Source organism: Enterococcus sp. RIT-PI-f (assembly GCF_001297065.1).
Lineage (GTDB): Bacteria > Bacillota > Bacilli > Lactobacillales > Enterococcaceae > Enterococcus_D.
Window position 1 is genome coordinate 115344 of sequence record NZ_LHOX01000022.1, and the last position, 57170, is coordinate 172513.

A 57170-nucleotide genomic window follows, 5' to 3' on the forward strand; every position below is an offset into this window, starting at 1 on the left:
GGCAAAGTCAAATGACATGGTGTCTGTACCATTCGCGTAACTTAACGCAGACAAGGTATCTTCATTCGTCAGATAAATGACTGCTGATTCTTCCGCTGCTGTTTCGGCAGCGGTGGTTTTGTCATTATACACCTTTAAGCCCCAATAAGCCGCAATCAGGAGAAGGAATAGACTTGCTAGAAATACATAGGTTTTTTTCATTTCATGGCCTCCTTACGCTCTTCGCCGGCGGAACCAAATCACAAATCCTACGACTAATACCGCCAACGGAATGATCAGGATGAACAACAGACTGTAGCCGCCAGGATTGGTGACTGTATTCATATTGGAGGACAGCGTTTTGGCTTCGATCGATATATTTTCAACATCATCAAAGTTGGCCGTGACCATATTCATAAAGACCGTATTGTTTTCCAGGGTCGTAAACGCACTCGTGACATCTTCCGCTACCAAATTCGTCGAGCTGAGGATCGTTAGTTTCCCTTCACTAGCCGCTGTTTCTTCCTCGCTGGAATCGGTCGTACCACTGTCACTTGTCTCAGTGTCACTTGTCGCTGCTTCTTCTGCTGTCGTTTGCGTAACGACTGCACCTAAAGTATATGTCCCCTGCATTTGATCATCATCCGTCACATTATAGCCATTTTCACTGGTTTGCAAAAGTGGTGTGACCGTCGCGTTGTCTATGGTTGGATCCACTTGGGTAAAGCCTTTGGTATTGATCAATAAGACGGTTTGACTCGATAGATTATCCAAGTACACATCGGTACCAGTGATATTCGGAATCAAATAGTAGCTTTGTCCTTGATATGAGCGTTCTGCATCGGCAATATACCCCGACGTTTCTGCTAAGCCATAAGCTTTCATAAATGCAGTAACATTTGGTGTATCCGCATCTTCAGCACTTAACACGACCATGACTTTTCCGCCATCCGCAATATAGCTTTCAAGATTGGTGATTTCATCTTCTGTAAAATCAGTCGTTGGTCCATAGATCAACAAGAGATCCATATCTTCAGGCATCTCTGCAGTGGTGACCGTATTTAATTCTGCTGTTGTATAGTTTGCTTTATCAAATAAAGTGGTGATACTGCTGACCAAGGTTTCTTCACCGTGACCTGTTGACAGATATACTGTGTGTTCGTCTTGATTGGTCAAACGGTTGACAGCACTCGTCAATTGGCCATCGCCATCAAACGTCGTGACTGTATTGTAGGAACTATCATACCCTGTTGACACGATACTGCTGAAGGAAACCACTTCAAAGTCTTCAGTGGTTTCATTTTCGATCACCACACTATTTTCCTCTGCACTATACGTCGTCAATGCAGAAGGATGCAAGACAGGATCGATCCATTCAATAGACACATTCTTGCTTGAGGCGGCATATTTTTCTAAAAATGATTTGATCGCTGTATCTGTGGTTGTTTGATCAGCCAACACTTTTAAAACGATCGTATCATCTAAGTCTTGCAGCAAGTCCTTTGAAGTCTGGGAAACTTCTGTGACTTGTTCTTCACTTAAATCAATCGTGTTCAACGTTTCAGGCAATTGACCCACGATCAAATTGACAACGACCACGATGGCCAACACCAACACTGTGACACCGCTGCGGGATGCACCTTGTTTGGCATTGGTCGTTTGCAGCGATTGCCGCAGGTTAGACCAAGAAAAAGTCTGACGCAGGTTGAATTTATGCTTGTATGCTTTTAATTTATCTTTCATTTATCGGTCCTCCTAGCTCCAGCGTCGTTTTTGCATCACTTGCAAAGTCAAAAAATTGAATATGACAATCAATGAGATCAGCAGAACTAAGCTAGAGAGTGTCAGGACATAACTATCAGAAATATTGCTTAAGATTGAAGGAATATCAAAATTTGCGAGTTTGGTTGACAATAGACTTTCAAACGAGGCTGATTTCGCGAAATAAGCAATCACTAGCGCCACAGTTCCTACTCCACCGATTGTCAAGGTGACTGCCCAAGTCTGCATGTAGGCCTGGATGATCAAGCAAACGAGCACCAGCAAAACCAGCAGCATCAAGACATTTGCCCCAGCGCCTGAAGGCAGCAAGGAAACCAAGTGACTCCAAAAATAGATCAATAATAATGCCGCCATCGTACCGATTGCTGCAATGATTTGACTTTCTGTCAGTGCAGAAATAAACATGCCCACGGCGATATACACACACCCAATCAAAAAGAAGACCAAAATAGCCGTATAATCGATTTTCAGATGGGCATCTCCCTGCAGTTTGATGATCAAAGGACACAAACAAAAGACCAAGCAAGCCATCGCCAAGATACTGATCATTGCCAAATATTTCCCCACGACCACCGCATGCAATTTCAAAGGCGAAGTCAGCAATAGTTGGTCCGTTTTACTTTTTCTTTCTTCAGAAAAGGACCGCATCGTTAAGATCGGCACGGCTAAGATCATCATCAATAAACCTGAACTCAAGGCATAGGCAAAAAAGTTATAACCATAATTTAAATTGTATGTGACAAAATACACGCCAACAAAGCCAATCAGAAAGGCTAGAAAAAAACTACCAACCATATTTTGAAAATAGGCCCGGTATTCTCGTTTATAGATTGCGATCATTGCACATCCTCCTTCACTTGTGCCGTTTCGACTGCATCTTGCGGCTGATTCATCAATTCTAAAAAGACATCTTCCAGGCTATTGCTGACAGCATTCATCTGCAAAATAGCTAAGTCTGCTTGGGCAAATGCTTTGAACAAAGCCCGGCGGAAGTCGGCAGTATAGTCGCTTTCAATCGTTACGCGGCAAAAACCATCTTCTTCAAGCGCCAATTGATACCCGTCGATTGCAGGCATTGTTGCTAAGACAGCCGCGGTTTCTGCTTCAGTCCCTTCAATGATCAACTCTACTGTTTGGGCAGACGCCACCCGTGCCATCATTTGTGTCGTTGATTCACTAGCAATCAATTTGCCTTTCTGGATGATCAAAATATGATCACACACTTCCTGGACTTCTGCTAAAATATGTGAGCTCAATATCACGGTATGCTCTTGCGCCAACGCACGAATCAATTGACGGATCTCAATGATTTGCTGCGGATCTAGACCAACAGTTGGTTCGTCCAAAATAACGATTGCTGGCCACCCGACCAATGCTTGCGCCAAACCGACCCGTTGCCGATAGCCTTTTGACAGATTTCGAATCAAACGGTGACGCACCTCTTGCAGCTTGACGCGATCCAATAGTTCCTCTATATGTTTCTTCTGGATTTCTTTGGCGATCCGTTTGATTTCCATCACAAAAGAAAGGTATTCTTCCACAGTCATTTCTGTGTATAGCGGTGGGATCTCTGGTAAATAGCCAATCCGTTTCTTTGTTTCTTCTGGTTCGAGCAGTACATCTTTTCCTTCCACTAAAACAGTGCCTGACGTAGCGCCGATATATCCTGTAATGATATTCATCGTCGTACTTTTCCCAGCACCATTCGCCCCTAATAACCCATAGACTTTCCCTTTTTCAATGGTAAAGTTCAGGTGATCTAAGGCGACATGGTTGCCGTATCTCTTGACCAGATCTTTGACTTCGATCAATTTGCTCACTCCGTTTCTATCAAAAAATACTCAGTTTATCGATACAAGAATAATGGCAGGTATGGAGATAAACGTTGTGATCTACAGTAACAAGCGAAGCTTAAATGAAGGTTAAAGCGCACTGGTCAGATGCATGCAGACACAAACAAAAAACACCGTTAGATTGGTTATCTCTAACGGTGTTTTCTATCAATGCGTGGTGCTTAGTATAATTCTAGGTATTGCTCTCTTTCCCATTCTGAGACAGTTTGTCTGAATGAAGCCCACTCTAAACGTTTTGCTTCAACAAAGTTGGCATAGATGTGTTTGCCTAAGGCATCGATCATCACTGGATCTTTGCGCAATTCTTTGATGGCGTTATGAATAGTAGATGGCAGATCATCGATTTGTGCTTCTGCACGTTCTTCTTCGTTCATGATGTAGATATTGCGGTCAACAGCTGGTGGTGGTGTCAATTCGCGTTTGATCCCATCAAGACCAGCTTGCAGCAAGACAGCCATCGCTAGGTATGGATTTGCCGATGGATCAACTGACCGTAATTCCAGACGTGTGGACAATCCCCGTGACTCAGGAACCCGAATCAATGGTGAACGATTACGTCCTGACCATGCAACGTATACCGGTGCTTCATATCCTGGAACCAAACGTTTGTATGAATTGACCGTTGGGTTGCAGACAGCTGTATATGCCCGGGCATGTTCGATCAATCCTGCCAAGAAATGGTAGGCTGTTTCACTTAATTGCATTGGCCCTTCTTCATCAAAGAAGACATTTTCACTGTCTTTAAATAATGACATGTTGCAGTGCATCCCTGAACCGTTGATCCCAAACAATGGTTTTGGCATAAACGTCGCGTGTAGGCCGTGTTTGCGGGCAATGGTTTTGACAACCAATTTAAATGTTTGGATGTTGTCGCAAGCTTCTACAGCATCAGCATATTTAAAGTCGATCTCATGTTGTCCTGGCGCTACTTCATGGTGAGAAGCTTCCACTTCAAAGCCCAAACTTTCTAATTCCAAGACGATATCGCGACGGCAGTTTTCACCTAAGTCCGTTGGGGCAAAATCGAAATAACCACCTTTATCATTTAGCTCAGTGGTGATTTCACCGTTGTCATCTAATTTGAATAAGAAAAACTCAGGTTCTGGTCCAAGGTTGAAAGAAGTGAATCCTAAAGATTGCATATCTGATAAAGCACGTTTCAAATTACCACGAGGATCTCCTGCGAATGGTGTACCGTCTGGATTATAAATATCACAAATCAAACGGGCTACTTTTCCGTGTTCGCTTTCCCAAGGGAAAACCATCCAGGTAGACAAATCAGGATATAAGTACATATCACTTTCTTCGATCCGTACAAAGCCTTCAATGGAAGAGCCGTCAAACATCATTTTGTTTTCTAGCACTTTATCCAATTGGCTGACTGGTACTTCTACGTTCTTGTTGCTTCCTAAAATATCCGTGAACATCAAACGTAAGAAACGCACGTTTTCGTCTTTCACGATTTGTTTGATATCTTCAGCAGTTCTTTCAATTTTTGGCATAGTATCCCTTCCTTTTTCCCATTCTTGAATTTAATTTTATCAACATTGATCTACATACGTGGACCTTTTTGTTGGTAGGGCTGTTGCTGATGCAAACCACCTTGTGCCAGCAATTCATCATAGAAAATACGACGAACATCTTCATCCGTTAGTGGCGGCTTGTTTTTTGCTTCTTTTTCTTTGGCAACCTTCATTTCATACACACGCTTGATCCCAGCCATGTTCAATCCATCGGAAAGATAGTCTTTGATTTCCAATAAGGTATCAATGTCATTCAATGAATACATGCGGCGATTACCATCGCTGCGTTCTGGATGAATCAATTCTTGTTCTTCATAATAGCGAATCTGACGTGCGGTTAAATCAGTCAACTTCATGACCGTTCCGATTGGAAAGACAGACATCGACCGCCGCAATTCTTTTTCCCGCATAGCTTGGCTCCTCTCAGGTACAAATGGTGTTGCTTTACTTCATGGAAACTATACCAATTCTAAAAACGTCTGTCAACCCCTCATGTTAGAAAAAGTGACATATAAATAAATGTTTTTTTCTGAATATTCAATTAAAGCCTTTTCATCGACGATTTATCCGTATGAACCTGCTATTTTCCCCACCCTATCATGATACCTTCCCCCCCTAAACGGATAAAGCTGAGGTCGATTGGCATCCTCTCGAGGGAAATTTGTTGAAGAACAGCAAAAAGCTGTGCATGCCATGCACAGCTTCGTCTCATTTGCTATCATTCGTCTTCTTCTTCCATTCGACGGATCGGTGAAGAATCCGCCAACGCAAAACCTTTGATATGGTAGGTTTGTGTTTCTTCGTCAAAGGTATTTGTCAATACCAGCGATTCTCTTTTGAGCCGATTCAATTCTTTGCCTTCATCTGCCGCCAAGATCAAATGATAGGGTTGCAATAGTTGCATCAATTCCCGTTTGATTGCCTGACTCAAGCGTTCCTTGCCTTTGGTGCTTTTGGCAGAAATCAAGACATGGGGAAATAGGGTTGGCACAAATTGATCTTCATCGATTTGATCCGCTTTGTTGTAAACAGTCAAAATCGGCATACTGGTAAGATCCAGCTCCTCCATCAGACGCAGCACAGTTTGTTCTTGCTGGATCCGTTCTGGCGAACTGGCATCAACGACGTGCAGCAACATGTCCATATTGCGGCTTTCTTCTAGCGTCGAATGGAACGCATCGATCAATTGTGTCGGCAAGTCTTGGATAAACCCAACGGTATCCGTCATGGTCACTTCCAAGCCCTCTGGCAGCCGCCAGCGCTTGGTCAATGGATCTAACGTGGCGAATAGCTGGTCTTGCTCATAGGTAGCCGCACTGGTCAGCATATTTAAGATCGTTGATTTGCCCGCATTGGTGTAGCCAATCAAACCGATTTGAAAAATCTGGCTGTCTTTCCGCTTTTGTCTCGTACGATCACGATGTGCCGCCACTTCTTTCAAATCTCGTTTGATATTGGTGATTCGATTACGGATGTGCCGTCGATCTGTTTCCAACTTGGTTTCACCAGGTCCACGGGTCCCGATCCCTCCGCCTAAACGTGACATATTCTTCCCTTGACCGATCAATCGAGGCAAAAGATAATTCAATTGCGCCAACTCGACCTGCATTTTCCCTTCACTGGAACGCGCCCGCATCGCAAAAATATCTAAAATCAACTGGACACGATCAATGACCGGGATCTCTAGCACTTCACCTAAAATTTGGCTTTGACGAGGGGTCAGCTCATGGTTAAAAATGACCAGGTCTGCTTCGTGGGCTTCTGCCAATTGTTGTAATTCAGTCACTTTGCCTTTACCGATAACCGTTTGACGATCCGGTTGCGGCCGCTTTTGGACCATTGAAAAGACGACTTCCCCATTAGCCGTTTTGGTCAGATTCTTCAATTCTTTCATTGAGGACTCAAATTGTTGATAGTTTTTTTCGGTTTCTACACCGACTAAAATCACGCGTTCACTCATTTCTTCTCCTCCAACCATTGATCGATTTCTAACATGATTTGTTTTTGCCTATCGGGCGCTTGAACGAGATCGACCCACCGCGGTGTCATCCGATTCGAAAACCAAGTCAGCTGGCGTTTGGCATAGCGTCGAGAGTTTTGTTTGATTTGTTCAACGGCATCAGTTAACGACTGATAGCCTTCGATATAAGGCAAAAATTCTTTATAGCCGATCCCTCTGGCAGCTTGTGCCTCTGGGTAGCGCAGCACCTGTTGTGCTTCCTTGAGCAGTCCTAATGCCATCATTTGATCCACTCGTTGATTGATCCGTTGGTATAACAAGTCGCGATCAGTGGTCAGACCCAGCATAAAATAGTCGTACAGTGCTTTAGGTGTCTCTTGCGGTGCAGTGATACTTCTGCCGGTTGTTTCAAAAACTTCTAACGCCCGAATGACCTTACGTACATTGTTATAGTGGATTTTTTCAGCGGCGGCCGGATCGATCTTTTGCAATTTCTGCCACATCGCTTCCTTGCCTAGCTGCTCTGCTAACGCTTGGTAATGCAGACGAACTTGACTGTCGCCTTCTTCGGCAGCACCCAGCTGATAATCATACAGCAACGCCTGAATATACAAACCAGTCCCACCTACCACGATTGGCAGGTGGCCTCGGTCGCTGATCTCAGCAATTTTCTTGCGGGCCATTTCTTGAAACATCGCCACAGAATAATTTTCGGTCATGTCACGGATATCGATCAAATGATGCGGGGCTTGTGCCAATTCTTCTGTGGTGGCTTTGGCGGTCCCTATATCCAAATGGCGATAGATCTGCATGGAATCACCACTGATGATTTCTCCTTGATATTGCTTGGCTAACGCAAGACTGAGGGCTGTTTTGCCAACTGCAGTAGGACCAACGATCACTAGCACTTTGTTCATTTGCTTTGTTCCTCGCGAAATGCTTGCACGACACTTCGGGCTCTTTCTGGAAAGTCAGTAATGATCCCCGTCACGCCTAAGCGCAAACACATGCGCATCAACGGCTCTTCATTGATTGTCCATGGACGCAGGGAGATGGGAAATGCTGCAGCTGTTTCAGGATTGGCTTCGATCCAACCATACGCAGGATGCAGCCCTTCGATATACGGTCTGCGCAACGCGAGTGCGGGTTTATCAGCAGCTTTGCCCATAATAAAATTCAGTTTCGCTTCTGGATCGATGGCATGGATGCGATCCAAAGAATCTATGTTGAATGAACAGTACCAATGCGTAAATGGCCACGACTGACTGTTCAATAATGCCGCCGTTTTTTCTTCGATGCCTGGATACGTGTAATGATCCGTTTTCAACTCAACGGTCAGGATCCCTCGATAGTTTTTTGCTGCCAAAAGATCTAGGACCTCTTTAAGGGTGGGGATCTTGGCTGCTTTGAATTCATCAGAAAACCAGCTGCCAGCATTCAATTCCTTCAGTTGCGCCACCGTCAAATCACAGATGCGGCCTTTGCCATTCGTTGTGCGATCCACGGTTTCATCATGCATGACGATCAGTTGTTCATCTTTTGACAGATGGACATCTAATTCAATGATATCCGCTTTGACACGGACAGCTTCGGCGAAAGCTGGCAAGGTGTTTTCCGGACGATTGCCGCTGCTTCCTCGATGCGCCACGATTTGTACCATAAACGTTTCACTCCATTCTTTGTTTCTATTCTAACACGTCACACGCCAGAACCAAATATCCGCTTGTTCTATCTCGTACCCAATCAAAGACCCTAATGCCATTTTTACCGACATTAGGGTCTTCCAGCGTTTTTTTTGAAAGAAAACTGACGCGCTTCATGAAGCGTTGATCAAAGACTTTTTGAAAAATAAGTCAACGGTTCATTGGTAAGATTCTTGATTTGACTTTTGCGTTCATTGACCATTTCCACTAATGTGTCTAAGAAATTCTCCATGATCACTCGTCCACCCTTATAGGTATACCCGCCAATTTTCACCGTTTCATCTGGCGACAAGATCACACGACGGGTGCCAATTTTTTTGAAAAATTCTTCCAAAAAATAATTGGGCAGATAAAAACTATTTTGTGCAGCAAATGATTGCAGATACGCAAAATCATCAATCGTGATATAGCAATCGTCGAATGCATCGAAACTCACATACGCATCCATCAAAATCACCCGCTTTTGTAAAATTTCGCTGATTTTTTGATTGAGCAAAACCAATGTTTCGATTTCTTTGACTTTATGTTCCAGCAAACGCCGTTTTTTTTCTTTGCGTTCCTCATAACGTATTCTCAAATTAAAAATGATGGTGACTAAAATAGCACCTACGATGACACCAATAAATCCTGATATTGCTACTGCCATTCTATTCGACCCTTCCTTTACCGCTTTCGTTTATTGTATCATAATTAAAAGAACCACAAAAAAGATAACGAACTTTTTATTTGACCTTTATTGACCTAATGGGTATACTATCTCTTAGATATTGCGAAAACTTTATGCTAAACTATATCTATATCGATTTTTAGGAGGACGACGAACATGAATTTAATTCCTACAGTCATTGAACAATCATCTCGTGGTGAAAGAGCGTACGACATCTACTCTCGTCTATTGAAAGACCGCATCATTATGCTGAGCGGCCAAGTCACAGACGATTTAGCAAACTCGATCATTGCCCAATTACTTTTCTTAGATGCACAAGACTCTGAGAAAGATATCTACTTGTATATCAACTCTCCTGGCGGCAGCGTAACTGCTGGCTTGGCGATCTTTGATACCATGAACTTCATCAAAGCGGATGTGCAAACGATCGTCATGGGGATGGCTGCGTCAATGGGTTCATTCTTATTGACAGCCGGTGAAAAAGGCAAACGGTTTGCCTTGCCAAATGCAGAAATCATGATTCACCAACCATTAGGTGGCGCGCAAGGTCAAGCAACTGAAATTGAGATTGCAGCGAAACACATCTTATTGACCCGTGAACGCTTGAATAAAATCTTGTCTGAACGTACAGGTCAACCAATTGAAGTCATCGAAAAAGATACCGACCGCGATAACTTCATGACTGCACAAGAAGCCAAAGATTACGGTTTGATCGACGAGATCATGGAATCAAATAAATTAAAATAAGCTGAAACGGTCTGCTGTTTTGACCCTATCTTATTGGCTGTTGCCCTCTATAAGGTGCAACAGCTTTTTTTATGCAACCATGACTTTCTCATTGACAGATGAGTGAATCAGGTATATATTAACCATCGAACAGTTAGATATCTAACAGAAAACAGTTGGAGGGATTTGGATGGTCAAACTTGAAGTGTCACATTTGATGCGTTCCATTATGATCAAGTCACAATGGGCGATGGAAGCAAAGTTCAAAGAATTAGATATCACGCAGCAACAAGCGCGGGCTATTTCTTATATTATCGATCATGAGTCCCATGGGTTGATCCAAAAAGAGATGGCCGATGCTTTCCAAAGAAGAAGTGCGAGTATCACGAGTCTATTACAGGGGTTGGAAAGCCGAGGCTATATCGAACGGCGAATCCCTAAGGAAAATGAACGCCAAAAAATGATCTATTCATTGCCTAAAGGACGTGCGATCGTTGCAGAAATCAATCAAGCCTTTATCGATAGTGAAAAAGATTTGCTTGCCGCGCTAACAGCGGATGAACAAGCACAATTGATCCGTTTACTAACCAAGATCGATCATGCCATTTAAAGGGAGTTTCTTCCCTTATCGCTCATAGTTAGATATCTAACTATACACAATCTAACAAAAAAAGGATGCGTTATTATGCAAAGTGAAACATCAGTCTATTATTTAAAAGAAGCACCCATTCGCAAAGCCATTGCTCACCTTTCTATCCCGATGATGATCGGGATCTCAGCAACGACTGTCTACAACTTGATCAATGCTTATTTTATAGGGTTGGTCCATGATACAAACATGCTGACAGCAGTGACCTTGGGGTTGCCTATCACGATTGTCTTTATGGCTGTTGGGGATGTCTTTGGCGTAGGGGCTGGCACATATATTACCCGATTATTGGCAGCTGGCGACCAAACAACTGGTAAGAAAGCTGCAGGATACTCTTTTTACATGTCGATCATTCTCGGTCTCGTTTTTGCATTAGCTGCTTGGTTCTTCATTGATCCCATTGTCCATCTGTTAGGGGCAGATGCTGCTGCTTTCACTTATACGAAACAATATGTTCTCTTGTTGTTTTTCGGCGGCTTCGCATTGATCCTTAATTTTGCCCTAGAACAATTTGTGCGGGCAGAGGGTGCTTCAAAAGAGTCTATGTATGGGATGTTCATCAGTGTCGCCGTCAATATTATCTTGGATGCCATGTTGATTTTGGGCTGTCATCTCCATGTGGTTGGCGCTGGCTTATCCGTCATTATCGCCAATTTAGCTGCCACGGCTTATTATATTTGGTTTTTAGAAACCAAAAGTCAAACCGTTCGCGGCTTTCTAAAAGAATGGCGCCTATCATTCAAAGGCCAACTAGAAATCTATAAAATTGGGGTTTCAGAAATCTTCAAATCCGCCTTTATGATCGTGACTAGTTTATTGTTGAATAACTTTGCTGTCCAATACGGCAACGATGTTGTGGCCAGTTTTGGCATCGCCGTTCGCGTGACACAAGTGCCCGAGTTTTTAACCATGGGTCTATTCCTTGGGGCGATTCCTTTGTTTGCCTATAGCTTCTCAGCCAAAAACACCCAACGACTTAAAGAAGCTCTGAAAGAACTTACGCTATGGATTGGGTTGATTTCAATTGGTTTTTCCGTTGTTGTCTATCTGTTTCGGCTGCCGGTTTTACAGCTCTTTACAAAAGATGCTGCCGTACTTTCCGCGGGATTGATGGTATTAAGTGCGCAATTGCTTTCCTCTGTATTCAATGGGTTTTCCGGCTTATTCACTGGTATCTTCCAAGCCTCTGGTCTTGGGAAGGAAACCGGTACGATGGCTATGATCCAAGGCACATTCTTTATTCCTGTCGTCTTGCTTCTCCACCACTTTTACGGATTGAATGGATTGATTTGGTCTATGACTGTGACAGAAGGGATTACCTTTCTCGTTGGTTCTTTACTTATGATCCCTTATTTGAAAAAGCTCCAAACAGGGGCATTGGTTGCACATACGCCAGCAACAGACCAATAAATGGCTGTCAGCAACACAAAAAGACGATCTTGCCATCATCTTTTTGTGCATCACAGCAGTCAACCAGCCTTTTGATCCCCGAAGCAGACGCTTCATATAATGGGTTCGTATTTTCCCGCTTTGTATTGCGCCCCTAGGTCCACATAGTGGGCAATATTGGCTTTATTTTTGGCGATTTCTTCTTCAGTCAGTGGTCTGATCACTTTGGCTGGGCGGCCAAAGGCCAAGACGTTTGGTGGAATGATCGTGCCTTGTGTCACCAAAGATCCCGCACCAATCAGGCTGTTTTCACCGATCACTGCATGATTCAAGATGATCGAACTCATACCGATCAAAGCCCCTTGCTTGATGGTACAGCCATGCAGCATACACTGATGACCAACTGTCACATCATCCCCGATGATCGTTGGGGCATCATGGTCAACATGAATGATCGTACCATCTTGGATGTTGGTTCGGTCACCGATCTTGATCCAATTGGCATCACCGCGGATCACCGCTTGAAACCACACGGTACTTTCTGCACCCAATGACACGTCACCAACCACTGTCGCATTTCTTGCGACAAAATTGGGTATCGCTTCTGTTTCTCGTTCTTGTCGTTTGTTTCCGTCCTCATTTGTCTGTTTGTCTTTCATCATTACACACGTCTATCCTTTCTGTACAATATCCTCTATCTATACTATACCATTACGGATGGCGAAGCCATGTACGGTTGCTCGACCTATTCTGGTATCCACGATCAACTAAAAAAAAGAGCGCCCTCAGGCACTCTTTTATTCGGCTTCTTCTGAAAATTGGCTTTGATACAGTTGACTGTAGAAACCGCCAGCTGCCAATAATGTCTCATGATTGCCTTTTTCAATGATCGATCCTTGATCCATCACCAAAATCAAATCGGCCTCTCGAATCGTAGACAGTCGATGAGCAATGACGAAACTCGTTCGCCCTTCCATGACTTTATCCATTGCTTTTTGGATCAGGGCTTCTAGCCGAGTATCCACAGAACTGGTTGCTTCGTCTAGGATCAAGATCTTCGGATCTGAGATCACTGCACGCGCAATCGTCAACAACTGTTTCTGTCCTAAGGAAACATTGTCCCCTTCAGAATTGATGAACATCTCATAGCCATCTGGCATCGTGCGGATAAAGTGGTCAACGTTCGCCGTTTTGGCTGCATCTACTACCTCGTAATCTGTGGCATCAAGCTTTCCAAAACGAATATTGTCGCCAATCGTACCTTCGTATAACCAAGCATCTTGCAAAACCATCCCAAAAAGCGAACGGACATCGTGCCGCGCCATTTTCTTGGTATCAATACCGTCGATTTTGATTGCTCCTTCATTGACATCATAAAATCGCATCAACAAATTGATCAAGGTCGTTTTGCCTGCCCCGGTTGGGCCAACGATGGCTACCATTTGACCTGCTTTGACTTCAAAATTCAGATCTTTGATCAAAGGTTTCTTCGGATCATACGCAAAGCCAACGTGTTCGAAAGTCACATCACCATTGATCGTTTCTGGTAAAGCAATGTCCGTTTGATTGACTGGTTCTTCCGCTTCGTCCAAAATCTCAAACACCCGGGTTGCCGCAGCTGATGCACTTTGTAAAACCGACGACAATTGCGTGATATTCCCCATAGGTTGACTGACTTGCCAAATATACTGAATGAAGGCTTGCAGTTGCCCAACCACGATCACACCGCCGATCACATAAAAACTTCCCATGACGGCCATCGCTATATAGGTAAAGTACGCTGTCATTTGCACAAGCGGCATCATCAAGCCAGAAACAAAGGCCGAACGAAAACCATAATACCGCAGCTGATGATTGACATTCTTGAATCCTTCCAAGGTTTGCTTTTCTCGGCCATAGACTTTCAAGACACTAAACCCAGTCATATTCTCCTGTACGTAGCCATTCATATCGCCTAGGGCATTTTGCATGCCTTGGAAATCTTTTTGCGATTTTTTGACGATCGTCCGTGAAATGATCAATGCCAACGGAATCATGATCAGTGAGATCAATGCCATCAATGAATTGATATAGAACATCATCGATACGGCCATAATAATACTCAAGAAGGCATTCACGATACCGATCATCGCTTGTTGCATCGCGCCGCTGACGGCGTCGACATCATTGGTGACGCGGGACAAGATATTCCCTTGCTGATTTTTGTCAAAATAAGACACAGGCAAGCGGTTGATTTTTTCATCAATATCTTGGCGCAAATCCTTCATAGCAGATTGGACGACATTCGTGATCAATAATCCTGACATCAATTGCGAGACACAATAGCCAAGTCCCACCACGCCGACCCATATCAAACAGACAATGATATAATCGAAATTGACCCCTTCACCAGCTGCTATATTGCGGCTGATCTCAGTCGTAGGCAAACCAGATACATACGGCATGGCCGCATTGAATCCTACGGTTGCTACTGTGAAGATCAGGACCAATGTAAACGTTGCTTTATACGGTCTCAAGTACTGCCATAACCGTTTTAATGAAGAGAATGCTTTCATATCGCCAACTCCTCCTCTGATAACTGAGATGCTGCAATATCATAATAGACAGAGCAAGTCTGCAGTAATTCTTTATGCGTGCCCATACCGACAACATCCCCTTCATTCAAGACGATGATTTTATCCGCATGCATAATCGTGCCAACACGTTGGGCAACGATCAACACTGTTGATTCCGTTGTTTCTTTCTTGAGACGCGCCCGCAATTTGGCATCTGTTTGATAATCCAATGCCGAAAAACTATCATCAAAAATATAAATATCAGGACGACGTATCACTGCTCTGGCAATTGCGAGCCGTTGTTTCTGTCCGCCAGAGAAATTTGACCCGCCTTCGGCTAATTCAGCGTTGAACCCATCTGGTGTTCTCGCAATGAAATCAGCTGCTTGGGCAATTTCTGCCGCTCGATCTAGATCTTCTTGGGTCGCATCTTCTTTGCCATACCGCAAGTTATCCGCGATCGTCCCTGTAAAGAGCAAGGCTTTTTGTGGAATATAACCGATTTTGTTTCTCAAAGCTGACAAAGAATAGTCCCGAACATCCACGCCGTCAACGAGCACTTCTCCTTGACTAACATCATAAAAACGGGGAATCAATTGAATCAATGTTGACTTCCCAGATCCGGTACTGCCTATAAAGGCGACCGTTTCCCCTGGCGATGCTGTAAAACTTACATCGCGGATCACTGGGCTTTGCGCATGACCAGGATAGGCAAAAGTCACCTGTTTGAATTCAAGATAGCCTTTCGTCTTGGTTTCTGTCACAGGTTGTGCAGGTTCTTTGATTTCAGAAGTCGCATCTAACGCTTCTTGAATCCGCCGCGCAGAAACCGCTGCTCTAGGATACATGGTAAAGACCGTCGCAAACAACATAAATGAGAACAAGGCGTGGAAAATATATTCGATAAAGGCAATCAAATCACCAACTTGCAATTGACCTTGATCGATTTGAATACTTCCCGTCCAAATGATCAAAATCATCACGATATTGAACAAAAAGAAAAAGCCTGGCTGTGCACTTGCCATCAAACGAAACAAGCTGCGAGAACTTGATGCATAGGCTTGGTTGACTTTACTGAAACGAGATTCTTCAAATTTTTCATTGACGAATGCCCGAATCACTCTCAGCCCAGAAAGGTTCTCACGTAAGATACCATTGATTTTATCTAAGTTGGCTTGCTGCTTGGTAGATAACGGTTCTGACAGTTTGGCAATCGCCACGACTGCAATCAGCAAGATCGGCAAGGCCCCCAAAACATAAAGACCCAATCTTGTGCTCGTCCGCATGACCATATACAAACTGACGATAAACATCATCGGTGTCATCAATCCGGTCCGCAAAATACTTTGCATAAACAACATGATTTGATAGGCATCGTTGGTCACCCGCGTGATCAACGATGAGACCCCGATTTTTTCATACTCCGTGTGGGAATACCCTTGCACTTTCTCAAAAAGATCATCTCGAATATCCGCTACAATGTTCGTTGTGATCCGTGAGGTGAAATAGCCCAGCATGATATTCATCACGATCCCAATCAGTGTGATCGCCACCATTGCCGCGCCCATCTTCCAAATATAGTCGCGATCCCCATTTGCCATACCAACATCGATCATGCGCGCCAATAGCGTAGGCAGCCCTAGTTCGATCAAAATAAACCCAAAGACACAGATGAAATTCAACATAAGGAGTTTCTTATTTCTCATCGTGTAATGCCACATTAATTTCAAAAAATTCCCTCCTTTTTTAATCCATTGATTTTACTATAGCATAGGAATATTTCGAATGTAACGTGAATCCTTGCAAAAAAGAGCAACTTCTCATTTTAAGTCTTTCATTTTGTTTCAGTAAGCCTTTTCACGCTAACGTGATTCTATACTTATTCCTTTTTCTGTGCTACACTAGGGATACTTGTAGTGGAACGATTACAAACCCGGTGAATTTATGCGACAACATTCGGAAAGCAAAGACGAGGCTTTCTCTTTTTTCTCACAATCACTGTCTGAAAAAAGCATGCAGCAGCTCTATGAGCTTTCATTAGGTCACTTTCTTTGGACCTCGATTTTGTGATGCCGCGAATACATCAAGCTAATAAACTACTGCCTAGACGCAGATAAAGGAGAAAATATATGATTTACAAAATTTATTACCAAGAAACAAAAGACCGCAACCCAAAAAGAGAACAAACCCAATCTTTATACATTGAAGCAGACGATGCAGTGATTGCACGTCGCCAAGTAGAACAAAACACCCCATACAACATCGAATTCGTTCAAGAATTAGATGAAAAACATTTAGCTTACGAAAAAGAAAACGCTGATTTCAAATTAGCGGAGTTTTAAGATGAAAGTTTCTCTTAAAAACAATGAAACCGGCGTTTTTGGTGTCGGTGGACTTGGCGAAATCGGAAAAAACTGTTATGGGGTTCAATTTCAAGATGAAATCATTTTAATTGATGCGGGAATCAAGTTCCCCGAAGATGAATTACTTGGAATCGACTATGTGATTTCTGATTACAGCTATATCGTCCAAAACTTACCAAAAGTCAAAGGCTTGATCGTCACCCATGGTCACGAAGACCATATTGGCGGCATCCCTTATTTACTTCGAGAAGCCAATATTCCAATCTATGCTGGACCTTTGGCGTTAGCCTTGATCACCAACAAATTGGATGAACATGGTTTGTTGCGAGATGCAGAATTACACGAAATCAATGAAGATACCGTGATTCGTTTCCGCAAAACATCGATCAGCTTTTTCCGTACGACCCACAGTATCCCTGATGCGCTAGGTGTCGTTGTGAAAACACCTTCTGGAAATATCGTCGCAACTGGTGACTTCAAGTTTGATTTCACACCAGTGGGCGAACCAGCAAATCTGCACAAAATGGCACGCATCGGCGAAGAAGGCGTCCTTTGTCTGCTGTCAGATAGTACCAATGCGGAAATCCCGACATTTACCAAGTCGGAGAAAACGATTGGCAGCTCGATTTTGAAAATTTTCGAAAAAATCGATGGCCGTATTATTTTCGCCAGCTTTGCTTCAAACATATTCCGTCTGCAACAAGCTGCTGATGCTGCTGTTGCCACTGGCCGCAAAATCGCTGTTTTCGGGCGCAGTATGGAAAATGCGATTGTCAATGGTCAGCGTTTAGGCTACATCAAAGTACCTGACGGGACATTTGTTGAATCACACGAGATCAATCGCTTACCAGCAAATGAAACCATGATTCTTTGTACCGGTTCTCAAGGGGAACCTATGGCGGCCTTAAGCCGGATCGCCAATGGAACCCATCGTCAGATCCAGGTGCATCCTGATGATACAGTGATCTTCTCAAGTTCACCAATTCCAGGGAATACAACAAGCGTCAATCAATTGATCAATTTGCTATTAGAAGCAGGCGCCAATGTGATCCATGGCAAACTAAACAATATCCATACTTCTGGTCACGGTGGCCAAGAAGAACAAAAATTGATGTTGCGTTTAATGAAACCGAAATACTTTATGCCTGTCCATGGCGAGTTTCGGATGTTGAATATCCATACCCAACTGGCGCAAGATACAGGGGTACCAAAAGAAAACTGCTTTATTATGGAAAATGGCGACATGCTGGCTTTAACTGCAGATAGCGCCAGACCTGCTGGTCACTTCAATGCGAGTGACGTCTATGTAGACGGCAGTGGTATTGGTGACATCGGCAATGTGGTCTTAAGAGACCGCCGCATCCTGTCTGAAGAAGGCCTAGTCTTGGCGGTTGCCACAGTCGATATTGCCAAAAAAGAAGTGTCGGCTGGTCCAGACATTTTATCCCGCGGGTTCGTTTACATGCGTGAATCTGGTGAAATGATCAACGAGGCGCAGCAAATCCTCTTCCGCGCTTTACGAGAAGTGTTGAACCAAGCAGATCCAACAGAGCACAAACTTCGAGAAGCGATGTCAGCTGCCCTGCAACCATTCCTTTTTGAAAAAACCGAGCGTCACCCAATGATTCTATCTATGATCATGACGCCAGACGAATAATCAAACATACAAAAGCACTTGCCTGTTGAAGAAGGCAAGTGCTTTTTTGGGACTTATGCGTCGTTAGTGCGCGTGGTCAACAACTTTGATTTTGATTGTCTTTACTTCGTAAGGGGTCAAATGAAGGACAAGCGAACCGCTTTGCAGTGCTTCGAGTGGTCTCTCCATCATATCTGTCTCTTGCCAAAGGATTTGTCCTTCTCCCGTGTACGTCAATTCAAATTGCCGATCTGCGCCGATATGGTCATAACAGCGTAAAATCCACCCATCTTTGTCTTCTGCTTGTTTGAAAGCATCCACTACGACCGCATCCTCAGCTGTCAACGTGAAGGGGAATCTGTCATCACTCACTTGCACTGGGGATAAAGGCGCATTGATTTCCCATGCTTCTTCCACCACTTTTCCCGTTACAAAATCTCCATTGTGCGGGAACAAACTATACGTAAATTGATGCAACCCGAGATCTGCTCCAGGATCTGGATAGATTGCACCTTTCAGTAAAGAAAGACGCATCTGATTGCCTTTGATATCATACCCGTATTTGCAGTTGTTCAACAATGCCACACCGTAATTGGTTTGCGAGAGATCCGCCCACTGATGACCTACCGTTTCAAATTTCGCCATATCCCAACTCGTGTTCCAATGCGTTGGGCGTTTGACATTCCCATGCTGCACATCAAAAACTGCTTCTGTTGCACGGATATTGACATCAAATTTGACTTTCAACAATTGTTGCCTTTCCTGCCAGTCGACTTCAGTCACATAATCGGTACGTTTGGTATGTGCATATAAAAAGATGTCTTGCGATATCTTTGATTGACCAAAAGATGCTGTAAAAGTTAGGACAGCAAATAACGGGTTATTCTCTTTGAGCTGTAAGGATCCTCCGCTGATTTCTGTCATTTTTTCTTGATAAAACAAATCAATATCCCATGCGTCAAAATTGATCGGTTTGTCTTCAAACAATTGGAAGACATTTCCTTTCCCTTTGAATACCTCTTTTTGACTTTCTTTATCAAATAGACGAATCAATTGTCCTTGATCGTTCCATTCCAACACGTAAAACGTCGTTTCAGCTGTATTGCCTTTGATACTGGCTGTCATTTCTTTTGGCAATATGCAGATGCTGTCAGTGTAAGCAGCCCTTTCCAACGGAGCCAATTGATGCAAACTATAGCACGCATCCCCCATACACAAATGATTCTGCGGACGAGAATTGGCGCTATTGGTTTTGACTAGACTCTTTCTCGGCCACCCAGCGGTATTAACCAGGCTGAGTGGTGCGTCTGAGCTGTCTAAGTGTTCTTGCAAGCGCGTGATTTCTGCTAAGCATGTCGCTGCATCCTCTCGATAATCCTCATACACTTCTGCAATCGAAGAACCAGGAATGATATCATGAAATTGATTCTTCAAGACATTCTTCCATAAATCCTCAAGTCTATCGTGGGGATAGTCAGTTCCCTGATTGATCGATTGAAAACTATACAAAACTTCAAGCTCCCGCAATTGGATCTCAAAGAAACGATTCATTCGTTTGATGTAAGCTTGAGAGGTATACGTACCGCGATGGTACTCTAAATACAATTCGCCATCCCAAATAGGTAAATGGCTTGGCTTTTGTTTGACCGTCTGATGCAAATCCGCAAAAAAATCACCCGCTCTTCCCGTAGTGAGCTGCGGCAATCCAGGAATCTCTGCCATATGGCGTCGGTTATCTAGCATTTCTCTTGTCACGCCCCCGCCGCCATCACCATGTCCATAAGAGACCAGCAACCGCTGATTCAGCGCTTTGTTTTGATAGGCGCGATATACCCCCATTACTGTTTCCGGCGTTAACGTACCATTATAGGTATAGAACCAATTTGACTTCTCAGTCCAACTTCTTCCGCCTGGGACAGGCGTTGTAATGAAATGTGTCAATATTTCTGATCCATCCATCCCTTTCCACATAAACGTATCATTGGGCATGCGATTGTATTGATTCCAACTGATCTTTGTTGTCATAAAGGTTTTGATCCCACTCTTTTTGAGGATTTGCGGTAAGGCCCAGGAATAACCAAAAACATCTGGCAACCACAAATAGGTACTTTCATGCCCAAATTCCTCACGAATAAATTTTTTCCCATACAATATTTGTCTGATCAATGATTCGCCATTTGGAATATTACAATCTGCTTCCACCCACATAGCACCTTCTACTTCCCATCGACCTTCCTTTGCCCTTGATTGTATCTGACGATAGAGTGCTGGCGCTTCTTCTTTGATCCATTGATATAATTGGGGCTGTGATTGTAAAAAGACATATTCTGGATATTCTTCCATCAATTTTAAGACCGTCGAAAAGCTTCGGATAGCTTTCTCTTGCGTATGTTTGATTCTCCATAACCAAGCCAGATCAATATGGGTATGGCCAATCGCAGTCACATGGATCACATCATTTTTTGGCAATATGTGCAGCTGCTCTGTCACATATTGATGCGCCAGCGTAATGCTTTCATAGAAAGCATCACTTCCTTTCATTCGCCAATCCACCAATCTCCATGCGTCAGTCAGCACACCTAATAGTTGGTATTTCACCTCATGATCTTCTGCAAGTTGCTGATAGGCTTCAAGCAGCATTTTAGACACCGTATAAAATGCATTGGTGTCATGATCCAGCTCGCCAAAGAAGGCTTGATTTAAGGTATGGGTCAACACCCGTGGTTCGCCGCCCCCTTCTAAACCAGACCATAGCTTCAAAGAAAGGGTTACTTTTCTGCCAACTTCTGATGGTCGTAAGATATATTCTTTGTGGTTTGAATCTATACCTTGTACTGGCAGGCCGTCAATATAGAGGAGTGCTTCAAACCCAGAGTTCCCACCCCCACCAGTTTTCCCAAAGTCAAAGAAACAAACATTACATTCTTTAGGCAACATCACTTCTGCTTGCAACCACAAGTAGTGGTCGCGTCCTTGCCAAATATCACCTATGTGCATGTCTGTTTTGTCCGAACAATGTTGTGGCGGTATCTTTTCGGTTTTTGACACATCTTCTTGAACCTGCCACGTTGAAATATTGCGTTTATTTTTATAGCGTAAATAGGCTAATTCAGCGATCCGCCTCTGCAGTTTTTCTTCTTGCAAGAACATCTTCATAGATTTTTCTCCTTATGTGGGTTTCTTCCGAATCCTTCATCCTAATGCTTCACACACACCAGGCCTGTGGTCACTCTGCCATGAAGCGGTCGAATTGTTGGCGTCTGATTTCTAATAAACGTTGTGCACCTACACGATCAAGTTGTGCGACGTAATTGTCCCAATCTTGCGCCAAATCCCACTCTCCCGTCACAAACTTCACCCGTGATTGTTCCACAAAAGTTGAAATATCCGTGGAGATCGTTGACATTTCTGCCGCTTCCTCTTCTGTTGCCATAAAATGTGGCAGCATATACTTAGGCATATATTCCTCTTTGACATCATCATAGATGACTGGTTCTTTTCCAAAAGCAACATCCCGGATCTCTTGATCCAATTCAGCATAAGGGAAATAGCCGCCGTAGACATTGTCGACCCATTGAAAGGCGCCTAATTGCGGCCCATTTTGATAGTTAAGAATCTCTTCAACATAGACCATTCGTCCTTCTTCGTCCAATTCATATGTCACGCCTTCTTCACCAAGATAAGCAAAAATCTGCCCTTCTGGACTATAGAAAAAGTCAGCCCATTCTAGTAGCAATGCAGGATCGGGTGCATCTTTTGTGATGATAAAAGAGGCCCCTCCAGCCACAGCCGGCTCTGTAAATAACGTTTTGTCTCCATATGGACCTTCAAGCACATTGATTGGGGTGTAGGTTTCAGGACCAAAAGGACCAATGAAATCAGGATCTACCCATTGAAATAAGCCAACCTTGTCTTGCGCAGCATCTGCACGCCACTTGTCGTCATCGACCCCGGCAAAAGATTGTTGTGATACTAAACCTTCCGCATACAATTCTCGCATATACTGCCAAACTTCTTTCATCCGCTCATGATTGATCGTTAATTGCAGCGCATCATTGTCATCCACAAAAATCATATTCCCCATTGCTTGACGGCCACCGGTTCCCAAACCATATGCGGCCATAATCATCCGTTCTAAACCACTAGCGATTTGTCCACTCGGCATATAATAGCCTTCCCGACTCTCATCACTCGCCACAAAGGCAGCCAAAACGGTTTTCAATTCTTCTGTAGTCCTTGGTACATCTAACGACAACTCGTCTAGCCAAGGCTGATTGATATATAGGCGCACTGTCCGCCCACCACTCATTGGGTCTAATGCCATATAGGGCAGGGAATATATATGACCATCTGGCGCAGTTAATGTCTTTTTGACATCAGGGTGTTCCTCAAAAATCTTCTGCAGGTTCGGTGCATGTTCCGCAATCAAATCTTCCAATGGAATAAAGAGTCCCTGCTTTCCATACTTCACGATTTCATCATTGCTCCATCCAGTTTGATAAAATGCATCAGGTAAATCCCCTGACAAGATCAAGTTTTTCTTTTCACCAAATTCCTTGACTTCCTCCCATTCCACTTTGATGCCAGACATCTTCTCATATTCTTGCCACATCCATAAATCTTCACTTTTGGGGCGAACATCGGTAAAGTCGCTTCTCATTAAACGAATCGTCTTTGTTTCCTCACCCGTCACATCTGCAGTTTCTTCCCCTGATTGACAAGCTGCAAGGACGAATAAGATTGGCAATACAAAAAGTAAACATTTTTTCATTATTTCATCTCCTTTATGTGGTATAAATTCTGAACAATCGATTAAAAAAATCTTTCTTGCATGTCGATGAACTTTTTAAAAAACAGGCGACTAATCCCATAAGCCGGCAGCGCGATCCCCAGACAAATACCAATTAACGGAAACAACTGATAGACCGTCAACGTTCCCCCGATGATCAGCACACTGCCTAGCGTTTGGATGGGACAAATAAAGATAAACGCTAAAGGTTGTAAAACCATTTTTGCAGCCGACAATCTGAAATAGGCATGAACAGGAAAGAAAACGATCGACAGCAACAGCCATAGAAATAAATGACTCCTTAGAGTAAATTCAAATAAGAAAGGCGGCGATGGATACGTGCCCAAAAATTTAAACATAAATAGTATGACCACGATCATGAGAAAAACGTATATGCTCGTCTGCTTATATCTAGGTCTGTTGCATCGATAATAGGTTCGATACATGATGGATACTTGAGAAGCGTTTTGTTCAATCATTAACTTGCGCAGACAATCATAGACGGTGACGGTTGCTGGTATCAAGCTGAAAAACACACCGCCGAATAGACTATACCGCAGCCACAAAATATTTAATCGCATCAAATAAAAGAGCCAGTCACACCCCTCTGCAAATTTATTCACTACCATAGCGTCACCTCCTTAAGCAGTACTCATCCTTTGATTGAACCAACTAGGATTCCTTTTTCAAAATATTTCGCTACGACTGGATAAAATAAGAGCACTGGTAAACTGGATACGATGACCACACTATACTTAAGTGTCATCTTTAACATCAGCAGTTCAGATTCTGCACTCCCCGCAATCACTTGATTCATATCTTGTCCAAACTGACCTTGAACCAAAATTTCCCGCAAAATGATTTGCAATGGGTATTTTGCTCGATCTTGTAAATAAATCAGGGCATCAAAATAAGCGTTCCAACGCCCTACCCCATAAAACATCGCCATGACTGCAATGATCGGGGTAGCTAACGGCAACACTACTTTCCAAAGCAGCCATAAATCATTGGCACCATCTATATAAGCGCTTTCAATTAAATCGTTGGGAATGTTTTGACTAAAGAAGGTACGCATCAGAATCATGTTGTAGACACCTAACGCCCCTGGTAAAATCATCACCCATATCGTATTCACGAGTCCTAGCTGCTGATTGGCGAGATAGGTTGGGATCAGTCCGCCACTAAAGAACATCGTCACCGTAAAGAACAGTGTGATATACTTCTTCCCCCTCAAGCCTGGACGAGACAATGGATACGCCGCAATCGTCGTAACCACGAGGTTAATAACCGTTCCCAACACGGTGTAGATGACGGCATTCTTAAAACCGGTCCATATATCAGAACTTTTGAGTACCTCTTTGTATCCTTCGATATTGAATCCTCTGGGATAAAGCAGTAGGGGCACTTCATAAATACGTGTCGGATCGCTAAAGGAGGCATTGACCACAAAGATAAGCGGATATAAGATAATCAGTGAGATTATCACCACTAACGTAATGTTCAATACATCAAATATTTTATCCCCTTTTGATGTCGCATACTTCATTGAATCTCCTCCTACCACAAACTAGATTCACTGGTTTTTTGTGCAATTTTATTGACGGTAAATAAAACAATGAAGTTGATCACATTGTTAAATAAACCCACAGCTGCAGAAAAACTATATTCTCCATTAATAATACCCATTTTGTAGGTATAGGTAGAAAGAACCTCGGAAGTCGCGAGATTGGCAGCATTCTGCAATAAAAAAGTTTTTTCAAATCCAACAGACAAGATACTCCCTGTGGCCAGAATCGTTGAAATCACAATGGTTGGCATAATCGAAGGAATCGTGATGTGCCGGATACAGTGAAAACGAGAAGCGCCATCTAAGTAAGCGGCTTCATATTGATCGGGTGATATACCAGACATGGCAGCTGTATAAATGAGCGTTCCCCAGCCGACACCTTGCCACACACCGGACCAAACATATATGTGCGGAAACCAGCTCGGACTTCCCAGGAAATCAATCGCGTCAAATCCCATTATCTGCAATAGCATATTGATCATCCCATCTTGCGTAGAGAAAAAGAATTGAACCATCCCTATCACGACTACAACTGAAATAAAGTTAGGAATATAAGAGATCGTTTGGACACTGCTCTTGAACCATTTGCGGTTCAACTCATGAAACAAAAGAGCGAGGATAATCGGTAAAGGAACACCTACCAATAAACTATATAAGCTTAACCTTAAGGTATTCACGATGATATCAACAAAAAAATAGGAAGCAAAGAAACGCTCGAAATGTTTCAAGCCAACCCATGGACTACCTAAAATCCCAAATGCCGGCGAATAATCTTTAAAAGCAATGACCACACCGTACATCGGCCAATAATTCCAAATCAATACAAATACAATGGGAATGAGCAACATGACATATAGCCATTTGTGTTTTTTTACATCCTTCCAGAGCAAAGATATATTGTTCTGGATGTTTTGCTTATGGGGTGGTATGTGTTCGTTCTTTCTCCCTGCAGCAGGTAGTGCCATCTAATTCTCCTCTCTTCCATTCGATTTATAGGTTACGTGAACGTGTCTTTCCGTTACATCATCTTCAAAAAAATAAGTCCAATCAAAGTGCAATGCCAAACCGATTTTTTGCGCAACTTCTACACTAGGTCTTCGTTTTCCCCGTTCGATCATATTGTAGTATGATCGTTCGATATCAGATTTATTGGCCGCCTCTTCTTGCGTAAGTCCCCTTTCCTCTCTTATTTCAACCAACCATTTTCTCATTCTATAACTCCTCTCTAGATTTGTAACGATATGACACACTTCACATTATATGTAACCAATCGTTACTTGTCAACATCATCAATGTAACAGAAAGCAACTAGCAATAATCTTTTTTTAATCGTAACATTATGTTACTATCACTGTGAAAGAAGGTGTCGTTATGTTTCGATATATCATTAAAGAATTACGCCTTAAAAATAATTTTACACAGCAAGAAGTAGCAGAACGAATCGGCATTACTCGCCCTGCCTATACAGCCTACGAGCTAGGCAAAAGAGAACCTGACTTTAATACCTTACGTATCTTAGCCGATTTATTCGGGGTTTCCACCGATTTTCTTTTAGGCAGAAGTCCCCAGAAATCCTATTCGAAAAATGGGACACTGGTCGCTGAAATCATTGATGATACATTTGCTGATGAGGATGTCAAAGAGATTTTATCTTTTATTGATTATCTAAAAAATAAATCCGACAAAAAAAAGACCATCGACTAGATGGTCTTTTGGGCTTTTGATATCGATCGTACACAAAAGCAATGATAAACAAGTCTTATGCTTTGTTTACGTTCACTGCTTGTGGTCCGCGATCTGAATCTTCAACGTCGAAAGTCACTGCTTGACCTTCTTCTAAAGTTTTGAATCCTTCACCTTGGATAGCTGAGAAATGTACAAATACATCTGTACCGTCTTCGCGAGAGATAAAACCAAACCCTTTTTCAGCATTGAACCATTTAACTGTACCTTGTTCCATTAAAAAAAACCTCCTCGTGCATCAGCACTTAATTGTGTGTAACGTTGCTTTTGTGCGATAGAGGTGTCCCTTACGTTTCAACATCTATACTGCAAACAAAATTACAATAATATTTTACACTTGAAGATATTTTTTTGCAAGACAGAAGATTAATTCTTTCTCGCTGATTTTTAATCTTTTTTCTTTTTTGACCTATCTAAACAGTATTGCAAGAAGAAATCGTTGTTTTTATAGGGTTAGCCAAAGATATCCCCCATTGTAAAGAACCGTTGTCCGATCATCAACAATAATCGGTACTTGCCCAGCTTGTCCTTCTGTTCCTTGCTGCGGACAGTCAGTTGATCTAGTTCTACCACTTTCTCAAAATCCACATAAACCCTTATTCCTCCCACAGCCCTTCTTCCCGCAAGCTTACATAAGCATTGTCACCAATGATCAGATGATCAAGCAAATCGATCCCCATGATCTCACCGCATTTCATCAAACGCCGGGTAAAAGCCAAATCAGCCTCACTCGGTTGTGGACTGCCGCTTGGATGATTGTGGACCGCGATAACTCGAGCAGCACTGCAGCGGACCGCGCCATGAAAGATCTCTCTGGGATGCGCAATCGATTGATTCAGCGAACCGATGAACAAGGTCTTTTTTTGAATGATCTCGTTTTTGGTATTCAGATACAGACAAAGCAAATGTTCTTGGCGAAAATCTTTCAGCTCTTGCATCATGTGTTTCGCGATATCCATACTAGAGTTGACTTTGCCATACTTCGGCTGTCCTGCCCGCTGGATGCGGCCGCCCAATTCGATCATCGCCTTGATCTCGATGGCTTTGATCTGTCCAACACCCCGAATTTCTTGTAATTCATCCAGGGTCACCTGCTTGAGCTCATAGATATCCTCAAAGCGGTTCAAAATCGTACCGGCTAGTTCAAGTACATTCAGCGGATGGGCACCTGTGCGCAGCAAGATAGCCAATAGTTCTTGATTGGAAAGGGCATCCACCCCATATTGCAACATCCGCTCACGGGGATAAGAACTTTGCGGAATAATGGTTTTATTCATAAAAAAACTCCTTTGCGGTTTTCTAAAATAGAAATACGCAAAGGAGGAGAGAATAGTCGTTGCTGTCAGGTTTATACTGTGTAAGCTTTTGTCAGAAACTCAGGAACTTCCGTCAAAGAAGGCAAAATCGTCAATACTTTTTCTTCAATGATCGTTGTTGGCGCGATCAAATCAGGAATCATGATGACCGAGATCCCCGCACGATGCGCGGCATGGATCCCATTGGCTGAATCTTCTAAGATAACCAAGGACTCTTTCGGCACATCAAGGATCTGTTGGGCTTTTTCAAAAATTTCAGGATCTGGTTTGGCTTTCGTCACATCATCAAAACAGACGATTGTTGGAAATTCAGCTGTTAAATCAGCAGCCTCTAGTAAGGTATCGATGACTGCCCGCTGATTGCTGGACGCCAAAACCCTGGGAATCTGCTGCTCATCTAAGAAACGCAATATCTCATGCACCCCTGGTTTCAATTCTGCTGTCCCTTGTCTGAACATAGTCACCGTTCGATCAAATGCCGATTGAATGAAACGATCCACCGTATCCTGCCCAAATTCCGAGTCAAAACGTGTGTGATAGGCCGCCCAAACTTCTTCATCAGATACACCGACGTAGGCCAGATAAAGATCTTTGCTATATGGGATCCCCATTTCATCCGCCACCACTTGCGTTGCCTGATAATAAAGCCATTCTGTATCAAATAACAAGCCATCCATATCGAAAATCATACCTTGCAGTTTAGTCATTGCTTCCTCCTATTGATCGTAATAATTCTCTTACCTCTGAAACAAAATATAACGAACCTGTGACTAACAATAAGTCTTCATTGGTCATTTTTTCTAATAACTCAGCTAATCCAAATTGCCATAATGACACCGTTGAGATTCTTTTTGAATCGATTTCTTGATACCCAGCAGCTAAGTTCACTGCTTTGGGAAAATCAAAGGTGGTCATATAAATATCTGCCTGGGGGATTTGCAATAGTTGTTCTAGCATTTCCGAGATATTCTTGGTTTCTAAAGCAGAAAAAAGGATATGGATCCGATAGTCACCGAACTCTTCCTTCATCGTATCCACCAATCGTGTCATTGCATGGGTGTTATGGGCCCCATCCAAAATCACCAATGGTTCCTGACTTAGTTTCTCCATCCGTGCAGGCCAGTGGGCTTTTTTTAAGCCATTGCGGACATTTTTGGCTGTAAATGGCACCTGTTGCTGCGCACAATATAATGCATACAATTGAATCGCCACACCCGCATTTTCTGGTTGATGGCGGCCCAACATCGGCGTGATCAAGTGTTTGATCTTGCCTTGCTCATTTTCAAAATCAAATACTTCCCCCCATGATGGATCAGGGTGACGGTACTTGACTTGATAGCCTTCTCCCATATGATAGGTCGCGGCATTGTTTTCTTTGGCTTTGGCATCGATCACGGATAATGCCGGCTCTGAGATGTTCCCTGTCACCAACGGGACGCCTGGTTTGACGATCCCCGCTTTATGGGCAGCAATTGCTTCAACGGTATCCCCTAGAACATCCATATGATCCATCCCAATCGTCGTAATCGCCGTCAGAATCGGTGTGATCACATTGGTACTATCCAACAGGCCTCCAAGACCGACTTCGATCAAAGCAACATCGACTTTCTGTTCAGCAAAGTACCCCAACGCGATCGCCGTAATGATTTCAAATTGCGTGATACCAGTCACATCTTCTTCTGCATCCATTTGCACGACGATGGGTTGTACCCGTTCCACCCAGCCAACCAAATCTTCATCTGAAATAAAGGTGCCATTGATTTCGATCCGTTCATTGAAAGACTCGATATGCGGAGACGTAAATGTCCCAACATGCAGACCGTTTTCTTCTAATAAACTACGCAAATAACTAACGGTTGATCCTTTCCCATTGGTTCCAGCGATATGGATCATGGCTACTTCTTTCTCAGGATTGCCTAGTCGCTTCAATAACGCCTCAACACGGCGTAATCCTGGCCTGATACCAAATGTTAAACGTCCATGGATCCATGCAATTGCTTCTTCGCTTGTCATCTCATTCACCTCATGTTTATTTTAACAAAAAATGAAGGGCATGCCTAATCTCTCTCCTCATCTTTGTTATTTAGCTTAAAAAAAAGAACAGCTCAAATTTCTAGCTGTTCTCTTCTTTACATCATGATCATCCATGCTGCCAATACTTGGTCTTGCTTATTGAATCGTCCGTAATTGTTCGATTCGTTCTTGCACTTGTTGTTTCTTCTCAAGGTAATCCGCTTCTTTACTGCGTTCTTGCGCAACCACGTCTTCAGGGGCATTGGCCACAAAGCGCTCATTCGATAATTTGCCTTGAACGCGTTTGACTTCTTGGTTATATTTATCCAATTCTTTTGCCAATCGGCTGATTTCTTCTTCGATATTGATCAAGCCTGCCAGCGGCAAGTAAATCGTCGCCCCGGTCAAAATCGCGGACATTGCAAGCTCTGGCGCATCCAGTTCATTGGAAATCACCAATTCTTCCGGATTACAGAAGCGCTCGATATAATTTTTGTTGTTGATCAAAAACTCTTCTACGGTTTGATCGTTCGTTTGGATCAATAGCGTGATTGGTTTGGACAATGGCGTGTTGACTTCCGCACGAATGTTGCGGACTGAACGAATCAACTCTTTCAAGACTTCCATCCCGTGGGCCGCTTTGTCATCGGACCATTCTGGTGCCACTACTGGATAATCCGCTACGACGAGGGATTCACCGGTATGCGGTAATTTGCTCCAAATTTCTTCCGTCACAAATGGCATGATTGGATGCAGCAAGCGAAGAATTTGGTCAAGAACATGAACCAAAATGCTCTTGTTGACCTGTTTGGCCACTTCGTTATCGCCATACAACGTTTCTTTGGACATTTCGATATACCAATCACAGAAATCATCCCAGATAAAGTTATATAATTGACGACCAGCTTCACCAAACTCGAACCGTTCAAATAATTCAGTGACTTTTTCGATGGTTTCATTTAGACGGGTCAAGATCCAACGATCAGCGACAGATTTTTCACCAGAAAAATCGATATCTGTTACTGTCATCCCTTCCACATTCATCAAGACAAACCGAGAAGCATTCCAGATTTTGTTGATGAAGTTCCAAGCAGCATCCATTTTTTCATAACTGAAACGGACATCTTGCCCAGGGGCAGACCCATTCGATAAGAACCAACGTAAGGCATCGGCACCATATTTTTCAATGACTTCCATCGGATCGATCCCGTTGCCCAATGATTTGCTCATTTTGCGGCCTTGTTCATCACGAATCAACCCATGGATCAAGACATTCTCAAAAGGGCGTTTGCCTGTGAATTCCAAACTTTGGAATATCATCCGGCTAACCCAGAAAGCAATAATATCATAGCCTGTAACCAACGTATTGGTTGGGAAGTAGCGTTGATAATCTGCGCTTTGCTCATCTGGCCAACCCATGGTTGAAAATGGCCACAATGCTGAACTGAACCAAGTATCTAAGACGTCAGGATCTTGTTGCCAATTCTCTGCATCTTCTGGTGCTTCTAAGCCAACATACATCTCGCCTGTTTCTTTATGATACCATGCTGGAATTTGGTGGCCCCACCATAGTTGACGAGAAATGACCCAATCGTGGACATTATCCATCCAACGTAAAAACGTTTGATTGAAACGTGGCGGATAGAATTCCACTGCGTCTTCCGTTCCTTGATTGTCGATTGCTTGTTTGGCAAGAGGCGCCATTTTCACAAACCATTGCGTGGATAGTCTAGGTTCTACGACAACCCCAGTACGCTCTGAGTGACCCACACTGTGGACCATTTTTTCGATTTTGATCAAACGGCCTAGTGCATCTAAGTCTTTGACGATTTGTTTTCTAGCGGCAAAACGATCCATGCCCGCATAAGCTCCCGCTAAATCGTTCATTGAGCCGTCTTCATTCATCACATTGACTCTTGGCAAGTCATGGCGGTTACCTACCTCAAAGTCATTTGGATCATGTGCTGGGGTGATTTTCACCACACCTGTTCCAAATTCTTGATCCACATACGTATCGGCTATGATTGGAATTTCTTTATTGACCAATGGCAAAATCACCATCTTACCGATCAAATCTTGGTAACGCACATCATCTGGATGTACAGCAATGGCTGTATCTCCTAACATTGTTTCTGGTCGAGTCGTAGCGATCTCAACAACACCACTACCGTCTGCCAATTCATAAGACATATGATAAAAGGCGCCTTCGATGTCTTTATGGATCACTTCAATATCAGATAAAGCTGTCCGTGCTTGGGGATCCCAGTTGATGATATACTCCCCACGATAGATCAATTCTTTCTCATATAAAGTCACAAAGACTTTGCGGACTGCTTCTGACAAACCGTCATCCAGCGTGAAGCGTTCACGACTGTAATCCAAAGACAAGCCCATTTTGGCCCATTGCTCGCGAATATGGCCTGCATATTCTTCTTTCCAGTCCCAGACTTGCTCAATAAATTTTTCCCGACCTAGATCATAGCGAGAAATGCCTTGTTCTCTCAATTTTTCTTCAACTTTGGCTTGGGTTGCGATCCCCGCATGATCCATTCCTGGCAGCCATAAGGTGTCAAAGCCTTGCATCCGTTTTTGGCGAATGATGATATCTTGCAATGTTGTATCCCAAGCATGGCCTAAATGTAATTTTCCTGTTACGTTTGGTGGCGGGATCACGATCGAATAGGGTTTGGCTTCTGGATTGCCGCTTGGTTTAAAGCGGTCATGATCAAGCCAGTTTTGATAGCGTCCGGCTTCAACTTCTTGGGGATTGTATTTGGTTGATAATTCCTCTGTCATTGAGATTCCTCCTGTTTGGCTTACTTGATGCTGCAAGTTGTGCTGTTGTTCAAAGGCTGTTGCTTTCAGAGGCATTCCTCTTGCCACTAAAGATCATCACCATACCGTATACAGCAAAAAGCACCCTAAATGCCGAGGCATTTAGGGCGCTGATACGCGGTACCACCTAAATTGCAGATTTCTCTGCCACTTTGACGTGAGTTAACGGTCACGACGCGTTTGTCCTTGGATCAACCTGATCTTCAGATCAAAGACCTTCAAGCTACCTTCTTTGTTTCTGGGAAAGTCTTGCACCAACCGACTTTTCTCTACACACCAGGGCAACAAATACTCCTCTTGAACCTTGTCTTGTTATGTCATTCTTGTTTCATCTTGACTCATTCTACAATGAAGCTTGTGAAAAGTCAATCAGCGGTTTGCTTTGGCTGCTTCAATTGCTGCGTTGTAATCCGGTTCTTGGGCAATTTCTGGGACAATCTCAACGTGACGGATAACACCATCTGCATCTAAGACAAAGATCGCACGGGCGAAATGGCCAAATTCTGGGATCATGATGTGGTATGCTTCACCGAACGTATTCGCTGGATCGTGTAAAACGATCATATCGACACCTTCTTTGCCGCACCAGTTCTCTTGTTCTTCTTTGGTATTATTTGAAATCGTTACGAAATGAATATCATCTATTTGGCTGGCTTCTTGATTAAAGCGCTTGGTTTGCAGGGCACACACCCGCGTATCGATATCAGGAACCACACTGATGATGGTTGCTTTTCCTAAAAAACTAGCCAGCGTGTATTCTGTATCATCTAAACTCTTCAAACGAAAATCATGGGCGATATCCCCCACTCGTGGTTGATCACCTGGCACCTCATAGACAGTTCCTTTACGTGTCACTTGCATATCATCTCTCCTATTGCGTTTTCTCCCAGTATAAGGAAGAATCAGCGAAAACGAAAAGGATTTGCTCAAACCTTCGTTTTTTGTGAATAGGTCGTGTCAAAAAAGATCAATGTCTGTAATTCAGTGGTTAAATCAATATATTGGATATTCACGGCTTTCGGTACGACGACCGGATCAGGTGCAAAGTTTAATATTGCTGTGATGCCGGCATCGACGATGGCATCGATCGCGTGTTGCGAATAGCGGCTAGGAACTGTCGAAATGGCGACTGTGATGCCTTTTTCTTGCACGGTTGCTGCCAATTGGTCCATGCCGTATACATACTGATCGCCGATCGTTTGGCCAACGATAGATGGGTCATTGTCAAAGACCGCGGATACGGACAAATTTTCGTTGCGGCGGAAATTGTTATTGGCCAAAGCTTTGCCTAAATTCCCGAAGCCAATCAAGGCAATTTTCTTTTCTTCGTTGGTTTCAAGAATATGACTCAATACCTCGATCAAGTATGGAACATCATAGCCATATCCGCTGCGGCCTAATTCACCTAAGTGAGAAAAGTCGCGACGAATCGTTGCAGATGGAACTTGTGTAATCTCCGCAAATTCTTTTGATTTGATTCGTTGGACACCAGTAGCATCCAGAAGTTTTAAGTGCCTTAAATACGCTGGCAATCGTTTGGCCGTTGCTTTGGGCAATTTCTTTTCTCTTAAGAACTCCATCATCCTACCTCCTTGTTAAATCATTCACATATCGAGTGTAGCACGTTGAAATTTGAATAGCAAGAAATTATTCACAAACTTTCCCGCTAAAAAGCCTACACGTCCGATAAACGGCGTGCAGGCTTCCAGCATTTCGCTGTTTTTATTTTTCAGCTTTTTATAAAAAATCAGCAAACTCTTCGTTCTTGGTTTGATTGGCAGTGATTTGCTCGATTTTCAACCCCGCCATGGCACGGCTGATCATTCCCTCAATATCTAAACGTGCCTCATACAAATGAACTTTCTCCAATTTTGGCCGTGTCTTTGGTTGTGGCGGCGCAAAAATTGTACAACAGTCTTCAAAAGGTTGGATCGCAAGGTCAAACGTGTCGATTTCTTGGGCAACATCAATGATCTCTAGTTTATCCATCGTTGCCACTGGGCGGATGATGGGTGTGGTTGTTACTTCATTGATTGCAACCATCGATTGTAAAGTTTGTGAAGCCACTTGCCCTAATGATTCACCATTCAAAATCACCAATCCATGGCGTTGTTCCCGAATCGCGTCTGTGATTCTGAGCATCATCCGTCGGGTCAATGTCATCCAATAGCCTTGCGGCACACGGTTTTTGATTTCTTCTTGCACTTCGGTAAAGGGCACTTCGATAAATTGGATACTGCCGACATAGGGCACCAATTTTTCGGTCAAGTCTTTGGCTTTTTGCAACGCTTGTTCACTTGTGTATGGTGGACTTGCAAAATGGACAGCTTCGATCTCGACCCCACGCTTCATGGCATAATAGCCAGCAACTGGTGAATCGATCCCGCCAGACAGCATCAGCATCCCTTTCCCACTAGTTCCCACTGGCAAACCGCCAGCACCTTGGATCGTTTCATAAGACAAATAAGCGCCATCCATCCGAATCTCTACCCGCAGATTGATATCTGGTTTCTTCATTTGCACGCGGATATCTGGGAAAATATCAAACACGGCATTCCCTAAAGTCAGATTCAGTTCATTACTGTCTTGGATGAAAGTATGATCGCTGCGTTTGGCAGTGATCTTAAAGGTTTCTTCCCCAGTATAAATTTCTTTCATCAATGTGCGAACGGATTCTTTTAAGACGTCGATATCTTTTTCGACACGAATACTTGGTGAGAAATTTTGAATACCAAAGACTTTCTGCAGCTTCGGTATGATCAGTTGACCTTCAGCGCCATTCAACAATAAGTGCATCCGATCTCTTTCGGCATGGATCTTCACATCAGGAAAATCTGCCAGCGTCCGTTTCACATTTTCTGCCAGTTGCATAATAAAGCTGCGACGGTTTTTCCCTTTGGTAGATAGTTCGCCATAACGAACCATGATTTCTGTATAATTCACGAATAAACTCCTTTTTCTGTCGATTGATTAGTTGATTTTAGAAAACTTCTGATACAGTTGATGAAAGACGATCAAGAATTGCTCGACTTCTGCCATTGTATTGCTCTCATCTAAACTGATACGCACCGCTGATGTCGCTAAGTCATTGGTGACATGCATGGCATGCAACGTGCTGCTGGCCATTTTTTTGCGGGAAGAACAGGCACTGGTAGTAGATATATAAATTTGCTTTTCTTCAAATGCATGGACCAATACTTCACCACGGATCCCTTTTAATGAAAAGCAGAGGATGTGTGGGGCAAAGCCTTCAGTACGAGAAAATAAGGTGACTTTCTCATAGCTGGCCAAAGCCTCCAGTAAGTATTGTTTTAATTGTTGCACATGTTTTGGTCTTTCAGCTTTTTGTTCTACGGCTAAGCGCAAGGCTTTGGCCATGGAAGCAATCGCTGGTACGTTTTCAGTACCGCTGCGCTGGTTGTTTTCTTGCCCACCGCCTGTCATCAGAGGCGCTAGTTTTCGGCCTTCTTTCCAGTATATGAACCCCACACCTCGTGGCCCATGAAATTTGTGGGCAGAAAATGTTGCAAAATCGACGCGGGCTGGCAGCCATTCCTCTTGGGCTACTTTAGTGATGGCTTGGACAGCATCCACATGAAAGTGAATTGTCGGATAGGCGTCAAGGACAGCCGCAATTTCTTTGATGGGCTGAATACTGCCGATTTCATTGTTGACTGCCATGACCGATACCACAATCGTTTCCTTGCGGATCATATCGGCAAGTGCGGCGACGTTGACAAAGCCTTGTCCATCAACTGGTGCAATACTAACGTCAAAGCCCATTTCTGCTAATTGCGCTGCAGTTTCACTTACAGCTGGATGTTCAATACTCGATATGATCAAATGATTGCCGTAGGCTTTCTTGGCTAATGCAGTTCCTTTCAGCACCCAGTTGTCCCCTTCTGTTCCACCACTTGTAAAGGCGATCTCAGATGATTTGACAGATAGCATGTTTGCAATTTGCTGTCTTGATTGCTGCAGCAACCGATTGGATTGACTGCCTAAATCATGGAGACTGGAGGGATTACCGATGATGCGCTGACTGACTTGTGTATATGTATGTAAAGCTTGAGGGTAGATGGCTGTTGTGGCACTGTTGTCAAAATAAATCAATGATAGGACCCTTTCTCTAAAAAATTCTTTCCCATTATAACTGGTGCAGCTGACACTTTCAAGGTTTGTTCATCAATGTTGCGATTTTATAAAGAATGGCTATTGTGTCATTCAGATCATCATGCACTGATCGATCGCAGAAAGAAAGCCAGCCGTTTTGCACTGGCTGGCTTTGGGATTAGACTAAATCTCGGTTATTGAAATAAAAGTTTTCGATTCGTTTGAAGGCGCCTGGTTCGACACGTTCTAAAGCTGTCCCAATTTCATCTAATGCATCTTGATAGCGATACTCTTTGCTGAAAAGATACAAGGCTTTGTCGATGGCTGCTTTGATATCTGGATGGGAATGACGGTAACGATTGGCATATTGCATCATTTGCTCCGTCAACGCTGCCGCATCGACTAAATCGTGGGTTTGTTCATCTAAGAGATCTAGGTCATCTTCACAGACAGAAACCAATTTGTTGATGTCTTGCATGTTGATGCGGATCTTGTTCAATTCTTTCCCAAGATCTTCGACACGATCTGTAGCCACAAAGAAGAATTCTAAGTATTCTCCTGGCAAACCTGGCAAACGTTGTTTTTCGACGAAGCGTTTCAAGTTGCGCAAACGGAACTCGAAGGTTTCCACTTTTTCGTGGGCAACTTTTTCACCACGGCGCAATTCTGCCAATGATTCATCGATCTCAACTTGTTGACTTTCGACGTCATCAAGGATTTTGTAGGCATCTTTATAGTAGCTTTGCACTTCTGAATAAGGAATTTCATGATTTTCAAGTTGCGGTAAATAGTCACTGTTCCGGCGTGCCAACTCATCAACTTCCGTTTGGAAGCCGCGGACACGGCCCAATTCATTGTGATTCAACGTATAGCTTTGTGCGGTATGATCCAATTCGATCAACAATTGACGGTTATTCTTTGTGGCATGTTCAATGTAATCAACGATCACTTGGCGGTTCTTCAACACATATTTCTTGGCATTGATCTCCCGCTCCATAACGGTATACAAGCCGTCAATATCACTGGCCGTATCACGATTGGCAACTTCGACAGTAGCCACTTCTGTTTTGGCAAGATCATTGGTTGAGTTTTCCACACGTTTTTTCACACGATTGATGTCATCTTGGAAATTCTGTTCAGGAAAGACATATTTTTGATCAAGCAGTTTTTGGTACCCGTCTTGGATCTCTTTTAATTGGTCTGGGAAAGTCCGGCTCAAGTCTTCATACGCAGCCGGGATACGTTTCATCAGATCTTCGACTTCATAGGTGTGTTGTTCCGCTTGATCTAGGACTTCGCGGGCTTCAACTGGATCGCCTGATGTATTCAATGTCACAAATTGCGTGAATTCAATTTCGATATTTTTGATTTGTTTTTGTAATTCGTTGTAGGCTGGTCCGAACTCTTCACCTTGTTCACGAAGATGTTTCTTCAGTTCTTCATAAACATCTAGCGCTTTTTGGACTTCTAATGAATTACGCTCTTCACTCTCACGCAATTCTTTCAATCCTGCACGGATCTCTTCGACTTGGCTTTCCATATCATTCATGGTTGCTTCGGCTTGTTCGATTGCACCTTTGGCTTTAAAGAAGCGAATCCGCTCATTCAGCTCTTCAACTTCAAAAATTTGACTTTCCAACTCAGCAAATGACTTCGTTGAGATATCTGTCCATTGCTGGTTCCATTCCCGGAACGTATTTTGACTCTGTCCGACAAGGTGCATACGTTTGACTTCATCGACCTCTTCTATGACTGGCAAGTCAAACAGATTTTCTTTGCGCTTTTCCAAGACATTCAGCTTTTCTTGGTTTTTCTTTCGCATAAAATAGCCGATTGCATATAGAATCGCTGCAATGACGATAATTGCAATGACAATGCCGAAGATGATATTAGTTCCCATGTTGTGGTTCCTCCAATTTTCAAATATACATGTTGCGTCTGAAATCTGCCCAACAGCAGATTGATTTTGATTTCGGGGCTCTTTTCACAAAAGGACAGAAGTTCCCTTTATAAAAAAGCATCTACGCTAGATTATAGCATAAAGAAAAAAATCAAGCATTAGATTGAGGCAAAAAAGATTGAGTTTTTTGGCACCCATTTTTCGTTTGGTGCTATTTTCAGTGAAATGGAAAGCAATTGATGAAAATTTACAGGAGATAATTGGTTTTTTATACATTTTATCATTTTTTTTCAAGAAACAGCTTGATTTATCAAATACGAAACTGTACTCTAGTAAAAAGCTTGAACAGGAGTATGTCAAATGAAAGTAGCAAAATTTGGAGGCAGTTCTCTCGCCTCGGCTGAACAAGTTCAAAAGGTAGTTGATATTATCAAAGAAGATTCTGAGCGGCGTTTTATCGTTGTGTCTGCCCCTGGTAAGCGCAATCCCTCAGACAAAAAGGTGACAGACTTGCTCTTAGCAGTTTGTGCTGCCCGTTGTGCCAATGAACCGATCGATGGTTTGATCGACGAAATCTATGGCCGTTATGAAGCAATCGCTGCCCCATTTAAGATTGCAACTGACCATTTAATGGCCATCCGCAGCTCATTACAACAATTTGTCACATTGCCCTATGAAAACAATCCGCATTTTTATGATACCGTGTTGGCCAGCGGCGAAGACAACAACGCCAAATTGATTGCGGGTATCTTACAAAGCAATGGATTACCTGCCCGCTACATGAATCCGCAGGAATTGGGGATGATCGTGACGGATGAGCCGCAGAATGCCCGCATTCTGAACACATCTTATGAAAATATTCATGCTTGGCATGACAGTCAAGATATCTTGGTGATCCCCGGATTCTTCGGTTATACCGAAGCTGGAGACATCTGCACCTTTTCCCGTGGCGGTTCTGATATTTCAGGTGCAATCGTTTCGGCTGGATTGCAAGTGGATCTATATGAAAACTTTACGGATGTGGATGGTATATTTTCAGCACATCCTGGTTATGTCCATCGCCCTGAGTCGATCAAAGAAGTGACATATCGAGAAATGCGGGAATTGTCGTATGCCGGGTTCACCGTCTTGCATGATGAAGCATTGATGCCTTCTTATCATGCAAAGATTCCTGTTGTGATCAAAAATACCAACAATCCTAGTCACCCTGGAACGCGGATCACCAATCACCGAGATAATCTCGAACAACCTGTGATTGGTGTCGCCAGCGACGAAGGGTTTTGCATGATCTATATCCGCAAGTACCTCATGAACCGCGAAGTCGGTTTCACCTTGCGGGTACTGGAGATTTTCCGTGATCTTGATTTGAATTATGAACACATGCCTTCAGGAATCGATGACATCTCGATCATCATGCGTTCCAATCAATTAACCGCTGAATTAGAAGAAACGTTGTTAAGAAAAATTGCTTATGAAATTGATCCGGATGAGTTACGGATCACCCATGATCTGTCGATGGTCGTCGTCGTAGGCGAAGGTATGCGTCAGCGTGTGGGGATCACTGCAGACAGTACCGCAGCCCTAGCCCGCAAAAATATCAACTTAGAAATGATCAATCAAGGTTCTTCCGAAGTCAGCATCATGTTCGGTATCCACAAAGAGCAAGAAAAAGCTGCAGTTCGGACCTTGTACTACACATTTTTCGATTGACCACATATAAAATGACCGCCAACAATGCCCAAAGTGCAGCATTGTTGGCGGTCATTTTTTTAAGATTGCGGGTCCTGTGCCTGTTTGGCTTGGATTTGCCGGGCGATCTCCGCTTTGATTTTGCGTTCTGGGGCAAAGCGTTCTGCCCAGTCCGCTGGCTTCATGACCTTATGGGTTTCTGGATGATAATGGGGTTGGCCATCAGGAAACAATTTACCCATATTGGCTTGATGGACAATGGCTAACAAAGGATCTGGATCGATCCCCATAAGGGAGAATGAGCCATAGGTGAAGTAAAGCAAATCACAGAGGGCATCCACTTGTTCCGTAAAAGAATCTTCAGTCGGCTGCCCTTTGGCCATCAGTTTCTGCTCAGCTTGATCAATCGCTTCATGCAACTGAGAAAGACCGGCAGAAAATTTTTCTTGGTCGTTGTTGCTGGCTGCATAAATAAATTCAACGATTTCCTCGATTTTGAAACCACCGCGGAAGACGGCCTTCTCATAAGAAAATGGTTGGGGGATCGTGGGACAGGTGGGGTCAAAGGTGCGGTGAAATTCTTCAGTCATCTCAAATGGACGCATAGATCTTCCTCTTTTCTCGCTAGAATAGCTGTTTATGTTTTTGAACTGGCGTCGATAATGCCAAAATGGATCAAAGCCTGTTGAATGCCATCTTCATCGTTAGAAGCGGTGACATAATCCGCACTGTCTTTGGTCACGTCTTGCCCATTCCCCATCGCCACACCAATCCCCACACCTTCTAACATCTCAACATCATTGAAATGATCACCAAAAGCCATCGCTTCTTCGACAGCAATCCCTTCATAGGCAAGGAATTCTTTGATCCCTCGTAATTTTGACCCTCGTTTGGGTACGATATCCACTGAATAAGCATTCGAACGTTTGAAGTCGCATTGGGGCAAGTTATTGATCAATTTTTGCTTTTCAGATTCGGGACTCAACATAATACATTGATAAATTGGTTCCCGTAAAATATCTAACGACTCATAACGTTTTGCGTTACGGTTCGGACTAAAACGCTGCAGCAATTTCTTCAAAAAACCCACAGGAAATTTCTTCGGTACAAAACGCAAGTACCGTTGCATGCTGGGAGATTGGCTTAGACGAATCGTCAAACTGCCTGCGACTTGCGTTTCACCGCCAAACATCACTTGCCGATAGTTTTCGTCCGCATAATCAACGATCGTTTCCAACGTTTTCTTCGAAAATGGTTTGGCATAAATCAGACTTTCTTTGGTATAAACAAATTGGCCATTGTATGTAATAAACATATCTAAAGACAGATAGTCGACGACTTTATCTAAGTCTACTGGACCGCGACCGGTCGCCACACCACACAAGACCCCCTTTTCTTGGGCTTGTTTGATGGCGTCCCGGGTACTAGATAAGGCTTTGCCGTTATTGGCAATCAGTGTGCCATCGATATCAAAAAAAATTGCTTTAATCATAGGGCTCCTCAAAATAACGCTAATTGGTTGGGATTCAATGCTTCATAGTTCAATTGCAGTTGACTGATCATCGCGCGCGCATTGTCCGCGGCATCTCGACCGGCATTGTTATTAAAGATCACTGCTGTCTCTTGGGCGTGCTCAGCCACGGATCGTACAGCAGTCGACAATTCATTGATTTCTTTCTCGTTGTATCGGTACAATGTACGCAAATTTTTTGCTTCTGGACCGGTTGCTGTCCAGCCGCTATCATTTCGTCCGTGCAGTCGACACAAAGCAAAGGCCGGATTGGTCACGGTTAGATCTAAAGGGATCGTTGTAGACAAACGTTTGGGCTGATCTACGACCACCAATGACAATTGGCGCTCTTTCATAAAGTCGATCATGGAGGAATAGACAGCCGGTTGATACCAACTTTGATCCCGCAGCTCAATTGCTAATGGATACTCAGGAAACCAGTTTCGCACTTGCCCTAAATAGGCAACATGCTGCTTGGTGCATTTGAACTGATTAGGAAATTGCGCCAGTAGGCAAAACAGTTTCCCTGCTTCAACCATTGGGGCAATCGCTTCTTTGAAACGCTGCAATGATTCTTCCAATGTCATGCCTTCCGGCAACGCCCCTTGAGTCGTGATACTTTGATGTACCTTCAGGACAAAGCGGAAATTGTCCGGCACCTGAGTCAACCAGTTACGGACATCCTTTTCTTTGGGCAAAAAATGATAGGTCGTATCCAGCTCTACAATTGGAAAATAGCGGGCATATTCAAATAATTTTGAACTTTTCCGGTCTACCAGACGCCCGTGTTCACTAAATGTCGTACAGCCTATGCGGATCATTTTTGACACCTCACTTGTCTTCTCATTTCAATAGTATACAATAGTTTAGAGTGAAGCGTAAATAATTAGTGCAGGTGATGAAAAAAATGAAACGAATTCTCGTACTACATACTGGCGGAACGATCGCCATGAAAGAAGATTCACTGACTGGCGGTGTCAGCCCAGACGTGAGCAATCCTTTAATGGATGCGCCGATCCACATTGACGAAGATGTAGAATTGATCGTTGAGGATATCTTCAATCTTCCCAGCCCCCACATGACGCCAACAGAAATGCTGCAATTGAAAGAACGTATCCAATTGGCCCATATCAGTGGCGTGACAGGTGTTGTCATCACCCACGGAACAGACACATTAGAGGAAACCGCCTTTTTCTTAGATACGACGATTGGCAGTCAGTTACCGATCGTGATTACTGGTGCAATGCGCTCCAGCAATGAGATTGGCAGTGATGGTCTATACAATTTTGAAAGTGCGATTCGGGTAGCAAAGTGTCCTGAAGCCAGCAATAAAGGTGTCTTGGTCGTGATGAATGATGAAATTCATTCTGCCCGCTATGTGACCAAGACCCATACCACCAACATTGCGACTTTCCGTACGCCTACATTAGGCCCAATCGGATTAGTGACCAAGCATCGCATCCTCTTCATGCAAGAATTATTGAACAGCCAACAAATAGATGTTGATCGCGTCGATGGCCTCTTTCCAATCATGAAAGCATACGCGGGCATGACTGGAGAACTGTTTGAGGCACTGGCAGATTCCCAGATCGATGGTTTAGTGATTGAAGCCCTCGGTGCTGGCAACTTGCCGCCGCAAACCATCGAGCCACTAAAGAAGCTGATTGACAGACAAATTCCAGTCGTGCTAGTTTCTCGCTGCTTCAATGGGATCGCAGAACCTGTCTACGATTACCCAGGCGGCGGTATTGAATTGCAGCAACTCGGGATTATTTTTTGCAACAGCATCAATAGTCAAAAAGCGCGTATCAAATTGCTGATTGCCAAAAATCGAGGCCTGACATTGCCTGAATTAAGCGCCTTTATGGAAAATTAAACCAAGAAACGTCCTGCATTCTTCCAAAAGAACACAGGACGTTTGTTTTGTATTATCTCTCTTGCCAAGTAAATACAGCCTCACAATAAGTCACATCAGCAATTTTGATTTCATGAAGGGTCTGCAATGGACGGACTTCCCCTGTATCCAATGTCAGCGCTTCATTGATTTGGACATGACTATCGATCAGATTGCCATAGGCAACTTCGCGATCAAAACGAATCGTCACTTCTTGTACGAGATGTTTCGTCAGAAAATCATGACCCAGTACATCCAAAAGCCAATTGAAATAAATCGCGTTATTCACATGCTGGTTGCTATCGATATCATAAAAACGGACACGATACGGTAAAGATCGACCTTCCGTGATCGGCTCAATCTTCGGATAACGTTTGATGCGCTTGATCTTCACACTGCCATAAGGTGCCACGATCTCATCAGGTACACTGCTGACCTTACGGGTTTCAGGATTCATCAAGGCAAAGACAGCCTCAATTTTGACCAATTCATTGCCTTGGTCATCCAGTAACCAAAAGTAACGGTAGCAAAAAAATTTATTGTATTCCTTGGCTTGGGTCACAACTTGGATCTGCTCTCCCACTTTTGGCAACCTTGTGACCAAGATGTGGTAGCTTGTAATGATCCAAGACAATCCATACCCACCGATCACTGTTGCGCCACGGTCTAATTGTTCACTTTGTTCCTCTGATGCTTTGATTGCCACGCTTAACATCGCAGGAAAGGTCATCGTTTGATTGATATCACATTCATAATACGCAACTTCATGCGTGGTTTGGTACTTTGCTGCCATAAAACTACTGCCTCCTAAAAACGGCTCAAGCTGTCATCAATAGTTGATCCATACCTTGCGCCAAATTGATTTAGATGGATCATTAAATAATAAAACGGTCCTTGTCCACTGCCAAGCCGAAAATCGGCTGCGTGTTGTACTGCAGCTGTAAAAAAGAATGGCGCAACATTGCCGCCACCCTGTGGTGTCAATGTCCCTTTGTGCACCGATAAGAAAAGATTTTCCTAGCTTGATCTGATTCATTACTGTGTCAAATGTGCAACCAAATACGCCTGTTCTTCTTTGCGCAAGCCTAATCCTTTTTCAATGTAATGGTCCACTGATCCGTATCGCGCCTTGATCGTTGTCAGACTTTCATCTAGGAAACTTTCTTCAGCCCGCATCAACACGGAAATGGCGTTCAACAAATCATCGCCAAGATCTTTTGCCATCGGTTCAAATTTTGCTTTCAACATTGGGCCTAAATAACGATTGGTAGCCAAGTAATCTTGTTTGATCGTATCCGCATCGACGCCGAGTACATGCAGTAACAAGAACGCGCCAAAACCAGTACGGTCCTTCCCAGCAGTACAATGAAACAAGGTAGCACCTGTTGAAGGGGCATTTTCGATGATCTGATCAAAAAATTGCCGATATTGTTTGCAGGCATAGGGACTTTCAACAAAATGACGATACACTTTTTTCATTTGCTCTTCTGCATCTTCCCCATCATCAAGGCGTTTTTTCAAACTTTCAGGGGACAATGACACCATGGTTTCATCTTCTTGAAAAATAGGTAAAAATACTTCTTTTGCCCCTTCGATCGCCTGATCAGGCTGGGCACGGCTTTCGTCCAGCGAACGAAAATCAACCACTTGATTGACCCCATATTCAGCCAATTTTACTTGATCTGCTTTCGTCAGATCACTGATAGCTGCGCTGCGAATCAACTTTTTCTCTTTGATCAGACGCCCATACTTTGTTTGATATCCGCCTAGTTCTCGGACATTCACAGCTTGTTCTAATTCAATCAATTGTGACATTTTCTTTACCTCCCGACTATTTATACTTAAAAGTATAGCAGAAAGCACCTAGTAGATGTAAGAAACTTCCATCTACTTTTTGTGGACAAAAAAAGAAAGACCACACGCAGTCTTTCCTCGACATATATCAAATGAACACTTATTCCGCTTCGATCACAGCGGCTGTATCATCCAGCACAGAACGATCCAACTCATTGATACGACTGCTGGTCACAACACCAGCCACCATGCTGTCGCTGACGTTTACCAGTGTCCGAGCCATATCGATCAGAGGTTCCACAGAAATCACGAGTCCAACGATTGCTATTGGCAAGTTCATCGAACCTAAAACGATCAATGAAGCAAAGGTCGCTCCACCACCGACGCCTGCCACACCAAAAGAACTGATCGTGACAACTGCCACCAATAATAAAATAAATTGCCAATCAAATACATTGATTCCCACCGTTGGGGCTACGATCGTTGCCAGCATTGCTGGGTAGACGCCCGCACAGCCATTTTGACCAATGGATAAGCCAAAACTGCCCGCAAAATTTGCTGTTGCTTCATCCACACCCAAAGCTTTCGTTTGTGTTTCAATATTCAACGGTAACGCACCTGCACTCGAGCGAGAGGTAAAGGCAAAACTCAAGACTGGGAAAGCTTTTTTGAAATACGTTACTGGGTTGACCCGTACTGCAATCAACAGCAGTGAGTGGACCAATAGAACCAAAATCAAGGCTGCATAAGAGGCCAAGATAAATTTACCTAGATTCAAGATCGCCGCAAAATCACTAGACGCCAAGACATTGGTCATCAAAGCCAAGACACCATAAGGCGTTAGACGCAAGACGAGTGTCACGATACGCATCACGATCTTATACAAACTATCCATCAAGTTGGCAAACATTTCTGCTTCTTTCGGCGATTTGCGTTTGACACCCAAGAAGGCGATCCCTACGAAGGCAGAGAAAATGACCACTCCGATCGTACTGGTTGATCGGGTGCCTGCAAAATCAGCAAAGACATTGCTTGGGATAAAGGCTACGATTTGTTGCGGAATCGATAAGTCTTGAACTTGTGTCGAACGTTCCGCCAATTCAGCGATCCGCGCTGTTTCAGTAGCACCTTCTGTAAAGCTGGCACCATCTAAACCAAAGACCATGACCATCGTGATCCCAATCAACGCAGCGATCGCTGTCGTTCCCAACAGCGTTGCCAGGACCGTAAAGCTGATCTTCTTGATTTTCTCGCTTTCTTTCATCTTGGTGAATGCACCAACGATCGATACGAAAATCAAGGGCATGATCAGCATTTGCAGCAAAGCAACATACCCGCTGCCCACCATGGTGATCCATTCCAAAGATTGGGCTACTACATCAGAACCAGTGCCAAAAACCAATTGCAAAATACCGCCGAACACGATACCAGCAAACAATGCACCAAAGACCCGCGTCGAGAATTTCACGTGGCGCTTTTGCAACAAATAGAACCCATAAATAAGGGCAGCAAAAATAAGTACAACAATTACAGTGAACAGATTTGTCATTTGAATCCTCCTAAAATAATATAAGATGACAAAGTCTGTCGAAGGAAGTAAAGGTTCCCAGTGACCATTCTTCAACAGTGCACTCTAATGAGACGTGTGGCATCATTAGTGACCATTCCATTCTAAAGAAGATTTGGAAATCTTACAATAAATAAGTTTCTTGAATGGCTTTTTTCTCAGAAAAAAGCGCACACAATCTATACCAAATCACAAAAAAGTGTTATTTTACTCAATCAAATGGGTGTTGTTGTTCCTGTGCCAAACGCGTCTCAACTTTAGCAATTTCTGCCAATAAACGTGCTTCACTTGGGAAGATCATCTCATACTTGCTGGCTAAAATCGTTTGATTGGTGTCGGGCAATGCAAACTTGACCAAACGATCATTCTTCTCTGTGCACAATAAAATCCCTATCGTTGGCTGCTCATCCGCTAGTTTCTCCACCCGATCATAGTAGTTTACATACATCTGCAGCTGACCCAAATCGCCATGGGTCAACTTGCGGGTTTTGATTTCAACGATTACATGCGCCCGCAATAAACGATTATAAAAAACCAAATCAATAAAGAAGGCCTCATCCTCCAATATGACTCTTTTTTGCCGGGCCACAAATGAAAACCCATTGCCTAGTTCAAGCATGAATGCTTCTAAATGATTGATCAATGCGGTTTCTAATTGGCTTTCGTGATAAGCAGACTGGTCAGGCAGACCTAAGAATTCCAGCACCATAGGGTCCTTGATGATTTCTCGTGGATCTGTCGGCAAACGTTGCTTTCTTGCGACTTGCAATACAGATGCTTTATCCGTAGACATCAACAATCGCTCATACAATAGAGAATTGATTTGCCGTTCTAACTCACGGCCAGTCCAATGATTATTGACGGCTTCTAGTGCATAGTATTCTCGTTTTTCAGGATCATTGATTCGAAACAGCAGACGATATTGTAGCCAGTTCAATTGCGAACGCAGTGCGTTCACTTTTGGATAAACGATATAGAATTGTCTAGCCAGCTCTAACAAACGCTTTGAAAAACCATGCCCATGCTCCTTTGATAACACGATTGCTAAATTATCTATCATATATTTGCCATATGCTGCCCGCTCTTGATTGTCTTGTTCCTCGACAACGATTCTTTGACCAATCTGCCAATACATCAGCACTCTTTGAAAATCAATACTGCGAATCGCTTGCGCCTTTGATGTTGAGATGATCTCTTGGATATCAGACAAAATATCCGAATCAAACGTGTGTGCCTCATGTTTATCTGTCATTCTTCGTACTCCTTTCATGTTCATATAAGATTGTTCAGTCCTGAAAATGACTTCCCATCATATGATACATAAGTAAGATACGCCATTCACCCAGGAATCGTTTGAATACACAGCAAAAAGAGCCTTGATTTGGTTCCATCAAGGCTCCTTTATTGCGATCATCTAATTATACAGAAACATGTCCATTGAGGGATTATGCCAATGCCCCCATTGGGTCCCACGGTGCCAACACTTTTGGTTCTGCTTCGAAAGCGGCCAATTGTTCTGGTGACAAAAATTCTTTGCGAACGACGATTTGATACGTATATTCATCCATCCATTCATCGCTCATCACGAAGAAGCCATCTGTACCGACTTTTTCACCCCAGCTGTTTTCAACTTTCCATTTGGTGGATTCACCGTCAATGATATCAACACCTGTCAAAACCATGGCATGGGTCATCAAGCTTTCCCCAAAGTCCAAACGTTCCGCTTTTGTCATCGTAAAGTCCACATCAAACAAATCATTCATATCATAGGCATCCAGTGCCATGATCCCAGAATCTCGTGTGGAAGATTGACCGACATCACAACCAAACCATACAGATTCTCCCTGTTCAAGTTGCGCAATGGCCATTTTTTTGAACGTTGGCATATCGACATTTAAATATTTGACTTCTTTACCACCCACCACATTGCCTAGCATTTCAACTGTATAGGATTTGTCATAAGGCTTGTCTGCTGTTGGGGCATTGATGATGCTGACATATTCATTTAGATCCACACCAACATATTTATCATAAAAGCTTTGCGGTGTTAAGTCACGATCGATATGATAGTTCTTCTCTTCATCGCGGTACTCAAAGTCAAAGGTTTCTGGTGGTGTGCCCAATGAAGTGGCTAAGAAATTATAGACTTCTTGCAGCATTCCTTCTTTGGCCGTTTGAATTTCTGTATCAGATTGACCTGCGTCAACCAGCTTACGCAATGCGACAGCATCTTTACGTAATTTTTTGTTTAAATAATTGTTGAGGTCACGGGAATTAGAGGAGTTGCTGCTTTCAGGCATGACTGCTTTAGGTACAACACCATATTTTTGAAAGATCGAGACGATCATATCCCATTGTCCACCATCTTGTTGCGGTGTTTGCAACAGAAAAGCCACTTTTCGGCTTGTCACAGGTTCTGCAGCAGTGGCCAAAATGTTTTCATAAAAATAATTGGCTTTTTCATATTTATCCCAAAAGAAGGTGTGGTTTTGAGACAACTCAAAATCTTTCAGCTTGAAATTGTTCAGCATTTTATGGCGGAAAGTATTCAATGCCGCGAACATCCAGCAACGACCAGATTGTTTTTGATTGGCTACTTTTCCTGTCGTGACATCTACTGAAAAGACAGGTACATTCACGATCTTCGCACTGACATTTTCTGCAGAAGCTGAGATCCCATTTTTGACAACACCTCGTTGCAAGGCATTTTGCTTGTTGTTTTCTAGATAAGCTGCGGCAAAATCAGCTGTTGTTTGTTTAGAAATTTCTGACATATTTCTCCATCCCTTCACATTTCGTTCCTTCTATTCTACGCCTCCCAATAAAAAATGACAACCGTCCAATCAAAGAAATCCACATGCCATTGATTGAAGGATTGTCATTTTATTCCTACAGGATCACATAAAGAGCAGTACGGCCAACAAGCCTGGCAATACAAAGGACAAGCCATTTTCAAATCGGCCATAAGCTTTTCTTATCGGTTTGCTGGCCAACAAAATGGTCAGCAGTACACTGATCAGAATCAAGGTCACAAAACCTAATAAGGAAAGGTTCAGATCCATGATATTCAAAGCCCGCAACCCTTTGATAAAAATTCCTTGTAGCAAATAAACCAGCAGTGTATTCTTTCCCCATTTAGTAAAAAACATTTTCTCTCGGGGAACGATCCGCATAAAGCCGATGATGCCAATCAGCCCAATGAGGAAAAACACACCTCTGAGGGGACCGCCGAACAGCGGATAACTCAAGTAATCCTCATACGGTTTAGAGCCAAAGACCATGTACTTGTTCATCCCATGGAAAAAAGCAATGAAGCCATAAATGATTGGCAGAAACGTCAAACTCAGCCAGCGCATCCCTTTCTTTTGTAAAAAGGCCATATCGTTTTTGGGAAAGTAAAAACCAATGATAAAAAATGGCAAAAAGACAAATGTCCGCTGCAATGTCAAAATTTGGTTTAAAAAAGGCAAATAGCCGGCACACAGACTCAAGGCAATACTGATAAAAATAGCCTGCTTTGCAGATAAACGTTGGAAAACAAACAACGACAATTGCCAAAAGAACATGCTAAGCAAAAACCACAGTGCCCACTGGGGATTGAGCAATTGTATCTTCGGTGTTTCTCGTAAGCCAATCAACCAATAATAAACGATATAAAACACTTGGAAGAACAGATATGGCAGCAAAAACTTTTTGATCAAGATAGTGACCTTTGACCCTTTCGTCAAAGGTTTTGCAAAATAACCTGATAAAAAAACAAATGCAGGCATGTGAAACGTAAAAATAAAATAGTATAAATCATGGTAAAATTTGTGGTCACCAATAAAAGACTGCAGCAAATGGCTAAAGACCACCAATATCATTAACAAAAATTTCGCATTATCAAAGTAAGCCGTTCTTTGCGATTGGCTCATACTATTTCCTCCTCATTGAATACTCTACGAATAGTTTACGGGAAAGACATTTTAAGTTGTTTACAAAACGATGTAATTTAAACAACAGACATGACAGCTTGCTTACAAGATAGTTGCTTTTTTGTATTCTTTGTATTAATATTAATAATACAAAGGAGTGAAGGCATATGATTTTTTCTATTGCAACCCAAAGCAATCAACCCATCTATCAACAGCTGCGGGAACAAATCATCCTTGGTATTGCCAAAGGTGACTTACGATCTGGTGAATTGCTGCCATCTGTACGACAGCTGGCCAATGAAATTGGTATCAACACCATGACTATTTCAAAAGCGTATAACTCATTAAAAGAAGATGGGTTGCTGATTACCGATCGGCGCAAAGGTACCGCAGTGGCCACACCCAGAACCTTTACAGACAGTGAATCTAGTACGTACCTTCATCAATTAGAAGTACAATTAGCAACTGCGCTGCTACACGGAAAAACCAAAGAGTCATTGCAGCAAGATATCCATACATTATTGGCACAATTTCCTGAAAGGAGTGATTTCGAATGAATCTCATCTTCTTCCCGACTGCATTATTGATGTGTCTGATTTTTGGCTTTAGTCTACGCTTGGTCAGCAAGCCGCACAAGAATGTCCTCCTAGAAAACACATTCGCACCGGAACACTTGACCCATCCATCCGTCACTCAATTGGTCAAGGCGTACCGCAAGCGCATCTTGCAATTAATGGCTCTATTCAGTGTAGCAAGTCTGCTTTTTTTGTTCAATCTATCTGACTCGATCACCATTACCTTGTTTTTTGTCTATCTCTTTGCCTTGATTGGTTGCTGTCAATTATTGGAAATCCATTATATAGGGAGATTACGCCAACTGATTGTCGATCAAGCGTGGTTATTGCCCATTGATGCCGTAAGGATCGATACAAAAATCGTTCAAGAGAAAAACCGCCAGATGCTTTCCCTTGGTTGGTTTCTCCCCCCACTTGCCCTCATGGTTGGCAGTGGTTATCAAGCATGGCAATCCTCCGATCAAACCACAACTATTGGAGTGTTGCTGCTGAATGGCTGTCTGCTGCTCCTCTTTCTTGCCTTGTGGTGGACGATCCGGCGTTTACCGGTCAGAGGTGTCGCAGGGGATTCGCTGATTGATCAGCAGATCAATGATCTGACCAAATATTATTGGTCCCTGACGGTTGTCGTTTTAGCAACAGGTACGAGCCTGATGTTGTTCATCCCTTTGATCTCGATCAACGCCCACGGATTTTGGGGCATTTTCATGAGTATCCTATTTATTTTACTGACAATTGGGAGTATTCTATTTACCTTCCTTGCCTTACTGACTTTACGCAAGAAACAAGACCAACTCCTCAACCAGGCAGAAAAACCCAGATATTATGGAGAAGATGTGTACTGGCGCTATGGTGTCTATATCAATCCAAATGATGACAGACTATTCGTTCCCGATCGAATCGGGTTAAACATTGGTATCAACCTAGGCAAGCGCAGTGGGCAAGTGATTGGCATTGGTACGCTGATTGTACTGATTGGTGTCATGCTGATCGCCATCGTCCCCCTTTATCAGTTGGATTTCACTGCTGACGCTTTACAAGGGCAGCTAGCGAAAGAAGAAGTGATCTTTTCAGCTCCCTTTACGACAAAAACCACCGTCCCTGTCTCTGCTATCGAAGACGTTGCTTTGGTTGACGCATTGCCTACCCCGATTATAAAGAAAGTCGGTATGGCAACTAGTGATTATGCAACAGGCTCGTTCTTGGTAGATGGTGAAAGTGCCAACCTCTATGTTGACTTACAGGCACCTGCATTTCTGAGAATCCAAACCACTGACCGTCTCATCTACTATACAAACAAAGATCCAGAGCAGACGATCGCACTATACCAGCAATTGATGGACAGAGAGTAAACAACGCCTCTTTCAACAAAAAAATCACTGACTGACGGAGTATGTCTTCCGCTGTCAGTGATTTTTTGATTCAATCGTGCTCTTTATTTTGCGCAAAAAAAATAGACCTAGACAGATCTATCAACTCCGGCAGTAGGACTCGAACCTACGACATCATGATTAACAGTCATGCGCTACTACCAACTGAGCTATGCCGGAATAATCTATAAGTACTATACCAAATAGTCAGATAATTTAGCAAGTATATTTTCGGTCTTTTTGCTTTTTTTTTGCATCTTTTTTTGACAACCGCCCCTGCCTACTTTTGCCTATCTTCCAGCAAAAATCTAATTGACAAAGCCGCTTCTTTACGGTATGCTATATCTTGTGTTAAATAACACGCCGCTTTAGCTCAGTTGGTAGAGCGCATCCATGGTAAGGATGAGGTCGACGGTTCAAGCCCGTCAAGTGGCTTTGGTAGGACAACGTTTATCGGACGTTGTCTTTTTTGTGCAGTCATCTATATTCACTTACACAATTTTTAGAACTAGTCGTTTTTCGATAGTAAGTCAATCAACTCTTTTTGCTGCTTGATGACGGTATTCAGCTGCTCATTTATTTCATTTTGCCGTGTGTTTTTACGCATCTTTAATTTCATCTGAATGTAGTTATTCTTTTTTAACAAATTGATCAAAGCCAATCCATGGGCGATGACAATCACAAGAACTGCAGCGATCACGCAACCAATCAGGCTGTTTTTCAGCAATAAAATCTGGTTCCAACTTTGGCTTAACAATGATGGGATTGCCGCAATTTCATTTGTTTTCTGGATGATACTTCTTATTTGCTCGAGTAGCGAAGCGAGATTGGCTATCAGGCCATCCACTGAAAAACTCGTATCAAAAAAGGCCGAGGTCAATTGTGTCTGTAAATCGCTTATTTCTTGCATACTCAATTGATTCACGCTATGGACAATCGTGCTATAGGTTTGATAGCCCTCTACCCCCATCTTCACGAGTACCACAACTGAAGAACCCACCAATATCAGATACCCTGCAGCCAGAATCTTTTCACTGAGATACCAACGGTCAACACGCAGTTTCCATAAAAAATAACCGACAATGGATAGTCCTGTCACAATGATGAGCAATTCGACAGCGATCAATCCCGCCATCTCCATCCCCATCTGCAACAGATAGTCTTTCAATGTCTGAAAGCGATCGCTGGCTGAAAAAAACAGCAGCAGAGAACGTATATTTACTTCAAAATAATGTTGCATGATGCCTTTGATCCACATTTGCTGATGTGTAAAAATAAACAAAAAGACAAATAAAAAAATCAGACTACTTACATGAACTATTGAACGATATAAAGTATTTTTTTCTATACGATTGATCACCTCATTCACCTCACCTTTTTCATTCAATTAAAAACAAGTAGGACGCTATTACGAAGAAGTATACCATAACCGCTTTGAATAACCTGTTTGATAGAATCGTGAACAATCAAGTCAATCAGATCTGTTTTTCTATCCTAAAAAAGAACCAAACAGCTACCTTGATGGATTGATCTGCTTGATTCTTTTCTATTTTTTAAAACATACTTTTGTTTTTTATCAGATTCAGTTCATTTTACGACTAGCACCGTACATTTTGAATGGTTGATTACATAATCCGTCGTTGAGCCAACCACTGCTCTGGTTAACGTACCTTTCCCAGTAGCACCCATGACGATCAAATCGATTGGATAGACCTCTGTCGCGGCATGAATAATAAACCGCTTAGGATCGCCCACCTCAACAATGACTGCTACATCCTCTACCCCTTCTTTATTGGCATCATAAATCTTCTTTAACATCTCTGTTTCAACTTTGGTTTTTTCTTGATCAAACACTTTGGCAAAAGCGTAGGCACTGGTTGATAGTTCTGCATTATTGATCACTGAAAGGATAAACAATTTGGCTTTATTTCTACGACAAATCACTAGGGCTTCTTGAAAGGCTTTTTCAGACTGCTCTGACCCATCCAATGCAACCAAAACATTTTGACAGTTTGACAACATAGCTATCCCCTCCTTACCTTTATTTTAACAGGTATTGCTATTCATCACCATGATATAGCAAGCGCTTTCGCTAAAAACTTAAATCCAAAGCTTTTCTTATGTTTCTACTAACTATCTTCCTGCACGCAAACAATAGGATTATAGTAAAAGAAAAGGATTCGAGGTCTTAGCTATGCGTTCTTTCTTCCAAGCTCTTTTTACACTCTTGCTTTACTTACTCTTATTTATGTGTATCATTGCGCTTATCGGATGGCTGTTTTTTAAGATTTTTTGATTGATAATCGAATTATTTTTGGTTTTTCATGTCTCGTGCTACACTCTATTTGTACACTTATTAAAAGGAAGTGCTTTGCTTCCTACTCAATTGGAGGTCTTTCTCATGGAACTTGAGATTACACCAGAAGCAGCTGCGCGTTTTCCCAAAAACTACCAGCTGTATATCATCACAAGCAATGATGGATCAAATCAATTTTCTTCAGCTGCGGGCTGTTGTATGATTGGTGAACGTTTTTTGGTCACACCTATCACTGAACCACTCCCTCGATATAGTGAGGTGGTTTCAAGCAATCGCTTTACTTTTTTCACATCGACCTATGATCAAATGTTTTTAACCGGCCATTTGATTCTGACAGTACATCCCACATCCGGGACATTGATCTTGAAAAATGAAGGTGGTTACCTCGATAATAACCTGATGCTTGAAAAAGAACCGCAAATCACAACCGTCGAGTCATAAAAAACGGGCTTTTCCTCTCAGCAGGAAAAGCCCGTTTTCTATTTCAGTATTTTCAATAAGTCTATAGGCTGTTGAACAATCGCACATGCGCCTGCTGCAACTAACTCTTGTCGATCACCAAAACCATATAAAACACCGATCGCCGCCAATTGGTTTTCCTTCGCGCCCTGTATGTCATGTGAACGATCCCCTACCATCACGGTCTTTTGATCAACCGTGGAATGGATGGCTTCTAAAGCATAGGCAATGACGGCCCCTTTAGTGCCACGCTTGTTCTCCATATCTGCACCGTAGATCCCGTTAAAGTATTTCGTGTAGTCCAAATATGCTAGTATCTCCTTTGCAAACACTTCTGGTTTAGACGTAGCTATATAAAGTGCATGCGCCTCAGAGAGCGTAGCCAAAACTTCTGCGATCCCCTCATATGGTGTCACTTGAAACATGCCTTTTTGACGATAATTTTCTCGATAATAATCCACTGCTGTTTTTGCTTCAGTATCGGTAAATCCCAAATTCAAAAAAGATGCATATAATGGCGGCCCCACAAAAGCCCTTAACTGTGCCAAATCTAAAAATGCCCGATTCATTTTTTCCATGGCATATTGGATCGATGAAAAGATTCCCTCACTAGAATCTATGATCGTACCATCTAAATCAAATAGTATGGTCGTCAATGTATCACTCCTCGTATCATTCCTATTTATTAATAGTATAAAGAAAGATCTGTTTGCAAGCAAATCAATAAAAAAAAGTGATCGATCAAGCATAACCTTGACCAATCACTTCTGAAAATAAAAAAAGATAGCCTCAGCTATCAAAAGACTCCGGCAGTAGGACTCGAACCTACGACATCATGATTAACAGTCATGCGCTACTACCAACTGAGCTATGCCGGAATAAAAAAAAGAAACGCGTGGCGACGTCCTACTCTCACAAAGGGAAACCCTTCACTACAATCGGCGCTAAGAAGCTTAACTTCTGTGTTCGGCATGGTTACAGGTGTATCCTTCTTGCTATCGCCACCACACTATTCAATTG

At 43.0% G+C, this 57170-nt stretch carries 54 protein-coding genes, 3 tRNA genes, 1 rRNA gene and 1 other annotated feature (1 of these 59 only partly in view); of the genes, 12 read left to right on the forward strand and 46 right to left on the reverse strand.

Features of this window, described 5'->3' with window-relative positions; translation table 11 throughout:
* The 10 genes from AEQ18_RS14900 to AEQ18_RS14945 form a co-directional block, all read right to left on the reverse strand.
* Positions 1 to 201, reverse strand: the 5' portion of a protein-coding gene (locus tag AEQ18_RS14900) for a DUF4340 domain-containing protein (RefSeq protein ID WP_054117149.1). 798 nt of this gene lie to the left of the window's left edge; only the first 201 of its 999 coding nucleotides appear in the window; its start codon is at positions 199 to 201; the stop codon falls past the left edge of the window.
* A gap of 12 nt (positions 202 to 213) precedes the next feature.
* Positions 214 to 1722 carry a GldG family protein gene (locus AEQ18_RS14905; protein WP_054117150.1) on the reverse strand — a complete coding sequence of 503 codons (1509 nt, stop codon included), beginning with the start codon at positions 1720 to 1722 and terminating at the stop codon, positions 214 to 216.
* A 12-nt stretch (positions 1723 to 1734) separates the two neighbouring features.
* Positions 1735 to 2601: an ABC transporter permease gene (locus AEQ18_RS14910; RefSeq protein WP_054117151.1), complete on the reverse strand. Its 867-nt coding sequence runs from the start codon at positions 2599 to 2601 to the stop codon at positions 1735 to 1737.
* Positions 2598 to 3581, reverse strand: coding sequence for an ABC transporter ATP-binding protein (locus AEQ18_RS14915; RefSeq protein ID WP_200908931.1), 984 nt, complete (start codon positions 3579 to 3581; stop codon positions 2598 to 2600). The genes AEQ18_RS14910 and AEQ18_RS14915 overlap by 4 nt, the downstream gene beginning before the upstream one ends.
* 194 nt (positions 3582 to 3775) lie before the next feature.
* Positions 3776 to 5116 (reverse strand): type I glutamate--ammonia ligase, encoded by a 1341-nt coding sequence (glnA, locus tag AEQ18_RS14920; RefSeq protein ID WP_054117153.1) that lies wholly within the window; start codon positions 5114 to 5116, stop codon positions 3776 to 3778.
* A 50-nt stretch (positions 5117 to 5166) separates the two neighbouring features.
* Positions 5167 to 5547: a MerR family transcriptional regulator gene (locus AEQ18_RS14925; protein WP_054117154.1), complete on the reverse strand. Its 381-nt coding sequence runs from the start codon at positions 5545 to 5547 to the stop codon at positions 5167 to 5169.
* 308 nt (positions 5548 to 5855) lie between these two features.
* On the reverse strand, positions 5856 to 7097 hold the full coding sequence (gene hflX / locus AEQ18_RS14930) for a GTPase HflX (protein WP_054117155.1): 1242 nt from the start codon (positions 7095 to 7097) through the stop codon (positions 5856 to 5858).
* Positions 7094 to 8014 carry a tRNA (adenosine(37)-N6)-dimethylallyltransferase MiaA gene (gene miaA / locus AEQ18_RS14935; RefSeq protein ID WP_054117156.1) on the reverse strand — a complete coding sequence of 307 codons (921 nt, stop codon included), beginning with the start codon at positions 8012 to 8014 and terminating at the stop codon, positions 7094 to 7096. The genes hflX and miaA overlap by 4 nt, the downstream gene beginning before the upstream one ends.
* Positions 8011 to 8757, reverse strand: coding sequence for a glycerophosphodiester phosphodiesterase (locus tag AEQ18_RS14940; protein ID WP_054117157.1), 747 nt, complete (start codon positions 8755 to 8757; stop codon positions 8011 to 8013). Before AEQ18_RS14940 ends, miaA begins: the two co-directional genes overlap by 4 nt.
* Positions 8758 to 8927: 170 nt before the next feature.
* Positions 8928 to 9446 (reverse strand): hypothetical protein, encoded by a 519-nt coding sequence (locus AEQ18_RS14945; protein WP_054117158.1) that lies wholly within the window; start codon positions 9444 to 9446, stop codon positions 8928 to 8930.
* Between the two features lie 177 nt (positions 9447 to 9623).
* On the opposite strand from AEQ18_RS14945, the gene clpP reads away from it, so the two are divergent.
* The 3 genes from clpP (at position 9624) to AEQ18_RS14960 (ending at position 12252) form a co-directional block, all read left to right on the forward strand.
* A complete protein-coding gene (gene clpP / locus AEQ18_RS14950; RefSeq protein ID WP_054117159.1) occupies positions 9624 to 10214 on the forward strand; it encodes an ATP-dependent Clp endopeptidase proteolytic subunit ClpP in 591 nt (196 codons plus the stop codon).
* A gap of 169 nt (positions 10215 to 10383) precedes the next feature.
* Positions 10384 to 10803, forward strand: a complete 420-nt coding sequence (locus tag AEQ18_RS14955; RefSeq protein WP_054117160.1) for a MarR family winged helix-turn-helix transcriptional regulator — start codon at positions 10384 to 10386, stop codon at positions 10801 to 10803.
* A 75-nt stretch (positions 10804 to 10878) separates the two neighbouring features.
* A complete protein-coding gene (locus tag AEQ18_RS14960) occupies positions 10879 to 12252 on the forward strand; it encodes an MATE family efflux transporter (RefSeq protein ID WP_054117161.1) in 1374 nt (457 codons plus the stop codon).
* A 92-nt stretch (positions 12253 to 12344) separates the two neighbouring features.
* On the opposite strand, the gene AEQ18_RS14965 is transcribed toward AEQ18_RS14960, so the two are convergent.
* From AEQ18_RS14965 to AEQ18_RS14975, 3 genes are all read right to left on the reverse strand, one after another.
* A complete protein-coding gene (locus AEQ18_RS14965) occupies positions 12345 to 12893 on the reverse strand; it encodes a gamma carbonic anhydrase family protein (RefSeq protein ID WP_082348673.1) in 549 nt (182 codons plus the stop codon).
* A 135-nt stretch (positions 12894 to 13028) separates the two neighbouring features.
* Positions 13029 to 14786: an ABC transporter ATP-binding protein gene (locus tag AEQ18_RS14970; RefSeq protein WP_054117162.1), complete on the reverse strand. Its 1758-nt coding sequence runs from the start codon at positions 14784 to 14786 to the stop codon at positions 13029 to 13031.
* Positions 14783 to 16516: an ABC transporter ATP-binding protein gene (locus tag AEQ18_RS14975; protein WP_054117163.1), complete on the reverse strand. Its 1734-nt coding sequence runs from the start codon at positions 16514 to 16516 to the stop codon at positions 14783 to 14785. Before AEQ18_RS14975 ends, AEQ18_RS14970 begins: the two co-directional genes overlap by 4 nt.
* A 399-nt stretch (positions 16517 to 16915) precedes the next feature.
* On the opposite strand from AEQ18_RS14975, the gene AEQ18_RS14980 reads away from it, so the two are divergent.
* Together AEQ18_RS14980 and rnjA are read left to right on the forward strand one after the other, a co-directional pair.
* Positions 16916 to 17128 carry a DNA-directed RNA polymerase subunit epsilon gene (locus tag AEQ18_RS14980; RefSeq protein WP_054117164.1) on the forward strand — a complete coding sequence of 71 codons (213 nt, stop codon included), beginning with the start codon at positions 16916 to 16918 and terminating at the stop codon, positions 17126 to 17128.
* Between the two features lies 1 nt (position 17129).
* Positions 17130 to 18806 carry a ribonuclease J1 gene (gene rnjA / locus AEQ18_RS14985; protein WP_054117165.1) on the forward strand — a complete coding sequence of 559 codons (1677 nt, stop codon included), beginning with the start codon at positions 17130 to 17132 and terminating at the stop codon, positions 18804 to 18806.
* Between the two features lie 63 nt (positions 18807 to 18869).
* Here the strand turns inward: rnjA and AEQ18_RS14990 are convergent, their stop codons facing one another.
* The 6 genes from AEQ18_RS14990 to AEQ18_RS15015 form a co-directional block, all read right to left on the reverse strand.
* The gene (locus AEQ18_RS14990) at positions 18870 to 21941 is read right to left on the reverse strand and encodes an alpha-mannosidase (RefSeq protein WP_054117166.1); all 3072 of its coding nucleotides are present in this window, start codon (positions 21939 to 21941) and stop codon (positions 18870 to 18872) included.
* 70 nt (positions 21942 to 22011) lie between these two features.
* Positions 22012 to 23556, reverse strand: coding sequence for an extracellular solute-binding protein (locus tag AEQ18_RS14995; protein WP_054117167.1), 1545 nt, complete (start codon positions 23554 to 23556; stop codon positions 22012 to 22014).
* 41 nt (positions 23557 to 23597) lie between these two features.
* Positions 23598 to 24203 carry a DUF624 domain-containing protein gene (locus AEQ18_RS15000; RefSeq protein WP_054117168.1) on the reverse strand — a complete coding sequence of 202 codons (606 nt, stop codon included), beginning with the start codon at positions 24201 to 24203 and terminating at the stop codon, positions 23598 to 23600.
* Positions 24204 to 24226: 23 nt separating this feature from the next.
* Positions 24227 to 25120, reverse strand: coding sequence for a carbohydrate ABC transporter permease (locus AEQ18_RS15005; RefSeq protein ID WP_054117169.1), 894 nt, complete (start codon positions 25118 to 25120; stop codon positions 24227 to 24229).
* A gap of 11 nt (positions 25121 to 25131) precedes the next feature.
* Positions 25132 to 25989 carry an ABC transporter permease gene (locus AEQ18_RS15010; RefSeq protein WP_235505564.1) on the reverse strand — a complete coding sequence of 286 codons (858 nt, stop codon included), beginning with the start codon at positions 25987 to 25989 and terminating at the stop codon, positions 25132 to 25134.
* 117 nt (positions 25990 to 26106) lie between these two features.
* A complete protein-coding gene (locus AEQ18_RS15015; protein ID WP_054117170.1) occupies positions 26107 to 26352 on the reverse strand; it encodes a helix-turn-helix transcriptional regulator in 246 nt (81 codons plus the stop codon).
* Between the two features lie 160 nt (positions 26353 to 26512).
* On the opposite strand from AEQ18_RS15015, the gene AEQ18_RS15020 reads away from it, so the two are divergent.
* Entirely contained in the window at positions 26513 to 26845 is a 333-nt protein-coding gene (locus tag AEQ18_RS15020; RefSeq protein WP_054117171.1) for a helix-turn-helix domain-containing protein, read from the forward strand.
* Positions 26846 to 26900: 55 nt separating this feature from the next.
* Here AEQ18_RS15020 and AEQ18_RS15025 read toward each other — a convergent pair whose 3' ends face one another.
* From AEQ18_RS15025 to ezrA, 11 genes are all read right to left on the reverse strand, one after another.
* The gene (locus AEQ18_RS15025) at positions 26901 to 27101 is read right to left on the reverse strand and encodes a cold-shock protein (protein WP_005225155.1); all 201 of its coding nucleotides are present in this window, start codon (positions 27099 to 27101) and stop codon (positions 26901 to 26903) included.
* Between the two features lie 236 nt (positions 27102 to 27337).
* Positions 27338 to 27472, reverse strand: coding sequence for a hypothetical protein (locus AEQ18_RS16020; RefSeq protein WP_268760959.1), 135 nt, complete (start codon positions 27470 to 27472; stop codon positions 27338 to 27340).
* 8 nt (positions 27473 to 27480) lie between these two features.
* Positions 27481 to 28161 (reverse strand): RadC family protein, encoded by a 681-nt coding sequence (gene radC, locus AEQ18_RS15030; protein WP_054117172.1) that lies wholly within the window; start codon positions 28159 to 28161, stop codon positions 27481 to 27483.
* 71 nt (positions 28162 to 28232) lie between these two features.
* Positions 28233 to 28907: an HAD family hydrolase gene (locus tag AEQ18_RS15035; protein WP_054117173.1), complete on the reverse strand. Its 675-nt coding sequence runs from the start codon at positions 28905 to 28907 to the stop codon at positions 28233 to 28235.
* Positions 28900 to 30213 (reverse strand): bifunctional folylpolyglutamate synthase/dihydrofolate synthase, encoded by a 1314-nt coding sequence (locus tag AEQ18_RS15040; RefSeq protein WP_054117174.1) that lies wholly within the window; start codon positions 30211 to 30213, stop codon positions 28900 to 28902. The genes AEQ18_RS15035 and AEQ18_RS15040 overlap by 8 nt, the downstream gene beginning before the upstream one ends.
* Positions 30214 to 30369: 156 nt before the next feature.
* Positions 30370 to 33009 carry a valine--tRNA ligase gene (locus tag AEQ18_RS15045; RefSeq protein ID WP_054117175.1) on the reverse strand — a complete coding sequence of 880 codons (2640 nt, stop codon included), beginning with the start codon at positions 33007 to 33009 and terminating at the stop codon, positions 30370 to 30372.
* 139 nt (positions 33010 to 33148) lie between these two features.
* Positions 33149 to 33362: a binding site (T-box leader), on the reverse strand.
* A 55-nt stretch (positions 33363 to 33417) separates the two neighbouring features.
* Positions 33418 to 33909 (reverse strand): thiol peroxidase, encoded by a 492-nt coding sequence (tpx, locus tag AEQ18_RS15050; protein ID WP_054117176.1) that lies wholly within the window; start codon positions 33907 to 33909, stop codon positions 33418 to 33420.
* A gap of 65 nt (positions 33910 to 33974) precedes the next feature.
* Complete coding sequence (locus AEQ18_RS15055) at positions 33975 to 34628, reverse strand: redox-sensing transcriptional repressor Rex (protein ID WP_054117177.1); 654 nt, start codon at positions 34626 to 34628, stop codon at positions 33975 to 33977.
* 157 nt (positions 34629 to 34785) lie between these two features.
* Positions 34786 to 35991 carry a tRNA uracil 4-sulfurtransferase ThiI gene (gene thiI, locus AEQ18_RS15060; protein ID WP_054117178.1) on the reverse strand — a complete coding sequence of 402 codons (1206 nt, stop codon included), beginning with the start codon at positions 35989 to 35991 and terminating at the stop codon, positions 34786 to 34788.
* Positions 35992 to 36018: 27 nt separating this feature from the next.
* Positions 36019 to 37161 carry a cysteine desulfurase family protein gene (locus AEQ18_RS15065; protein WP_054117179.1) on the reverse strand — a complete coding sequence of 381 codons (1143 nt, stop codon included), beginning with the start codon at positions 37159 to 37161 and terminating at the stop codon, positions 36019 to 36021.
* Positions 37162 to 37339: 178 nt separating this feature from the next.
* A complete protein-coding gene (gene ezrA / locus AEQ18_RS15070) occupies positions 37340 to 39061 on the reverse strand; it encodes a septation ring formation regulator EzrA (RefSeq protein WP_054117180.1) in 1722 nt (573 codons plus the stop codon).
* 360 nt (positions 39062 to 39421) lie between these two features.
* Between ezrA and AEQ18_RS15080 the strand changes: the two genes are divergently transcribed.
* Positions 39422 to 40771 carry an aspartate kinase gene (locus tag AEQ18_RS15080; RefSeq protein ID WP_054117182.1) on the forward strand — a complete coding sequence of 450 codons (1350 nt, stop codon included), beginning with the start codon at positions 39422 to 39424 and terminating at the stop codon, positions 40769 to 40771.
* 59 nt (positions 40772 to 40830) lie between these two features.
* Here the strand turns inward: AEQ18_RS15080 and AEQ18_RS15085 are convergent, their stop codons facing one another.
* The 3 genes from AEQ18_RS15085 to AEQ18_RS15095 are packed head-to-tail and all read right to left on the reverse strand — an operon-like array spanning position 40831 to position 43081.
* Positions 40831 to 41355, reverse strand: coding sequence for an HAD family hydrolase (locus AEQ18_RS15085; RefSeq protein WP_054117183.1), 525 nt, complete (start codon positions 41353 to 41355; stop codon positions 40831 to 40833).
* A gap of 32 nt (positions 41356 to 41387) precedes the next feature.
* Complete coding sequence (locus AEQ18_RS15090; RefSeq protein ID WP_054117184.1) at positions 41388 to 42242, reverse strand: Cof-type HAD-IIB family hydrolase; 855 nt, start codon at positions 42240 to 42242, stop codon at positions 41388 to 41390.
* Between the two features lie 8 nt (positions 42243 to 42250).
* Positions 42251 to 43081: a DUF72 domain-containing protein gene (locus AEQ18_RS15095; RefSeq protein ID WP_054117185.1), complete on the reverse strand. Its 831-nt coding sequence runs from the start codon at positions 43079 to 43081 to the stop codon at positions 42251 to 42253.
* 86 nt (positions 43082 to 43167) lie between these two features.
* Between AEQ18_RS15095 and AEQ18_RS15100 the strand changes: the two genes are divergently transcribed.
* Positions 43168 to 44136 carry an asparaginase gene (locus AEQ18_RS15100; RefSeq protein ID WP_054117186.1) on the forward strand — a complete coding sequence of 323 codons (969 nt, stop codon included), beginning with the start codon at positions 43168 to 43170 and terminating at the stop codon, positions 44134 to 44136.
* Positions 44137 to 44188: 52 nt separating this feature from the next.
* On the opposite strand, the gene AEQ18_RS15105 is transcribed toward AEQ18_RS15100, so the two are convergent.
* From AEQ18_RS15105 to AEQ18_RS15135, 7 genes are all read right to left on the reverse strand, one after another.
* The gene (locus tag AEQ18_RS15105; protein WP_054117187.1) at positions 44189 to 44947 is read right to left on the reverse strand and encodes an acyl-ACP thioesterase domain-containing protein; all 759 of its coding nucleotides are present in this window, start codon (positions 44945 to 44947) and stop codon (positions 44189 to 44191) included.
* A 14-nt stretch (positions 44948 to 44961) separates the two neighbouring features.
* On the reverse strand, positions 44962 to 45153 hold the full coding sequence (locus tag AEQ18_RS15110; protein ID WP_054117188.1) for a hypothetical protein: 192 nt from the start codon (positions 45151 to 45153) through the stop codon (positions 44962 to 44964).
* A 36-nt stretch (positions 45154 to 45189) separates the two neighbouring features.
* A complete protein-coding gene (locus AEQ18_RS15115; RefSeq protein WP_054117189.1) occupies positions 45190 to 45969 on the reverse strand; it encodes a tyrosine-protein phosphatase in 780 nt (259 codons plus the stop codon).
* A gap of 139 nt (positions 45970 to 46108) precedes the next feature.
* Positions 46109 to 47497, reverse strand: coding sequence for an L-cystine transporter (locus AEQ18_RS15120; RefSeq protein ID WP_054117190.1), 1389 nt, complete (start codon positions 47495 to 47497; stop codon positions 46109 to 46111).
* Between the two features lie 229 nt (positions 47498 to 47726).
* Positions 47727 to 48767 (reverse strand): PDDEXK nuclease domain-containing protein, encoded by a 1041-nt coding sequence (locus AEQ18_RS15125; protein ID WP_054117191.1) that lies wholly within the window; start codon positions 48765 to 48767, stop codon positions 47727 to 47729.
* 193 nt (positions 48768 to 48960) lie between these two features.
* A complete protein-coding gene (locus AEQ18_RS15130) occupies positions 48961 to 50289 on the reverse strand; it encodes a C1 family peptidase (RefSeq protein ID WP_054117192.1) in 1329 nt (442 codons plus the stop codon).
* A 123-nt stretch (positions 50290 to 50412) separates the two neighbouring features.
* Positions 50413 to 51429 carry an acyltransferase family protein gene (locus tag AEQ18_RS15135; RefSeq protein ID WP_054117193.1) on the reverse strand — a complete coding sequence of 339 codons (1017 nt, stop codon included), beginning with the start codon at positions 51427 to 51429 and terminating at the stop codon, positions 50413 to 50415.
* A 167-nt stretch (positions 51430 to 51596) separates the two neighbouring features.
* Here AEQ18_RS15135 and AEQ18_RS15140 point away from each other — a divergent pair, with 167 nt between their 5' ends.
* On the forward strand, positions 51597 to 51986 hold the full coding sequence (locus tag AEQ18_RS15140) for a GntR family transcriptional regulator (protein ID WP_054117194.1): 390 nt from the start codon (positions 51597 to 51599) through the stop codon (positions 51984 to 51986).
* Positions 51983 to 53356, forward strand: a complete 1374-nt coding sequence (locus AEQ18_RS15145) for a hypothetical protein (protein WP_054117195.1) — start codon at positions 51983 to 51985, stop codon at positions 53354 to 53356. Before AEQ18_RS15140 ends, AEQ18_RS15145 begins: the two co-directional genes overlap by 4 nt.
* 124 nt (positions 53357 to 53480) lie before the next feature.
* On the opposite strand, the gene AEQ18_RS15150 is transcribed toward AEQ18_RS15145, so the two are convergent.
* Positions 53481 to 53554 (reverse strand) — tRNA-Asn (locus AEQ18_RS15150).
* 182 nt (positions 53555 to 53736) lie between these two features.
* Between AEQ18_RS15150 and AEQ18_RS15155 the strand changes: the two genes are divergently transcribed.
* A tRNA-Thr gene (locus AEQ18_RS15155) sits at positions 53737 to 53809 on the forward strand.
* A gap of 73 nt (positions 53810 to 53882) precedes the next feature.
* Here AEQ18_RS15155 and AEQ18_RS15160 read toward each other — a convergent pair.
* Positions 53883 to 54614: a hypothetical protein gene (locus AEQ18_RS15160; RefSeq protein ID WP_160316063.1), complete on the reverse strand. Its 732-nt coding sequence runs from the start codon at positions 54612 to 54614 to the stop codon at positions 53883 to 53885.
* A 347-nt stretch (positions 54615 to 54961) separates the two neighbouring features.
* Positions 54962 to 55396: a universal stress protein gene (locus tag AEQ18_RS15165; RefSeq protein WP_054117197.1), complete on the reverse strand. Its 435-nt coding sequence runs from the start codon at positions 55394 to 55396 to the stop codon at positions 54962 to 54964.
* Between the two features lie 379 nt (positions 55397 to 55775).
* Between AEQ18_RS15165 and AEQ18_RS15170 the strand changes: the two genes are divergently transcribed.
* Positions 55776 to 56132, forward strand: coding sequence for an iron-sulfur cluster biosynthesis family protein (locus AEQ18_RS15170; protein ID WP_054117198.1), 357 nt, complete (start codon positions 55776 to 55778; stop codon positions 56130 to 56132).
* Positions 56133 to 56170: 38 nt separating this feature from the next.
* Here AEQ18_RS15170 and AEQ18_RS15175 read toward each other — a convergent pair whose 3' ends face one another.
* The 3 genes from AEQ18_RS15175 to rrf all read right to left on the reverse strand — a co-directional run bounded on the left by AEQ18_RS15175 (position 56171) and on the right by rrf (position 57159).
* Positions 56171 to 56806, reverse strand: coding sequence for an HAD hydrolase-like protein (locus tag AEQ18_RS15175; protein WP_054117199.1), 636 nt, complete (start codon positions 56804 to 56806; stop codon positions 56171 to 56173).
* Positions 56807 to 56954: 148 nt separating this feature from the next.
* Positions 56955 to 57028, reverse strand: a tRNA-Asn gene (locus tag AEQ18_RS15180).
* 15 nt (positions 57029 to 57043) lie between these two features.
* Positions 57044 to 57159 (reverse strand): 5S ribosomal RNA (gene rrf, locus AEQ18_RS15185).
* Between the last annotated feature and the right edge of the window lie 11 nt (positions 57160 to 57170).

Coding starts and splice junctions, on each gene's coding strand:
- AEQ18_RS14905 (WP_054117150.1), bottom strand. CDS start 1,722: ATGAAAGATAAATTAAAAGCATACAAGCATAAATTCAACCTGCGTCAG.
- AEQ18_RS14910 (WP_054117151.1), bottom strand. CDS start 2,601: ATGATCGCAATCTATAAACGAGAATACCGGGCCTATTTTCAAAATATG.
- glnA (WP_054117153.1), bottom strand. CDS start 5,116: ATGCCAAAAATTGAAAGAACTGCTGAAGATATCAAACAAATCGTGAAA.
- AEQ18_RS14925 (WP_054117154.1), bottom strand. CDS start 5,547: ATGCGGGAAAAAGAATTGCGGCGGTCGATGTCTGTCTTTCCAATCGGA.
- hflX (WP_054117155.1), bottom strand. CDS start 7,097: ATGAGTGAACGCGTGATTTTAGTCGGTGTAGAAACCGAAAAAAACTAT.
- miaA (WP_054117156.1), bottom strand. CDS start 8,014: ATGAACAAAGTGCTAGTGATCGTTGGTCCTACTGCAGTTGGCAAAACA.
- AEQ18_RS14940 (WP_054117157.1), bottom strand. CDS start 8,757: ATGGTACAAATCGTGGCGCATCGAGGAAGCAGCGGCAATCGTCCGGAA.
- AEQ18_RS14945 (WP_054117158.1), bottom strand. CDS start 9,446: ATGGCAGTAGCAATATCAGGATTTATTGGTGTCATCGTAGGTGCTATT.
- clpP (WP_054117159.1), top strand. CDS start 9,624: ATGAATTTAATTCCTACAGTCATTGAACAATCATCTCGTGGTGAAAGA.
- AEQ18_RS14955 (WP_054117160.1), top strand. CDS start 10,384: ATGGTCAAACTTGAAGTGTCACATTTGATGCGTTCCATTATGATCAAG.
- AEQ18_RS14960 (WP_054117161.1), top strand. CDS start 10,879: ATGCAAAGTGAAACATCAGTCTATTATTTAAAAGAAGCACCCATTCGC.
- AEQ18_RS14965 (WP_082348673.1), bottom strand. CDS start 12,893: ATGATGAAAGACAAACAGACAAATGAGGACGGAAACAAACGACAAGAA.
- AEQ18_RS14970 (WP_054117162.1), bottom strand. CDS start 14,786: ATGAAAGCATTCTCTTCATTAAAACGGTTATGGCAGTACTTGAGACCG.
- AEQ18_RS14980 (WP_054117164.1), top strand. CDS start 16,916: ATGATTTACAAAATTTATTACCAAGAAACAAAAGACCGCAACCCAAAA.
- rnjA (WP_054117165.1), top strand. CDS start 17,130: ATGAAAGTTTCTCTTAAAAACAATGAAACCGGCGTTTTTGGTGTCGGT.
- AEQ18_RS14990 (WP_054117166.1), bottom strand. CDS start 21,941: ATGAAGATGTTCTTGCAAGAAGAAAAACTGCAGAGGCGGATCGCTGAA.
- AEQ18_RS14995 (WP_054117167.1), bottom strand. CDS start 23,556: ATGAAAAAATGTTTACTTTTTGTATTGCCAATCTTATTCGTCCTTGCA.
- AEQ18_RS15000 (WP_054117168.1), bottom strand. CDS start 24,203: ATGGTAGTGAATAAATTTGCAGAGGGGTGTGACTGGCTCTTTTATTTG.
- AEQ18_RS15005 (WP_054117169.1), bottom strand. CDS start 25,120: ATGAAGTATGCGACATCAAAAGGGGATAAAATATTTGATGTATTGAAC.
- AEQ18_RS15010 (WP_235505564.1), bottom strand. CDS start 25,989: ATGTTGCTCATTCCCATTGTATTTGTATTGATTTGGAATTATTGGCCG.
- AEQ18_RS15015 (WP_054117170.1), bottom strand. CDS start 26,352: ATGAGAAAATGGTTGGTTGAAATAAGAGAGGAAAGGGGACTTACGCAA.
- AEQ18_RS15020 (WP_054117171.1), top strand. CDS start 26,513: ATGTTTCGATATATCATTAAAGAATTACGCCTTAAAAATAATTTTACA.
- AEQ18_RS15025 (WP_005225155.1), bottom strand. CDS start 27,101: ATGGAACAAGGTACAGTTAAATGGTTCAATGCTGAAAAAGGGTTTGGT.
- radC (WP_054117172.1), bottom strand. CDS start 28,161: ATGAATAAAACCATTATTCCGCAAAGTTCTTATCCCCGTGAGCGGATG.
- AEQ18_RS15035 (WP_054117173.1), bottom strand. CDS start 28,907: ATGACTAAACTGCAAGGTATGATTTTCGATATGGATGGCTTGTTATTT.
- AEQ18_RS15040 (WP_054117174.1), bottom strand. CDS start 30,213: ATGACAAGCGAAGAAGCAATTGCATGGATCCATGGACGTTTAACATTT.
- AEQ18_RS15045 (WP_054117175.1), bottom strand. CDS start 33,009: ATGACAGAGGAATTATCAACCAAATACAATCCCCAAGAAGTTGAAGCC.
- tpx (WP_054117176.1), bottom strand. CDS start 33,909: ATGCAAGTGACACGTAAAGGAACTGTCTATGAGGTGCCAGGTGATCAA.
- AEQ18_RS15055 (WP_054117177.1), bottom strand. CDS start 34,628: ATGGAGTTCTTAAGAGAAAAGAAATTGCCCAAAGCAACGGCCAAACGA.
- ezrA (WP_054117180.1), bottom strand. CDS start 39,061: ATGGGAACTAATATCATCTTCGGCATTGTCATTGCAATTATCGTCATT.
- AEQ18_RS15080 (WP_054117182.1), top strand. CDS start 39,422: ATGAAAGTAGCAAAATTTGGAGGCAGTTCTCTCGCCTCGGCTGAACAA.
- AEQ18_RS15085 (WP_054117183.1), bottom strand. CDS start 41,355: ATGCGTCCATTTGAGATGACTGAAGAATTTCACCGCACCTTTGACCCC.
- AEQ18_RS15090 (WP_054117184.1), bottom strand. CDS start 42,242: ATGATTAAAGCAATTTTTTTTGATATCGATGGCACACTGATTGCCAAT.
- AEQ18_RS15095 (WP_054117185.1), bottom strand. CDS start 43,081: ATGATCCGCATAGGCTGTACGACATTTAGTGAACACGGGCGTCTGGTA.
- AEQ18_RS15100 (WP_054117186.1), top strand. CDS start 43,168: ATGAAACGAATTCTCGTACTACATACTGGCGGAACGATCGCCATGAAA.
- AEQ18_RS15105 (WP_054117187.1), bottom strand. CDS start 44,947: ATGGCAGCAAAGTACCAAACCACGCATGAAGTTGCGTATTATGAATGT.
- AEQ18_RS15115 (WP_054117189.1), bottom strand. CDS start 45,969: ATGTCACAATTGATTGAATTAGAACAAGCTGTGAATGTCCGAGAACTA.
- AEQ18_RS15120 (WP_054117190.1), bottom strand. CDS start 47,497: ATGACAAATCTGTTCACTGTAATTGTTGTACTTATTTTTGCTGCCCTT.
- AEQ18_RS15125 (WP_054117191.1), bottom strand. CDS start 48,767: ATGACAGATAAACATGAGGCACACACGTTTGATTCGGATATTTTGTCT.
- AEQ18_RS15130 (WP_054117192.1), bottom strand. CDS start 50,289: ATGTCAGAAATTTCTAAACAAACAACAGCTGATTTTGCCGCAGCTTAT.
- AEQ18_RS15135 (WP_054117193.1), bottom strand. CDS start 51,429: ATGAGCCAATCGCAAAGAACGGCTTACTTTGATAATGCGAAATTTTTG.
- AEQ18_RS15140 (WP_054117194.1), top strand. CDS start 51,597: ATGATTTTTTCTATTGCAACCCAAAGCAATCAACCCATCTATCAACAG.
- AEQ18_RS15145 (WP_054117195.1), top strand. CDS start 51,983: ATGAATCTCATCTTCTTCCCGACTGCATTATTGATGTGTCTGATTTTT.
- AEQ18_RS15160 (WP_160316063.1), bottom strand. CDS start 54,614: ATGCAACATTATTTTGAAGTAAATATACGTTCTCTGCTGCTGTTTTTT.
- AEQ18_RS15165 (WP_054117197.1), bottom strand. CDS start 55,396: ATGTTGTCAAACTGTCAAAATGTTTTGGTTGCATTGGATGGGTCAGAG.
- AEQ18_RS15170 (WP_054117198.1), top strand. CDS start 55,776: ATGGAACTTGAGATTACACCAGAAGCAGCTGCGCGTTTTCCCAAAAAC.